Genomic DNA, 50,107 nt, shown 5'->3' with positions numbered 1-50,107 from the left:
GGCGCGAGGAACGCGGATCGCGGCGCCACGGCATTACCCCGTCTGCCGCGGCGGGCGTGGCCCGGGCCGGGTGCGGGAGGCGTTCCGGCCGGGCATGTCCTGGTCCAACACCGCCCCGGGTGTGGGCGCTGGTGGCGGGTGCGGGCACGAGGTTCTTCCATTGCCCGCGCAAGTGCCTGCCGTCGCTGCGTACGGGCTGGTTGCCGCCCGGAACGGCTTCCGGCGGCGCCCGCCGCACCCGATAATCCGTCGCCCGACACGGGTCGGAAGTCCGCGCCATCCCCGCGGATGGCGCTTCTCGCATGCGTCTTGAGCAAGGAACGTTTGTGGCGAAAGTCAGGGGGAATCCGCTAGTCAACTGCCCGCATTGCCAGCAGGCCATCGGCGATGAGCACCATCGCATCTGGTGCACCGCCTGCGGCAACAACCTGCCGCGCGAGGTCCTGGAACAGATCCCGGGCCTGCGCGCCGAACTGCAGCGGCTGGACCAGGAGGCGGCGGCGCGCGCGGCCGCGGCCGCCAGCGAGGTGCCGGACAGCGAGGGCCGGAACGCCAAGTTCCTGGGCCGGGCGCTGGGCTGGGTCACCGTGGTCGGCGCGGTGGTGTGCGTGGTCGGGTCCGGCTTCGATCCGTTCTGGATGCTGCTGGCCCTTGGCGGCACCCTCAACGGCCTGTTCTTCGGCTACCTGCTGTCCAAGGTCGGCAGCATCCTGCTGCACCTGGAGCGGCAGCAGGCGGCCGCCGCACCGGCCGCGCCGGCCGGCGAGGGCTGAGCCGCCGGCCGCGGCGCCGCGTTGCACGGGCGGCCACGCCGGGTGGCCGCCCGCTGCCTCAGCGGCCGAACAGGTGCTTGCGCTCTTCCTCGGTCAGCGGCTTGCCGGCGTTCGGGTTGACCTGCCGGGTCAGGGCGTAGGCGCGCTGGGTGGCCGGGCGTCCGGCGATGCTGGCGTGCCAGCGGCGCAGTTCCGGATACGGCTCCAGGTCCAGCGGGGCCCTGGTGTACGGATTGATCCAGGGATAGGCGGCCATGTCGGCGATGGTGTACTGGTCGCCGGCGATGAAGGCGCGGCCCTGCAGCCGCCTGTCGAGCACGCCCAGCAGGCGCTGCACCTCGCGGGTGTAGCGGTCGATGGCGTACTCGATCCTCTCCGGGGCGTAGACGGTGAAGTGGCCGTACTGGCCGGTCATCGGGCCCTGGCCGGCGATCTGCCAGGCCAGCCACTGGTCCACCTCGACGCGTCCACGCAGGCCTTCGCCGCCGAAGCGCCCGGTCTTGTCGGCCAGGTAGCGCAGGATCGCGCCGGACTCGAACACCGTGATCGGCTCGCCCAGGTCGTTGGGCTCGCGGTCGATGATCGCCGGCATCTTGTTGTTCGGCGAGAACGCCAGGAACTCCGGCCTGAACTGGTCGCCCTTGCCGATGTCCACCGGCTTGATGGTGTAGGGCAGGCCGGCTTCCTCCAGGAACAGGGTGATCTTGTGGCCGTTGGGGGTGGGCCAGTAATACAGCTCGATCATGCGCTTGCCTCCGCTTCGGAACGGCGAGTGTAGGGCCGCGGAGGGCATGGCCCCGTGGGCGCCGGTGGTCCGCTGCGTTGCAGCCGGGGCCCGCCGCCGGGACCGCCCCGGCGCCCGCCGGTCCGCCGGCCGCTTGGCAGCCGGGCCGGCGCGCCGCTAACCTGCGCCGTCTCTTCCGCAGTGCAGCACCCACCCATGTCGCAGCCCACGCCCCGCCGCCCGCTCAGTCCGCTGTCCTCGCTGATCTTCGCCTCGCGCTGGCTGCAGCTGCCGCTATACCTGGGCCTGATCCTGGCGCAGTGCGTCTACGTGTTCCTGTTCGCCAAGGAACTTTGGCACCTGGTCCACGACGCGCCGAGCATGGGCGAGCAGCAGATCATGCTGATCGTGCTGGGCCTGATCGACGTGGTGATGATCTCCAACCTGCTGGTGATGGTGATCGTCGGCGGCTACGAGACCTTCGTCTCGCGCCTGGGCCTGGAAGGCCACCCGGACCAGCCGGAGTGGCTGAGCCACGTCAACGCCTCGGTGCTGAAGGTGAAGCTGGCGATGGCGATCATCGGCATCTCCTCGATCCACCTGCTGAAGACCTTCATCGCCGCCGGCACCCTCAACGGCCTGCCGTTCTGCCCGCCGGAGCTGGTCGCCACCGCCGCCTCCAATGTCGGCGCCGCCCGCTGCAACGCGCTGACCACCGATGGCGTGCTGTGGCAGACCATCATCCATATCGTGTTCATCCTGTCGGCCATCGGCATCGCCTGGACCGACAAGCTGATGACCCACAACAGCCACAAGCGCGAGCACGGCAGCCACTGAGCCGTCGCGCCGCCCGCCGCGACCGCGCGGGACAGGAATGCCGGAGGGCCGCCGCAGGGCGGCCCTTCGTCGTTCATGTATCCGCGGAATCCGGCGCGGACGCACGCCGGGGCTGCCTCCGCTTCCCCTGCGGCAGGGCCCGGCGCATGAATCGCAGGCACGCGTCTCACGGCCTGCGCCCCCCGAACCCGTAAAATGCGCCCATGGATGTCTCCCACCTTCTCGACGGCCTCAACAGCGCCCAGCGCGAGGCCGTCTCGGCCCCGCCCGGCCATTACCTCGTGCTGGCCGGCGCCGGCTCCGGCAAGACCCGCGTCCTCACCCACCGCATCGCCTGGCTCAACGAGGTCCACGGCGTGCCGGCGCACGGGATCCTCGCGGTCACCTTCACCAACAAGGCCGCCGGCGAGATGCGTTCCCGCGCCGACATGCAGCTGCGCAACGGCAGCCGCGGCATGTGGATCGGTACCTTCCACGGCATCGCCCACCGCCTGCTGCGCCTGCACTGGAACGAGGCCAGGCTGCCGGAGTCGTTCCAGGTGCTGGACAGCGACGACCAGCAGCGCCTGGTCAAGCGCGTGGTGCAGCAGCTGGAGCTGGACGAGGGCCGCTTCCCGCCGCGCCAGATCGCCTGGTGGATCAACGCGCAGAAGGACGAGGGCCGCCGCCCGCAGCACATCCAGGCGGTCAACGACCCGTGGACCGAGTCCATGCGCCGCGCCTACGAGCTGTACCAGGAGCGCTGCGACCGCGCCGGCCTGGTCGACTTCGCCGAGCTGCTGCTGCGCGCGCACGAGCTGCTGCGCGACAACCCGGCCCTGCTGGGCCACTACCGCGCCCGCTTCCGCGAGCTGCTGATCGACGAGTTCCAGGACACCAACGCCATCCAGTACGCCTTCGTGCGCGTGCTGGCCGGCGACAGCGGCCGCGTGTTCGTGGTCGGCGACGACGACCAGGCCATCTACGGCTGGCGCGGCGCCAGGGTGGAGAACGTGCAGCAGTTCCTGCGCGATTTCCCCGGCGCGCAGACCATCCGCCTGGAGCAGAACTACCGCTCCACCGCCAACATCCTCAACGCTGCCAACGCGGTGATCGCGCACAACCCCGACCGCATCGGCAAGCAGCTGTGGACCGACAGCGGCGAGGGCGAGCCGGTGGACGTATACGCGGCCTACAACGAGATGGACGAGGCCCGCTTCGTGGTCGAGCGCATCCGCCAGTGGGTGCGCGACGGTGGCAGCTGGCGCGAGGCGGCGGTGCTGTACCGCTCCAACGCGCAGTCGCGCGCGCTGGAAGAGGTGCTGCTGTCCGAACAGGTGCCGTACCGCGTCTATGGCGGCATGCGCTTCTTCGAGCGCGCCGAGATCAAGGACACGTTGGCCTACCTGCGCCTGGTCGCCAGCCGCGCCGACGACGCCGCGTTCGAGCGCACGGTCAACACCCCGGCGCGCGGCATCGGCGACCGCACCCTGGACGAGATCCGGCGCCGCGCCCGCGAGCGCTCGCAGTCGCTGTGGGATGCGGCCACCGCGCTGGTGGCCGAGAACGCCCTGGCCGCGCGCGCGCGGAATGCCGTCGCCGGCTTCCTTGCCCTGATCGAGGCACTGGACGCGGAAACCGCCGACCTGGCGCTGAAGGACCGCGTGGACCACGTGCTGGCCCGCTCCGGCCTGCGCCAGCACTGGGCCAGCGAGGCCCGCGGCCAGCTCGACGCCGAGTCGCGCCTGGAGAACCTGGACGAGCTGGTGTCGGTGGCCTCGCGCTTCTCCCGCGCCGAGCTGGACGACGACCAGGAAAGCATGAGCGAGCTGGTCGCCTTCCTGTCCTATGCGGCGCTGGAGGCCGGCGAAGGCCAGGCCCAGGCCGACGAGGACGGGGTGCAGCTGATGACCCTGCATTCGGCCAAGGGCCTGGAATTCCCGCTGGTGTTCCTGGTCGGCGTGGAAGAGGGCGTGTTCCCCAGCAGCAAGTCGCTGGAGGAGCAGGGGCGGCTGGAGGAGGAGCGGCGCCTGGCGTACGTGGGCATCACCCGCGCGCGGCAGAAGCTGGTGCTGACCTATGCCGAGAGCCGCCGTATCCACGGCATGGACATGTACGGCCTGCCCTCGCGCTTCCTGCGCGAGATCCCCGGGCACCTGCTCAACGAGGTGCGCCCGCGGGTGCAGGTGGCGCGGCCGATGGCGGCGCCACCGCGCACCCAGGTGCACCCGGCGATCGAGGCCCCGGCCATCGCCCTGGGCCAGGCGGTGGTGCATCCCAGCTTCGGCCGCGGCGTGGTCACCGATTACGAGGGCAGCGGCGCCCACGCCCGGGTGCAGGTGAACTTCGACGACGCCGGCAGCAAGTGGCTGGTGCTGGCCTTCGCCAAGCTGCAGCCGGTCTGAGCCGGCGGCCCGGGCGGGGCGGCGGCGTATCTGCCGCCATCACGCCCGCGGGGGTGCAATATGCGCAGTCCCGCGCCTGGAGGCCGCCATGTACCGACGCATCCTGATCGCCACCGACGGTTCCGAGCTGGCCGGCAAGGGCCTGGACCACGGCCTGGACCTGGCCCGCGCGGTGGGCGCGCACGTGGTCGTGGTCACCGTGACCGAGCCGTGGATGCCGGCCTTCGACGACGCTCTTGCGCTGTCGGCCGATCCGGACATGCAGCGCGAATACCGTGAAGGCTGCGAGCGCTCGGCCCAGCGCATCCTCGCCGATGCCGCCGCCCAGGCAGCCGCCGCCGGCGTCGCCTGCACCACGGTGCACGTGCCCGACGGGCATCCTTCCGACGCCATCGTGCACGCCGCGGCCGAGCACGGCGCCGACCTGGTGGTGATGGCCTCGCACGGCCGGCGCGGCCTGGGCAAGGTGCTGCTGGGCAGCCAGACCGAGGCGGTGCTGGCGCGCTCGAAGGTGCCGGTACTGGTGGTGCGCTGAGCGCGTGGCTTCAGGCCGCGCCGCCAAGGTGCCCGTGCAGGATCGCCACGCCGATGGCGATCATCACGATGCCGCCGGCCAGCTCCGCGCGCTGCCCGACCAGCGCGCCGAACATGCGCCCGAGCAGGACGCCCAGGGTGACCATCACCATGGTGCACAGGCCGATGACCAGGGCGACCACGGCGATCGGCACGTCGAGGAAGGCCAGGCTCACGCCCACCGCCATGGCGTCGATGCTGGTGCCCAGCGCCAGCCCCAGCATGCTCCAGAAGCCGTGTCGGCGCGGCGCGCTCTCCGCCGAATCGGGACGGATGCCGTGCCAGATCATGTGCAGGCCCAGCAGCAACAGCAGGCCGAACGCGATCCAGTGGTCCCAGGCGGTGACGTAGCGCGCCGCAGCGGTGCCCAGCAGCCAGCCCAGGACCGGCGTGCTGCCCTCGACCAGGCCGAACAGCGCGCCGGTGCGCAGCGCCAGGCCGAAGCCGGGACGCTGCATCGCCGCGCCCTTGCCGACCGCCGCGGCGAACGCGTCGGTGGACATGGCCAGGCCGATCAGGAGGATGGAAAGCGGACGCATCGGGAGTACCGGGCTGGGCGACGGACACGGCCGGCTGGCGCCCAGCCGCGGACGCGTCAGCCAACCGTTGGTCTCGCCAGTCCTTGCGGTGTCCGCGCCACGGCCATGGGCCGAGTGTGTTGACGCGGACGCCCTGCCATTGCGGCGGGGCAGGCTACTCCCCAAACGAGGACGGACAGGATACCACGCAGGCCGTCATCGCCGCCGCGGCGGCACCGAGACGTGCAGGTGCCCGGGCACGTGCCAGCGCCAGGGGAACTCCACCGCGCGGCTGATGCCGATGCGCGGGCCGACCACGGGCGCATCCGGCGGCGGGGTGCCGTCGCAGGCGATCCACAGGCCACGGTCGCCGCCGACCAGGTCGGCGCCGTCGAACACGCCGGTGATGCCGAAGGCCTGCGACAGCTTGCCCGGGCCGCTGGCCAGGTCACGCTCGCGCCGCGCGCGTGGCCGCGCCTGGCGCATCAGCTCCACGCCTAGCAGTGGTTCGGCCGCGCGCAGCAGCACGCCGTAGCCCTGGCCGACCTCGCCGCACACCGCGTTGCTGCCCCAGTGCATGCCGTAGGTGAAGTACACGTACAGGTGCCCGGCCTCGCCGAACATGGTCGCCGTGCGCGTGGTGGGGCCGCGGAACGAGTGCGCCGCCGGGTCCTCGCTGCCGGCATAGGCCTCGACCTCGACGATGCGCGCGGCGCGGCCGTCGCTGCGCACCAGGATCTTGTTCAGCAGTTCGGGCGCCACCTCGGCCGGATGGCGGCGGTAGAACTCGCGCGGCAGCACCTGCCAGCCGGGGTCGGGGAGTTCGCTCACGGGCTCGGATGGGATCCGGGAAAACGGGCTGCAGCCTAGCGTGCCGGCGCGCGCCGGTGCGTCATTGCCGCCAGGGCATGGCCGCCGGCCCCCTGCCAAGCTGCACATGCGAAGGCGGAAAACGGGGTTAGCATCGGCGGACCGCGAGCCGCCAACGGAGTCCGTTCCATGAACACCTCTTCGCGTCGCCGCTTCCTCGCCCAGTCGTTGCTGGCCACCTCCGCCGTCGCCAGCGCCACCCTGCTGGGAACCCCGGGCCGGCTGTGGGCTGCCGGGCAATCCGGTGCTTCCCCGCTGCTGACCCGCCCGGTCCCGTCCACCGGCCAGCAGCTGCCGGTGATTGGCGCCGGCACCTCCGGCAGCTACGACGTGGACTTCGGTACGCCCGAATACCAGGCCCTGGAGGAGGTCGCGCGGATCTTCTTCGAGGGCGGCGGCGCGGTGATCGACACCTCGCCCAACTACGGCCGCTCCGATGCGGTGGTGGGCCGCCTGCTGGCCGACGGCGGCCGGCGCGATCGCTGTTTCCTGGCCACCAAGATCGCCGCCGACAGCCGCGAGGCGGCGCAGGCGCAGTGGGCCGAGTCGCTGCGCCGGCTGCGCACCGACCGCGTGGAACTGTTGCAGGTGCACAACATGCGCGACTGGCGCCGGCAGCTGCCCTACGCGCGCGAGCTCAAGGCCCAGGGCAAGGCGAAGTACGTGGGCATCACCCACTACACCGACGCCGGCCTGGCGGAAATGGAGCAGATCCTGCGCACGGAGGCGCTGGACTTCATCCAGATCCACTACTCGGTCAACTCCACCAACGCGGCGAAGACTGTGCTGCCGTTGGCGCGGGACCGCGGCGTGGCGGTCCTCATCAACCGCGCCTTCGACGACGGCCGCCTGTTCGCCCAGGTGCGCGGCAAACCGCTGCCCGGCTGGGCCGCCGAGGTCGGCGTGGGATCCTGGGCGCAGATGTTCCTGAAGTTCGCCATCAGCCATCCGGCGGTGACGGTGGTGATCCCGGCCACCGGCAAGCCGGAGCGCCAGCGCGACCAGCTCGCGGCCGGCACCGGCCCGCTGCTGGACCAGGCGCAGCAACGCGAGCTGGTGCGGATGTTCTCCGCCTGAGCCGGCGCCGATGACGTCCTCGCCGGATTCCGCCCGCCGCCAGCCCCTGCTGTCGCGCCTGTTCGGCGTGCAGCCGCACGAAGCGCCTGCGGTCGGCGCCGGCCTGGCGATGTTCTTCCTGCTGTTCACCGGCTACTTCATGCTGCGGCCGGTGCGCGAGACCTTCGGCGTGGCCGGGGGCGTGGACAACCTGCAATGGCTGTTCACCGGCACCTTCCTGGCCACGGTCGCGGTGCTGCCGGTATTCGGCTGGATCGCCTCGAAGGTGCCGCGGCGGCGGATCGTGCCCTGGGTGTTCGGCGCGGTGGTGGCGACCCTGCTGGGTTTCGGTGCCAGCCTGCTGCTGCAGCCGGAGAACGTCTGGGTCGGGCGCGCGTTCTACATCTGGGTCTCGGTGGTCAACCTGCTGCTGATCTCGCTGGCCTGGAGCGTGCTGGCCGACGTGTTCGCGCCTTCGGAAGCCAGGCGCCTGTTCGCCCTGGTCGCCTCCGGCGCCAGCGCCGGAGGCCTGCTGGGGCCGGTGCTGACCACCCTGCTGGTGGGGACGCTGGGCCACGGTGGCCTGCTGCTGCTGTCCTCGCTGCTGATCGGCGCCAGCGCCGCCACCGCGCTGTGGCTGCACCGCTGGCGCGACCGCCACCCGCTGCCGGCGCACGAGCGCGCGGCGGCACCGCCGCCGAAGCGGCTGGGCGGCAACCCGTTCGAGGGTGCCACCGACGTGTTCCGCTCGCCCTTCCTGCTGGGCATCTGCCTGTTCGTGGTGCTGCTGACCACGGTCACCACCTTCCTGTACTTCGAGCAGGCGCGGCTGGTGGCCGAGCTGTTCCCGCACCGCGAGCAGCAGACCCGGGTGTTCGGCCTGATCGATACCGTGGTCCAGGTGCTGGCCATCCTCACCCAGCTGTTCGTCACCGGCCACGTGGCCAGGAAGCTGGGCGTGGGCGTGCTGCTGGTGGCGGTGCCGCTGGTGATGGCCGCCGGCTTCCTGTGGCTGGCGCTGGCGCCGGTGTTCGCGGTGTTCGTGGTGGTGATGGTCGCCCGCCGCGCCGGCGAGTACGCGCTGGTGCGCCCGGGCCGGGAAATGCTCTACACGGTCGTGCCGGCGGCGCAGAAGTACAAGGCCAAGAACTTCATCGACACCGCGGTCTACCGCGGCGGCGACGCGCTCTCGGCCTGGGTCAAGCGCATGCTCGACCTGCTGGGCGAGCACCCGTCGCTGGCGTTGTTCATCGGCGCCGGCGTGGCCCTGGTCTGGGCCGGCACCGGCGTGGCCCTGGGCCGCGCCCAGCGCCGGCGCGAGGCGGCGGCGCAGTAGCGGGGCACGGCGCCGGTTCAGGGCGCCGCGGCCTCCGCCTCCAGCTCGAGGAACCCGCCGGACTGGCGCTGCCACAGCTGCGCGTACAGCCCGCCGGCGGCCAGTAGCTGCTCGTGCGTGCCCTGCTCGACGATCCGGCCCTGGTCCATCACCACCAGCCGGTCCATCGCCGCGATGGTCGACAGGCGGTGGGCGATGGCGATCACCGTCTTGCCCTGCATCAGCCGGTACAGGTTCTCCTGGATCACCGCCTCGACCTCCGAGTCCAGCGCCGAGGTGGCCTCGTCCAGCACCAGGATCGGCGCGTTCTTCAGCAGCACGCGGGCGATGGCGATGCGCTGGCGCTGGCCGCCGGACAGCTTGACGCCGCGCTCGCCGACCTGGGCGTCGTAGCCGCGGCGGCCCTTGGCGTCGACCAGTTCCATGATGAAGTCGTGGGCATTGGCCTGGCGCGCGGCCTCGACCATCTCCTCCTCGGTGGCGTCGGGGCGGCCGTACATGATGTTCTCGCGCACCGAGCGGTGCAGCAGCGAGGTGTCCTGGGTGACCACGCCGATCGCCGCGCGCAGCGAATCCTGGGTGACCGTGGCGATGTCGGTGCCGTCGACCAGGATGCGCCCGCCCTCGCGGTCGTAGAAGCGCAGCAGCAGGTTCACCAGGGTGGACTTGCCGGCGCCGGAGCGGCCGACCAGGCCGACCTTCTCGCCCGGCCGCACGTGCAGGTCCAGGCCCTCGATCACGCCGCCCTTCTTGCCGTAGTGGAAGGTCACGTGGTCGAAGCGGATGTCGCCGCGCACCGGGCCGATCGCCTTCGCCTCGGGCCTGTCGTCCACCGCGGCCGGCAGGGCGATGGAGTTGATGCCGTCCTGCACCGTGCCGATGTTCTCGAACAGCGCCGACATCTCCCACATGATCCACTGCGACATGCCCATCAGGCGCAGCACGAAGGCGATGGCCACGGCGATCGCGCCCACGCTCACCGCGTCCTGCATCCACAGGCCGATGCCGCTGGCGGCCACCGCGAACAGCAGCAGCATGTTGAGGGTGTCGTTGCTGACGTTGACGAAGGTCGCCAGCCGCATCTGCCGGTGCACGGTGCCGAGGAACTGGTCCATCGAGCCGCGCGCGTACTCCTCCTCGCGGCGCGAGTGCGAGAACAGCTTGACCGTGGCGATGTTGGTGTAGCTGTCCACGATCCGGCCGGTCATGGTCGAGCGCGCGTCGGCCTGCTCCTGGGCGACCTTGTTCAGGCGCGGGATCGCGTAGCGCAGCAGCGCCGCGTAGGCGACCAGCCAGCCGGCGAACGGCAGCATCAGCCGCCAGTCGGCCGAGGCCGCCACCAGCAGCGCGCCGCCGAAGTACACGACCACGTAGTTGCCCACGTCCAGCAGCTTGATCACCGTCTCGCGCACCGCCAGCGAGGTCTGCATCAGCTTGGTGGCGATGCGCCCGGCGAACTCGTCCTGGAAGTAGCCCATGGACTGGCGCAGCAGGTAGCGGTGCACCCGCCAGCGGATGCGCATGGGGAAGTTGCCCAGCAGGGTCTGGTGGATCACCAGCGAGCTGAGCAGGTTCAGCGCCGGCATCACCACCAGCACCACCGCGGCCATGGCGGCGAACTTCCAGCCTTCCTCGGCCAGGAAGGTGGCCGGCGTGTGGCTGGACAGGCGGTCCACGATCGAGCCGGTGAACGCGTACAGCGACACCTCGGTCACCGCGATCGCGGTGGTCAGCACCGCCATCAGCGCCAGCCACGGCTCGGTGCCGCGGGTGTAGTGCCGGCAGAACGCGTACAGCGAGCGTGGCGGCTGCACCACCGGCGCCGGCGGGTACGGGTCGATGCGGCGTTCGAACCAGCGGAACAGCCAGCTGCGGCGGGACGGGGTCGGTTGGGCGGGTGCGTCCATCGGGGATCTGCGGGGGCCGTTCAGGCGGCGGCGTCGTAGGGAATCAGGAGGCGGGCCTGGCGCAGCGCGCCGGCCCACCAGCGCAGGCGCCACAGGGCCAGGCGCATCGCCTTGTGCGCGGGGTGCCCGCCCGGCAGCGTGCCGTCGGCGGCGAACTGGTCGCGCGCGTGGGCGAAGCTGACGCCGTCGCGCAGCGGCACCGCGTGCAGGCTGGCGAACACCTGCCGCAGCTGCTCCACCGCGCACAGCCCGCGGGAAAGGCCGCCGTAGGAGATGAAGGCCACCGGCTTGGCCTGCCAGGGGATGTAGACCGCGTCGATCATTGCCTTGAGCGCGGCCGGGTAGCCGTGATTGTACTCCGGGGTCACCACCAGGAATGCGTCCGCCTCGCGGACCTTGCGTTCCAGCGCCGCGCCGTCGCGGCCCTCCGGGGTGGCCGGGTCGAGGCGGTCGATGCTCCAGCCGCCCATCGCCTCGGCGTGGGCGACGGCCCAGGCGGCGATGGTGTCGCAGAAGCGCTGGCGGCGGTCGCTGCCGTACAGCAGGGCAAGGCGCAGGGTGGGGTCGGGCATGCGCGGACGCTCCTCGTCTTGGGGGTGTGGCAGGCTAGGACCTCAAGCAAACTTGAGGTCAAGCGATGGCGGCATCCCGCGGTCCGGCGCATCCGCGCGGCGGCGACTGGCTGAGCGTGGGCGAGGTGGCCAGGCGCAGCGGCCTGGCGGTTTCCGCGCTGCATTTCTACGAGGCCCGCGGCCTGATCCGCAGCGAGCGCAGCGCCGGCAACCAGCGCCGCTACCCGCGCGCGGTGCTGCGCCGGGTGGCGCTTATCAAGGTGGCGCAGCGCGCCGGCATCCCCCTGGCGGAGATCGCGCAGGCGCTGGCGACCCTGCCGCAGGACAAGGTGCCGACCCGCGCCGACTGGCGGCGGCTGTCGCACAAGTGGCGCGCCGAACTGGACGCGCGGATCGAGCGCCTGGTGCGCCTGCGCGACCAGCTGGACAGCTGCATCGGCTGCGGCTGCCTGTCGCTGCGCGAGTGCCCGCTGCGCAACCCGGGCGACGTGCTGGGCCGGCAGGGTCCGGGCGCGCGCCGGCTGGAGCCGGGCTGAGCCCGGCGCGGCTCACCAGGAGAACAGCTTCCAGTAGACCTGCGGCAGGTCCTCGGCGTCGTCGCGGTCCAGGGTGCCGTCGCCGTCGCGGTCGTACAGGTAGTACGCCGGGCCGCGCACCGGGGTGATGCGGACCATGCGCAGCTGGCCGGCCACGCGGTACTCGTCCACCCGGTCGCCATTCTCCAGCACCCGGCTGGCGACCTCCGCCCCGCTGACGTCCACCGGTGCGTCGGCGGTGGCGGTGGTGGCGCAGCCAGCGAGCAGGAGGCTGGCCAGCGTGGCGGCGGTCAGGATCGGCGTGCGCATCGCGGGTTCTCCGTGTGGACGCGGTCATTATGCGCCAGCCGGGCGCGCGCGCCGCGCCGTTCCCGGCCGGTACCGGCACGGGCCGCTAGAATGCCCCGATGAAACGGCTCATCCTGATCGACGGCTCCAGCTACCTCTACCGCGCCTTCCACGCGCTGCCGCCGCTGACCAACGCCGCCGGCGAGCCCACCGGCGCGCTGTTCGGCGTGGTCAACATGCTGCGGGCCACGCTCAAGGAGAAGCCCGACTACGTCGCCTTCGTGGTCGACGCCCCGGGCAAGACCTTCCGCGACGAGCTGTACCCGCAGTACAAGGCCAACCGCCCGCCGATGCCCGAGGAACTGCGCGCCCAGGTGCAGCCGATGTGCGACATCGTCCAGGCGCTGGGCATCGACATCCTGCGGGTGGAAGGGGTGGAGGCCGACGACGTGATCGGCACCCTGGCCACCCGCGGTGCCGACGCCGGCATGGAGGTGACCATCTCCACCGGCGACAAGGACTTCGCCCAGCTGGTGCGCGAGCCCGGCAGGGGCGCCGGTTCGATCGCCCTGGTCAACACCATGACCGGAAGCCGCATGGATTCGGACGCGGCGGTGATGGAGAAGTTCGGGGTGCCGGCCGGGCGCATCGTCGACCTGCTGGCGCTGATGGGCGACACCATCGACAACGTCCCCGGGGTGGAGAAGTGCGGCCCCAAGACCGCGGCCAAGTGGCTGGCCGAGTACGGCTCGCTGGACGGGGTGATCGCCGCCGCGCCCTCGATCAAGGGCAAGATCGGCGACAACCTGCGCGCGGCCCTGGACCGCCTGCCGCTCAACCGCGAGCTGGTGACCATCCGCACCGACGTGGCCCTGGCCCAGGGTCCGGAGGCGCTGGTGCTGCGCCAGCCGGACGTGGACACCCTGCGCGCGCTGTACGCCCGCTACGGCTTCAACCAGGCCCTGCGCGAGCTGGAAGGCGGCGCGGCCACCGGCAACGTGGCCGAGAAGGAGCCCGGCCGCGCCCGCGGCACCGGTTTCGCCACCGCCGCGGCCGCCGCCCCGGAGGGCCTGGACCCGGCCCTGGCCGCGCCCGGCCAGTACGAGACCATCACCACGGTCGAGCAGCTGCAGGCCTGGATCGCGGCCCTGCGCGCCGCCGGCAGCTTCGCCCTGGACACGGAGACCGACAGCCTCGACCCGATGCGCGCGCGCCTGGTCGGCCTGAGCTTCGCCGCCGAACCCGGCCGCGCCGCGTACCTGCCGCTGGGCCACGACTATCCCGGCGCGCCGGCGCAGCTGGAGCGTGGCCAGGCCCTGGACCTGCTGCGCCCGCTGCTGGCCGACCCGGCGGTGCGCAAGCTGGGCCAGCACGGCAAGTACGACCTGCACGTGCTGCGCCGGCACGGCGTGCCGGTGGCCGGCTACGCCGACGACACCCTGCTGGAGAGCTTCGTGCTCGATTCCGGCAACGCCCGCCATGACATGGACAGCCTGGCCCTGCGCCACCTCGGCTACACCACGGTCAAGTACGAGGACATCTGCGGCAAGGGCGCCAAGCAGATCCCGTTCTCGCAGTGCGCGCTGGAGGACGCCACCCGCTACGCCGCCGAGGACGCCGACATCACCCTGCGCCTGCACCGGGTGCTGTCGGCGCGCCTGCAGGGCGAGCCGCAGCTGCAGGCCGTGTACCGCGACATCGAGATGCCGCTGGTGCAGGTGCTGGAGCGGATCGAGGCCAACGGCGTGCTGGTGGACATGGAGGAGCTGCGCCGGCAGAGCGCGGACCTGTCGCGGCGGATGCTGGAGGCGCAGGAGCGCGCCACCGCACTGGCCGGGCGCAGCTTCAACCTGGACTCGCCCAAGCAGCTGTGCGCGCTGCTGTTCGACGAGCTGAAGCTGCCGGCGCTGGTGAAGACGCCCAAGGGCCAGCCCTCGACCAACGAAGAGGCGCTGGAGGCGATCGCCGACCTGCACGAGCTGCCGCGGATCATCCTCGAGTACCGCGGCCTGGCCAAGCTGCGCAGCACCTACACCGACAAGCTGCCGGAGATGGTCAACCCGGAGACCGGCCGGGTGCACACCAGCTACCACCAGGCCGGCGCGGCCACCGGCCGGCTGTCCTCGTCCGATCCGAACCTGCAGAACATCCCGATCCGCACCGACGACGGCCGCCGCATCCGCCGTGCCTTCGTCGCCCCGCCCGGGCGCAAGCTGGTGGCCTGCGACTACTCGCAGATCGAGCTGCGGATCATGGCCCATCTGTCGCAGGACGCGGGCCTGCTGCGCGCCTTCGCCTCCGGCGCCGACATCCACCGCGCCACCGCGGCGGAGGTGTTCGGGCGGCCGCTGGAGGAGGTGACGGTCAACGAGCGCCGAGCCGCCAAGGCGATCAACTTCGGCCTGATGTACGGCATGGGTGCGTTCGGCCTGGCGCGCCAGCTGGGCATCGACCGCGGCCAGGCGCAGGACTACATTGCCCTGTACTTCAGCCGCTACCCGGGCGTGCGCGACTACATGGAGCGCACCCGCGAGCAGGCGCGCGAGCGCGGCTTCGTCGAGACCGTGTTCGGCCGCCGCCTGCACCTGGAGTACATCAACGCGCGCAACGCGGCCCAGCGCGCCGGCGCCGAGCGCGCGGCGATCAACGCGCCGATGCAGGGCACGGCGGCGGACATCATCAAGCGCGCGATGATCGCGGTGGACGCGTGGCTGGCGCCGCACGCCGACCGCGCGCGCATGCTGCTGCAGGTCCACGACGAACTGGTGTTCGAGGCCGACGAGTCGTTCGTGCCGGAGCTGGTGGAACGGGTGCGGGAACGGATGTCGGCGGCGGCGCAACTGAGCGTGCCGCTGGTGGTGGACGTGGGCGTGGGCGACAACTGGGACGAGGCGCACTGAACGCCCGGTTTCACGAGGGTTTCACCCGAATCTGTATGCTTCAGTCAGAAACCGCTTCGCGCTACTGAATCCGGCCTAAACGGGACCGGTTTTCCAGAATTTTCTTCACGAAACATCAATGTCCCCCGTGCTTTCATAACCCTCGACAGGTGCAACGCCTGTCGCGGATCTCTCCCTTCCCCTGGAGTAGATCTACTGGAACGGGGGCTCCTCCCCAAGCCGTCGTTCCTCGGCCCCGCCAACCTCCCCCTGGTTGGCGGGGCTTCTTGTTTCCGGCGTCCGCTCGTGCGCGCCCCTGCCGGGACGTCGCCGCGCCTGGCGCGGCGGGCATCCCCCATGCCCCTGTCCCCGGTAACGCCGGAAGCTCCCAGGCGGCCGCAGCCGCTATCCCCTGGTGTGTCAGGTCTCCTGCGCCAGCCAGTCGCGCGGTACCAGGTACTCGCGCAGGCGGGCTTCCGCGCTGCCTTCCTCGGGCTGGTAGCCGTATTCCCAGCGCACGCGCGGGGGCAGGCTCATCAGGATCGATTCGGTGCGGCCGCCGCTCTGCAGGCCGAACAGGGTGCCGCGGTCGTAGACCAGGTTGAACTCCACGTAGCGGCCGCGGCGGTACAGCTGGAACTCGCGCTCGCGCTCGCCGTACGGGGTGTCCTTGCGGCGCTCGACGATCGGCAGGTAGGCGTCGAGGAAGCCGTCGCCGACCGCGCGCAGGTAGGCGAAGTCGCGCTCGAAGTCCTCGTGCAGGTCGTCGAAGAACAGGCCGCCCACGCCGCGGGTCTCGTTGCGGTGGCGCAGGAAGAAGTAGTCGTCGCACCAGCGCTTGTGCCGCTCGTAGCGGTCGGCGCCGAACGGCGCGCACAGCTCGAAGGCGGTGCGGTGCCAGTGCTGGATGTCCTCGTCGAACGGGTAGAACGGGGTCAGGTCGAAGCCGCCGCCGAACCACCAGGCCACCGTCTCGCCGTCGCGCTGGGCCTGGAAGTGGCGCACATTGGCATGGGTGGTGGGCAGGTACGGGTTGCGCGGATGGAACACGAGCGACACGCCGGTGGCGCGCCAGGAGGCGCCGGCCAGTTCCGGCCGGGCAGCGCTGGCCGAGGGCGGCAGGCGGCTGCCGGAGACGTCGGAGAAGCCGATGCCGGCCTGCTCGAACACCGCGCCCTCGCGCAGCACGCGGGTGCGGCCGCCGCCGGCATGGGTGCTGGCGCCGGGCTCGCCGGGGCGGGTCCAGGCGTCCTCGACGAAGCGGGCCTTGCCGTCGGCTGCCTCGATGGCCGCGCAGATGCGGTCCTGCAGTCCGGTCAGGTAGTCCCTGACGAGCTCGAAGTTCGGATCCATGGGTGCATTCTAGCGGGCGACCCGGGCCTGCCCTTGATCGGGATCAAGGGCTTGCCGGGTCGCGGTGGAATTCGGCCCGCACCTGCGGGGTGCAAAGCTTCCAGGCCAGCCAGCCATGCAGGCCGGCGAAGGCCAGCGCGGTGGCCGTCGCGGTGACCAGCGAGACGATCCGGTTGGCCTGCATCTGGGCCATGAATTCGCGGCCCTCGCGGCTGTCCAGGAACTCCTGCGGGAACATCCCGACCATGCCGTCGAAGAACTGGCCGACCAGCGCCAGCGAGGCGAAGTTGAGCAGGGCGGTGGCCAGCAGGAAGGCGATGAAGGTCCAGCGTGCCCAGTCCCGGCGCCGCAGCAGGCCCCAGGACGAGACCAGGAACAGGCCCGACAGCAGCAGCCCCAGCAGCGACAGCAGGCGCCGCTGCTCCAGCATCCAGGCCACCGCCGGGGGCACGGCGGCGTGGCTGGCGATCCGGGCCACGGTGGCGTCGCCCACCGCCAGGGCCAGCGCCGCCTGTGCCAGCGAGCCGAGCACCGCCAGCGCCGCCAGCAGCATCGAGATGCGGGCCAGCACGCTGACGAAGCCGTTGCGCGGCAAGGGCGGCGGTGCGTTCATGGATCCGTTCCCCGGGTCGACCGCTGCATTGTGCCGAAAGCCGTCCGGCGCCGGGGCTCAGCCCAGCGCGCCGGATGCCAGCGCCCGGTCCAGGGCGGGGAGCACGTGGCCGGCGCTGAGCGGGGCCACCTTCACCGGGAACGGCAGGCGCGGGTCCACCCAGGCCAGTTCCGCGATCTCGGCGCGCACCTGCGGCTGGCCCTCGACCTGGACCACGTAGGCCTCGGTGCGGACCCGGCGCCCCGGCTCGTTGACCGCGTCGGCCTCGAACTCGCCCAGGCGGACGGCGCCATCGGCGCGCATGGCCACGCCCAGTTCCTCGTCCAGCTCGCGGGCCAGGGTCTGCAGGGTGTCCTCGCCCGGCTCGCGCTTGCCGCCGGGCTGGATGAAGGTATCCGAGCCATGCTTGCGCACCAGCAGCACGCGCCCGGCCGGGTCGCGGATCACCGCGGCCACGGTGCGGATCGGTTCGACGGGGATGTTCATCGGGCGGGCTCCTTGAGGGTGCGTTCGAACAGCTTGTGGATGCGGCGGTACTGGTCGAACCACGAGTCCGGGCGCACGAAGCCGTGCCGCTCCAGCGGGTAGGAGGCCAGCTCCCAGTTGTCCTTGCGCAGCTCGATCAGCTTCTGCGCCAGCACCACCGAGTCGCGGTAGAACACGTTGTCGTCGATCATGCCGTGGGCGATCAGCAAGTGGTCCTGCAGGCCTTGGGCGTATTCGATCGGCGAGGAGGTGCGGTACGCCTCCGGGTCCAGCTCCGGGGTGTTGAGGATGTTGGACGTGTACTCGTGGTTGTACTGGGTCCAGTCCACCACCGGGCGCAGCGCGGCGCCGGCCTTGAACGTGCCGGGGCTGCGGAACAGGGCCATGAAGGTCATGAAGCCGCCGTAGCTGCCGCCGTAGATGCCGGCGTGGTCGCGGTCGCCCTGGCGGTTGGCCACCACCCAGTCCAGGCCGTCCAGGTAGTCCTCCAGCTCCGGATGGCCCATCTGCCGGTAGATCGCGGTGCGCCAGTCGCGGCCGTAGCCTTCGCTGCCGCGGTAGTCCAGGTCCAGCACCACGTAGCCCTGCTCGACCAGCAGGTGGTGGAACATCTGCTCGCGGAAGTAGTTGGGCCAGCGCGCGTGCACGTTCTGCAGGTAGCCGGCGCCGTGCACGAACATCACCACCGGATACTTGCGGCCCGGTTCGTAGTCCTTCGGTCCGTAGAACTTGCCCCACACCGTGCCGGCGCCATGCCGGGAAGGCACCTGCACGATCTCCGGGCCGGTCCAGGCGCGGGCCTTGAACGCGGCGCTGCGGGTATCGGTCAGCACCCGCGCCTGGCCGCCGTCGAGCGGGGCCACCGCCAGCTGCGGCGGCAGCCAGCTGCCGGAGTAGCGGACCAGCAGGTGGCGGCCGTCGGGCGAGGGCACGAAGTCCTCCACGCCGTCCAGCGCGGTGACCTCGCGCACCTCGTTGCTGGCCAGGTCCAGGGCACAGACCTCGTAGTCGCCCGGCCAGGCGCGGTTGCACAGGAACAGCAGGCCGCGGCCGTCGGCGGTGGGCACCGGCGAGGAGGCCTCCCAGCGGCCGGAGGTGCGCTGGCGCGGCTTGCCGCTGCCGGACTGGGTGTAGAGGTGGGCGTGGCCGCTTTCCTCGGACACGAACCACAGGGTCTGGTTGTCCGGCAGCCAGCCGAACTCGTTGAAGTTCCAGTTGATCCAGGCCGGGTCGGTGAGGCGGTGGCGCGGCTGCAGGCGCGCGGCGGCCAGGTCCACGCTGGCGATCCAGCGGTCCTTGTTGTCGACCGCGCGCAGCATCACCGCCACGTTGCGGCCGTCATCGCTCCAGCGGATCGCCGCACCCCCGGCGCCGACCTGCAGCGGGCGGTTGCCCTTCAGCGGTTCCTTGCCGGCGGTCTTGCGCAGCGCCGCCAGCGGGTCGTCCTTGATCCCGGGCAGGACGTCGAACGCCAGCTCGCGCACCTGGCCGGTGGCGGCGTCGACCAGCCACAGCGCATGCGGGACCGGGTCGTTGCGGCCGACGCGGGTGCGCACGTCCTCGAACTCCTCGTAGCCGGACTCGGTGACGTAGGTCGGCATCCTGCCTTCGCGACCGGCATCGGCGCCCTTCTTCTTCACCACCACCAGCAGGTGGCGGGCGTCGGGCGACAGGCTGCTGTCGACGATCTCCACGTCGTCGCCCAGGTAGACCGGGGCGGCGGCGCGGGTCGGGTCGGCCTTGCGCCAGGCTTCCTCCTGCGCGCGCTGCGCCTCGCGCCGCTCGCGGTCGCGGCGCAGGGTTTCCAGGGTGCGCAGCTGCTGTTCGCGCAGGGCGTCCGGCGCGGGCGCGGCGGCCGGGTCGCGCGCGGCCTTGAGCGTGGTGACCTGGGCGACCACCCCGTCCGCGCGCCAGTGGAACCAGTCGTCGCCGGCGCGCCACAGCACGCCGCCGTCGGAGGCGAAGCGCGGCTGCGCCTCGGCCTGGGCGGTGCGGGTCAGCTGCTGAAGGTTGCCGCTGGCCAGGTCGCGCACGAACACGTCGCCGTTGCGCACGAAGGCCATGCGCCGGCGCTGCGGGTCGTACACCGGGTCGGGGGCGTCGAGCGCGGCGCGCTCGGCGTCGGAGACCTTCTGCAGGGCACCGCCGGCCACCGGCACGCGCCAGGCGTCGCGCACCGTGCTGCCCTCGCGCTTGAGCAGCAGCTGCGCCTCGCGTCCGTCCCAGCTCCACCAGGCCTTCTCCACCGGCGGGCCGATCCAGTCCGGGTCGGCCATCGCCTGTTCCAGGGTGAAGGCGGCGGACGGGGACTGCGCGGACGCGGCCAGGGGCAGGGCGGCCAGCAGCAGCGGCAGCAGGCGCCGCGCGGCCCGCGGAAAGGGCTGGGTCATGGACGAAACCGGGTGGTGGACTGGCGCCGCAGGGTACCAGCCCGGTCCGCCGCGGCCACGGCAGAAGGTCATGCCCGCCCGCAGCCGTGCTTGCCCACGCCGGGGCCGGCCGCCATCCTGTACCGTCTTGTGCGGCAGCGGGGACTGTCGCAGGAACCTCCCAGCCCGATGTCAGCCGTCATCCAGCCAGCCCTTCCCGCCGTCGAAGACCTGCCCCTGGCGGCGGGCGACCCGGCGCGCGTCCTCGTGTTCGACGCCCGCGGCGGGGTGACCCTGGGCCAGTTCCTCGCCCAGGCCCGCGACCTGGCCGGGCGCCTGCCGGAGGCGCGCCATGTCGCCCACCTGGCCGAGGACCGCTACCGCTTCCTGCTCGGCTTCTGCGCCGCGGCCCTGCGCGGCCAGGTGGCGCTGCTGCCGCCGTCCGGGGCGCCGCGCATCTTGTCCGAGGTGCTCCGGGCCCATGCCGAGGGCGGCGCCTACCGGCTGGGCGGCGAGGACGGCATCCCCGTGCCGGGGCTGGAGGCCGCGCGCGGCGCGCCGGTGGCGGCCGCGGCCACGCCGCGGGTACGCAGCGGCGACCTGGCCGCGATCGGCTACACCTCCGGCAGCACCGGCCGCCCGCAGGCGCATGCCAAGACCTGGGCCGGCTTCGCCACCGGCACCGCGCAGAACCTGGCGGCACTGGCCGACCTGTGGGGCGGGCGCCAGCCGCAGGTGGTGGCCACGGTGCCGCCGCAACACATGTACGGCATGGAGATGAGCGTGCTGCTGCCGCTGCTGGGCGGCGCGGCGGTGCATGCCGGCCGCCCGCTGCTGCCGGCGGACGTGGCCGAGGCGCTGGAACAGGCCTGCGGCCCGCGCATCCTGGTGACCACCCCGGTACACCTGCGCGCGCTGCTGCGCTCGGGCGTGGCGTTGCCGGCGCTGGCCGGGATCGTCTCGGCGACCGCGCCGCTGCCGCAGGAACTGGCGGCCGAGGCCGAGGACCGCTACGGCGCCGAGGTGCGCGAGGTGTTCGGCTCCACCGAGACCTGTGTGTTCGCGCGCCGCCGCACCGCGCGCGACCCGCTGTGGACGCCGCTGCCGGGCGTGCGCCTGGCGCCGCAGCCGGACGGCACCCTGGTGCACGCACCGCACCTGCCGGCGCCGGTGGTGCTGGCCGACATCTTCGAGGTCATGCCCGATGGCCGCTTCCGCCTGTGCGGGCGCCAGGCCGACCTGCTGGAAATCGCCGGCAAGCGCGCCTCGCTGGGCGATCTCACCCGCCGCCTGCTGGCCGTGCCGGGCGTGGAGGACGGCGTGGTGGTGCAGCTGGAGCCGGAGCGCGAGGGCGGGGTGGGGCGGATCGCCGCGCTGGCGGTGGCCCCCGGCCTGGCGCCGGCGGACATCGTCGCCGCGCTGCGCGCCACGGTCGACCCGGTGTTCCTGCCGCGCAAGGTGCGCCTGCTGCCGGCGCTGCCGCGCAACGCCACCGGCAAGCTGTGCCGCGAGTCGGTGCTGGAGGCGCTGGCCGGCCCGGGTGCCCGGGTCGTCGGGTCCGGCTCAGGCAACGCGGCCTAGAATCGCCCCGCAATCCCGTCCGCTCCCGTAGTCCCGCCGTGAACCAGCCTGCTTCCCGTCGTTCCCGCCCGCGCCGCTGGCGCCTGCTGCTGCCGCTGCTGGCCGGCGTGCTGCTGGCGGCCTGCGGTGGCGACAACACCCGCCCGACCCCGCCGCAGCCGGTGGCGCCGGTCGTGCCCGACCCGGTGCTGCCGCCGCCGAAGATCGGCCTGGCCCTGGGCGGTGGCGCGGCCAAGGGCTTCGCCCACATCGGCGTGATCAAGATGCTGGAGGCCAACGGCCTGGCCCCGGACGTGGTCGCGGGCACCAGCGCCGGCAGCGTGGTCGGCGCGCTCTACGCCGGCGGCATGGACCCGTTCCAGCTGCAGGAGAAGGCGGTGGCGCTGGACGAGGCCAAGATCCGCGACGTGCGCCTGTTCTCCGGCGGCCTGATCCAGGGCGTGGCCCTGCAGGACTACGTCAACGCGCAGGTAGGCAAGCGCCCGATCGAGCGCCTGCGCAAGCCGTTCGCCGCGGTCGCCACCCGCCTGGAGACCGGCGAGCGCACCGTGTTCGTGCGTGGCAACACCGGCCAGGCGGTGCGCGCCTCCAGCAGCGTCCCCGGCGTGTTCGAGCCGGTGACCATCGGCCAGTACCAGTACGTGGACGGCGGCGTGGTCAGCCCGGTGCCGGTGGACGCGGCGCGCCAGCTGGGCGCCGACTTCGTCATCGCCGTGGACATTTCCAGCAAGGCCACCGGCAAGCGCCCGGACGGCATGCTGGGCATCGTCAACCAGTCGATCTCGATCATGGGCCAGCGCCTGGGCGAGCAGGAGCTGGCGCGCGCCGACGTGGTGATCCGCCCGAACGTGCTCGACTACGGCTCGGCCGACTTCACCCGCCGCAACCAGGCCATCCTCGAGGGCGAGAAGGCCGCGCTGGCGGCGTTGCCGCAGATCCGCGCGGCGCTGGACAAGTTCAAGGCGCAGCGCCTGCAGGCCGCGCGCGCCGAGGCGGCGAAGCGGGCCGCCGCGCAGGCGCCGCAGCTGCCGCCGTGCAAGCCGCGTCCGCGCTTCGGCCTGGGCCGCGACCAGGGTGACTGCATCCCGGCGGCCAACTGAGCGCGCCGGCGCGCGCGGCTACGGCCGCGGCGCGGCGGCGGAGGAATCGTCGGCGTAGACCGCGTCGCGGAAGGCCTTGTGCAGCGGCACCTTGCCGAACGGCAGCCACTGCGCGAACAGCACCGCCGCCAGCTGGTTGGCCGGGTCCACCCAGAACAGGGTATTGGCCACCCCGTCCCAGAAGAACTCACCGACCTCGCCGGAAGCTTCCTCCGCATCGGCCGGCGGTGCCACGCGCACGGCGAAGTCGATGCCGAAGCCGACCTGGCCCTTGCTCGGCAGCCACGAGCGCTCGCCCGGGCCGACCGCGGCCGGCAGCGCGTCGGTCGCCATCAGCCGCACCGTGGCCGGCTGCAGCACCCGCACCCCGTCCAGCTCGCCGCCGCCCAGCAGCATGCGCGCGAAGCGCATGTAGTCGTCGAGGCTGGAGACCAGGCCCCAGCTGCCCGGGGTGAGCCTGCGCTGGCGGCCGTTGAGGGCATAGGCCTGTTCGTCCGGGATGCGGGTCAGCACGCCGTCGTCGCTGCGCCGGTACAGCGCGGCCATGCGCGGCCGGTCCTGCGGACGCAGGGTGTAGCGGGTGTCCTTCATCTTCAGCGGGCCGAACACGTGGCGCTGCAGGTACTGCCCGAACGGCATGCCCGACAGCACCTCGACCAGGCGCGCCTGCACGTCCACCGCCGGCGAGTACAGCCACTGCTCGCCCGGCTGGTACAGCAGCGGCACCCCGGCCATGCGCCGCACGGCTTCCTCCAGGGTGTTGTCGAGGTTGTCCGGATCGGCGGCGCGGTAGTAGCCGCCCACCGGTTCGGGCGCGTCGCCGCCGGCCATGCCCGCGGTGTGGCGCAGCAGGTCGCGGATCGTGATCGGCCGCCGCGGCTCCAGCAGCAGCGGTTGGCCCTGGGCATCGGTGCCGCCGTAGACCCGGGTCGCGGCGAACTCGGGCAGGTAGCGCGCGACCGGGTCGTCCAGGCCGAAGCGGCCCTGCTCGTACAGCTGCATCAGGGCCACGCCGGTGACCGGCTTGGTCATCGAGAAGATCTGTACCAGGGTGTCGCGCGCCATCGGTCGCGCGGCCTCGCGGTCGGCCAGGCCGAAGGCGCCGAAGTAGGCCTCGCGCCCGTCCTGCCAGACCAGGGCGGAGACGCCCACGATCTGGCCGGAGTCGACCAGCCCGGAAAGTGCCGCGTCGATGCGCGCCTGGTCGACGCGGGCGACCCCGGCGCGGCCGTCGAAGCCGGGCGGGGTGGCGCCGGCGGCGAAGGCGCAGGCAAGGAGCAGGGCGGACAGGCAGGCGCGCAGGCGCGGCATGGCGATCTCCCGGTGGCGGACGATGCCCGCCATCAGGCCACGCGCACCACCGGGCTGCAACGCCCCGGGGTCGGGTTCAGACCAGCGGCACGCCGTGGGCGCCGTCGATCTCCACCAGCAGTTCGCGGCGGCAGACCTGGGCGTGCAGCAGCAGGCGCGGCACCTGCCGCCCCAGGTGCTGGTCCAGGCGCGCGGCCACCGCCGCGGCGTCCCCGGGGTGGCGCACGTAGGCCTTCAGCGGGGTGGCCGCGTCCGGCGCGGGCGGCAGCGAGGGCCGGATCCGGCGTGCCGAGGCGATCAGCACGCCGATGTTGGCCAGGGTCTCGTCCACCTGGGCTTCGACCGAGCCGGCGTGCTGCGAGGCATGGCCGACGATGGCGGCGGTGCCGGACAGCAGCAGCGGCATGTCGCTGCCGGTGGGCGGCAGCATGGCGCGGGCGAAGCTCGGCGGCTGCGGCCCGTACTGGCGCGGGTAGCGGTAGGCGCTGACCTGGCGCGGATTCTCCAGCGGGGTGCCGGGACCGGCGGCGGCCAGCCAGTACACCTGCAGCACGCGGCGGCCGTCGCAGCGGCCGATCGCGGTGGCGGCCGGCAGGCGGGTGGCGTCGAGCTGGCCGAGGCCGGCGACGCGGCCGACGCAGAAGCGGCGGTAGCGCTCCTCGTCGCCCTCGCCCAGAGTGATGGCGTCCATGTAGTTCCACACCCGCAGCAGGTGGCCGGCGGGGGCGGCGGCGAGGAACGCGCCCATGCACAGGTAGGCCTGGCGCGCGGCGGCCTCGATGTCGCCGCCGTCCGGCTCGGCCACTTCCACGGCGCCGAACAGCAGGCGGCCGTCGCTGGCCCAGGCCACTTCGCCCTGGCGGCCGTGGCTGACCGGGCCGGCGGCGCGCCACACCTCGATCACCGCCTCGTCCTGCAGCGGCTGCAGGGGCACGCGCAGGTAGCGCGGGTCGGCATGCGCCGCCGCGCCGGCGCCGAAGCCGAACACGGCCAGGGTCCGCGGGTCGTCCAGCTGCGCCTGCAGGGTGTGGGCCGGGGCGTAGCCGACCCGCAGGCAGGCGTCGGAACCGGGCAGCGGCAGCGGGCGGCTCACGGCCGGCCTCCCGGCGCGACCACGCCTGCCTCCTCCGCGGGCGCCGTCGGCGCGGTCGGAGGGGCCGTCGGGTCGTTCTCGGTCATGCGCTGGAAACCGGGCATTGCTGGAAGGGCGCACATGATAGCGCGAGGCCCGTCAGGCCCGCGCTTGGGCCTTCGCGGGCTTGCGCGGGAACGGCCAATGCCGGATCGTTGCCGGCCCTGCATGACCGTGGACAAAGCAATGCCGCAGACCGAAGCCGAGCGCGAACTGGCCGAACTCCTGGTGGAGTGCCTCAACCTGGAGGGCGTCGATCCGCACGGGATCGACCCGGAAGCGCCGCTGTTCAACGACGGCCTGGGGCTGGACTCGATCGACGCGCTGGAGTTGTCGCTGGCGGTGGCCAAGCGTTACGGCGTGCAGCTGCGCTCGGACGGCGAGGACAACCACCGCATCTTCGCCTCGCTGCGCGCGCTGGCGGCACATGTGCAGTCCCAGCGCGCCGGCTGAGACCCCGCGCGGCGCCGCGCCGGCCCTGCTGCTGCCGCTGCAGCTGCTGTTGTGCGTGGCCTATCCGTTCCTGGCCCATGCCGCCACCACCCGCGGTGGGCCCTGGGCCAGCTTCGCCTTGGCCGACCTGGTCCTGCTGCTGCTGGCCGCGCCGCTGCTGAGGCGGCGGCTTTGGGCCCTGGCCCTGCTGGGGCTGCTGCTGGCCGGCCTGGCCTGGCTCGACGGCGGCCCCTGGCCGCAGCTGCTGCTGCTTGCACCGCCGGTGCTGTTCACCGGCTGGCTGGCGTGGTGGTTCGCGCGCAGCCTGTGGGGCGGGCGGGTGCCGCTGATCGCGCGCATCGTGCGCGCGCTGCACGAGCGCGCCGGGCAGCCGATGACCGCCGAACTGGAAACCTACGCGCGCCGGCTCACCGCCGGCTGGGCCGGGGTGCTGGCCCTGCTGACCGTGGCCAATGCGCTGCTGGCGCTGTGGGCGGAGCCGGGCGGGGTGCTGCATGCCCTGGGGCGCACGCCGCCGCTGGCGGTTTCGCCGCAGGCCTGGTCCTGGTTCGCCAACCTGCTCAACTACGGCGTGGTCGGCGGCTTCATGCTCGGCGAATTCGCCTGGCGCAAGCGCCGCTTCCCGTGCCAGCCCTACCGCAACGGCCTGGACTTCCTGCGCCAGATGGCGGCCCTGGGGCCGAAGTTCTGGCGCGACCTGCTGGGCTGAGCCGCGGCCGCGGCGGGCTATCCTTTGCCGATGCGTTTCACCATTCCCGCCGATGATCCGTGCCTGGACGGGCATTTCCCCGGGCGCCCGCTGGTGCCCGGCGTGGTCCTGCTCGAGCGCGTGCTGGAGGCGGTGGAAGCCGCCCATGGCACGCAGGGGCCGCTGCAATTGCCGCAGGTGAAGTTCCTGCATCCGCTGCTGCCCGGCGAGGAGGCCGAGGTGGTGCTGGACGGCGCACCGCCGGCCTGGCGCTTCCAGGTGCGCCGCGGCGACACCGTGCTGGCCAGCGGCCAGTTGCGCGCGGAGGCCGGCGATGGCCGCTGAGCCGGGCAAGCCCACGGCGGCGTGGAAGCAGCGCCCGGAGGGCGGCAACCGGGCCATGATCCGGCTGATCCTCGGGATCGCCCGCGGCGGCGGCCGCGGCCTGGCGCGGCTGTGCCTGTACCCGATCGTGGCCTACTTCCTGTGCATGCGTGGCGCCGAGCGCCGCGCCTCGCGCTCCTGGCTGTCGCGGGTGCGCGGCCGCCGCGCCTCGCTGTGGCAGGTGGCGCGGCACATCCACACCTTCTCGGCCACGATCCTGGACCGGGTGTTCCTGCTGGGCGGGCGCATGGAGGTGTTCGACATCGACGTGCATGGCCTGGAGCACCTGGAGGCGTTGCTGGACCAGGGCCGCGGCGCGCTGCTGTTCGGCTCGCACCTGGGCAGCTTCGACGCGCTGCGGGTGCTGTCGCGGCGGCGCCCCGGGCTGCAGGTGCGGATCGTGCTGGACCGCGGCCAGAACCCGGTGCTGACCGAAGTGTTCGATTCGCTGGACCCGGCGCTGGCCGCCGGGGTGATCGACGGCGCCCTGCCCGGACCGGCGATCGCGCTGGAGATCCAGCACGCGCTGCAGCAGGGCGCCCTGGTCGCGCTGCTGGTCGACCGCGTCCATGGCCACGAGGAAACCGTGGCCGTGCCCTTCCTCGGCCACCCGGCGCGGCTGCCGCTGACGCCGTGGCGGCTGGCGCTGGCGCTGCACGCACCGGTGCTGCTGTGCTTCGGCCTGTACCGCGGCGGCAACCGCTACGAACTGTGCTTCGAGCCTTTCCTCGATCCGGTGGCCACGCCGCCGCCGGGGCGCGAAGGGCGCGCGGAGTGGTTGCGGCAACAGGTGGCGGCCTATGCCGCGCGCCTGGAGCACTACGCCCGCGGTGCCGAGTACAACTGGTTCAACTTCTTCGACTTCTGGAACGACGATGACGCATCCCTCCCGACCGGCGCCGCGGCGCCTGCTGCCGGCCCTGCTGCTGGCATGCGCGACCGCGCTGCCGGCAGCCGCTGAGACCGCGCCGGCCCCGGCGGCGATCCTGCGCGCGGTGGCGCAGCCGGCGCCCAGCCACACCGGGTTCGTGGAGGTGCGGCAGTCGGCGATGCTGCGCAAGCCGCTACGCATCGAGGGCCAGTACCGGCGCGAGGCCGACGGCCGCCTGGTGCGCGAGGTGCGGGTGCCGTACGCGGAAACCACCACGCTGGCCGCCGGCGAGGCGGTGATCGAGCGTGCCGGGCGCGCGCCGCGGCGGGTGTCGCTGCAGCAGGTGCCGGAGCTGGAGGCGATCCAGGACGGCTTCGGCGCGCTGCTGGCGGGCGACCTGGAGCGCCTGCAGCGCACCTACCAGGTGCAGTCCGCCGGCACCCTGCAGGCCTGGACCCTGCGCTTGCAGCCGCGCGACCCGAAGCTGGCGCGTTCGCTGGCCCGGATCGAGGTGCATGGCCGAAACGCCGAACTGCTGTGCGTGGAAAGCCATCCGGTGCGCGGCGAGCCGCAGCGCACGCTGATGGCCGGCGCCGCCGCGGCCGCGGCCGGGGTCGAGGACGCGCAGGCCCTGGCCGCGCTCTGCCACGGCGCCACGGAGTAAGCGCGCATGGGTTTCCGCGAACCGCGCGGCCGCGCGCGCCTGGCCCTGCTGCTGGGCTGGGTGGCGCTGCTGGCGCTGGGCGGCTGGCTGCTGTCGCGTGGACTGCGGATGGAGGAGGACCTGCGCCGCTTCCTGCCCAGCCCGCGCACGCCGGCGCAGGTGCTGCTGGTGGACGAGCTGGGCGAGGGCCCGGGCTCGCGCCTGCTGCTGCTGGCCCTGTCCGGCGCCGACGACGGGACTTTGGCCGCGCATTCGCGCGCGCTGGTGGTGGAGCTGGCCGCGCGGCCCGGGATCGCGCTGGTCGCCAACGGCGAGGACGCCGGCCTGGAGGCAGTGCCCGAAGGCCTGCGCCCGTACCGCTACCTGCTCTCGCCCGCGCCGCAGGCGCAGTCGCTGGATGCGGGGACGCTGCGCGAGGAACTGGAGCAGCGGCTGCAGGACCTTGGTTCGCCGGCGGCCGACCTGGTCGAGCCGCTGCTGCCCTCCGACCCCACCCTGGAAATCCTGCGCCTGGCCGAGGCCTGGCAGCCGGCGCAGGCGCCCCGGCGCCGCCACGGCGTGTGGTTCGACCAGGCCGGGGAACGGGCCCTGCTGCTGGTGCAGACCACCGCCGCCGGCTTCGACAGCGCCGCCCAGCAGGCGGCGGTGGCGGCAATCCAGGCCGCGTTCGAAGCCAGCCGCCCCGAAGGCGCGGCGACCCGGCTGGAGATGAGCGGCCCCGGCGCTTTCGCCGTGGCCATCCGCGAGCGCACCGAGCGCGAGGTCTCGTGGATCGGCACGGTCGACACCGTCGGCCTGCTGCTGTTGCTGGGCCTGGCCTACCGGCGCTGGAGCATCCCGCTGCTGGGCGCGCTGCCGCTGGCCAGTGGCGGCCTGGCTGGCCTGGGGGCGGTGGCACTGCTGTTCGACGGCGTGCACGGCATCACCGTGGCCTTCGGCTTCACCCTCATCGGCGTGGCCCAGGACTATCCGATCCACTTCTTCAGCCACCTGCGTCCCGGACAATCGCCGGTGGCCAGCGTGCGCGCGCTGTGGCCGACCCTGGTCACCGGCGTGCTGGCCACCTGCATCGCCTACGCGACCTTCCTGTTCTCCGGCGTGCAGGGCCTGCAGCAGCTGGCGGTGTTCACCATCGCCGGCCTGGGCGTGGCCGCCGCCTCGACCCGCTGGCTGCTGCCGCGGCTGGTGACGCCGGCGCGCCGCGACCCGGCCGATTCGGCACGCCTGGCACGCCTCTGGCGCGGCCTCGCCAACCTGCCGCGTCCGCGCCGCAGCCTGGCCGCGCTGGCGGTCGCCGCCGCGGCGGTGGCGCTGTTCGCGCCTGGTCCGTTCTGGGAGAACGACCTGTCGCGCCTGACCCCGGTGCCGCCGGCCGACCTGCAGCGCGACGCGCAGTTGCGCGCCGAGCTGGGGGCGCCGGACGTGCGCTACATGCTGGCGATCCAGGACGTGGACGTGGAAAGCGCGCTGCAGCGCTCCGAGCAGTTGCTGCCCGCGCTGCGGGAACTGCAGGCACGCGGCGTGCTGGCCGGCTACGACCTGGCAGCGCGCTACCTGCCCAGCGCCGCCCTGCAACGTGCGCGCCAGGCGCGACTGCCCGACGCGGACACGCTGCGCGCCTCGTTGGAAGAGGCACTGGACGGTTCGCCGTTCCTGCCCGATGCCTTCGAGCCCTTCCTCGGGGACGTGGCCGCCGCCCGCGCTGCGCCGCCGCTGGGCGTGGACGACCTGGCCGGCACGCCGCTGGAACTGGCGGTCGGCGGCCTGCTGGTGCGTGGCGAGGACCACGCCACCGCGCTGGTGTCGCTGTCGGGCCTTGCCGATCCGCAGGCCGTGGCCGATGCAGTGGCCGGCACGGGCGCGCAGCTGCTGGACCTCAAGCAGGCCTCCGAATCGCTGGTGGCGCAGTGGCGGTTGCGCCTGCTGGGCGCGCTGGCGGTGGCGGCGCTGCTGCTGGCCGGCGTGGTCGTGGCCGCGCTGCGCGACCGCCGCCGCGTGCTGCGGGTGCTGGCGCCGATGGCCCTGACCACCCTGCTGATCCTGGCCGTGCTGCGCGGCTGCGGCGTCGAGCTGAACCTGTTCCACCTGGTCTCGCTGATCCTCGCCGCCGGCCTGGGCCTGGACTACGCCCTGTTCTTCGACCATGCCGGCGACGACCGCGCCGACCAGCTGCGCACCCTGCACGCGGTGATCGTGTGCAGCCTGACCACCGCCCTGGTGTTTGGCCTGCTGGCGCTGTCCTCGATCCCGGTGCTGCGCGCGATCGGCAGTACCGTGGCCCTGGGCGTGGTCGGCAACTTCGTGCTGGCGGTGCTGGTGGCGCGCAGCCCCGCGGAGGAAACCCGATGAACCGACCGTTGCCCGGCCGCGCGGGCATCCTCGCCCTGGTGCCCCACCAGGGTGCGATGTGCCTGTGGGACGAAGTGCTGGCCTGGGACGCGCGCAGCATCCGCGTGCGCGCCTGGAACCACCGCGATCCGGCGCATCCGCTGCGCGCGCGTGGACGCCTGCCGGCGCTGGCGCTGTGCGAGTACGGCGCCCAGGCCATGGCCGTGCATGGCGGACTGCTGGCCGGCACGGAAGGGGGGCGCGCCGCGCCGGGCGTGCTGGTGGCGTTGCACGGGATCGAACTGGCGGTTGCCCGCATCGATGACCTGCCCGGGGCGCTGGAATGCGAGGCGGAACTGCTGGCCGCCAGCGAGGCCAGCCAGCAGTATGCGTTCCGCATCCTGCATGGCGGCCAGGTCATCGCCAGCGGTCGCGCCGCGGCCATGCTCGGCAGCGCGCTGGCCGGTGGCTGACGCCAGCGCCGCGCGCGCTGGCAAAATGCCGCGATGGACCTGACGACTCCCAAGCGCCGCGCCCTGGTCACCGGCGGCAGCGGCGACATCGGTGGCGCGATCTGCCATGCCCTGGCCGATGCCGGCATGGCGGTGATCGTCCACGCCAATACCAACCTGGCCCGCGCCGAGGCGGTGGCCGCGGCGATCCGCGAACGCGGCGGCAGCGCCCGGGCGGTGGCCTTCGACGTGGCCGACGGCGCCGCCACCGGCGCGGCGATCGAGGCCCTGCTGGCCGAGGGCCGGATCGACGTGCTGGTCAACAACGCCGGCATCCACGACGACGCGCCCATGGCCGGGATGAGCGCTGCGCAGTGGCAGCGGGTGATCGACGTCTCCCTGCACGGCTTCTTCCACGTCACCCGGCCGCTGCTGCTGCCGATGGCGCGCGGGCGCTGGGGCCGGATCGTCAGCGTGTCCTCGGTGGCGGCGGTGCTGGGCAACCGCGGCCAGACCAACTACGCCGCGGCCAAGGCCGCGCTGCACGGCGCCAGCAAGTCGCTGGCGCGGGAGATGGGCAGCCGCGGGATCACGGTGAACGTCGTGGCGCCGGGCGTGATCGAAGGCTCGATGACCGCCGGCACGTTCAGCCCCGAGGCGATCCGGCAGATGGTGCCGGCCGCGCGCGCCGGGCGCCCGGAGGAAGTGGCGGCGCTGGTCGCCTTCCTGTGCTCGGAGGCGGCCGGCTACGTCAACGGCCAGGTGATCGGGGTCAACGGCGGCATGGGCTGAAGGCCTGCCCTCAGGTGCCGCCCCCGTCCTGCGGCGTGGCCGCCGCGGCCTCCACCCCGGCGCGCGCATCGCGCCGCGCCAGCAGGGCCAGCAGCGGCCCGGTCATCAGCGTGGTGCACAGCGCCACCAGCAACAGCAGGGTGAACAGCTCCGGGCCGATCAGGCCGGCATCCAGGCCGACCTTCATCACGATCAGCTCGATCATGCCGCGCGCGTTCATCAGCGAACCCACCGCCAGGCTGTCGCGCAGCGGATAGCCGGACAGGCGCGCGCCCAGGCCGCCGCCGGCGAGCTTGCCCAGCACCGCCACGCCGAGGATCAGCAGCAGCGCCCCGGCGCCGGTGGCGGTGAACGCGTCGGCGGTGGTGCCCATGCCGGCCACGGCGAAGAACAGCGGCATCAGCAGGACCAGGGCCAGGTGCTCGATGCGCTCGACCAGGGCGTGCATCAGGCGGTCGTCGCGCGGCAGGCAGGCGCCGAACAGGAACGCGCCGAATACCGCGTGCAGCTGCAGCCACTCGGTGGCCGCGGCGCAGGCGAACAGGCCCACCAGCAGCGCCGCCAGCACCGTGCCGGATGGGCGGCCATCGCTGGCATGCCGGCGCAGCATCGCCGCGAACAGCGGCTTGAGCAGGCCGAACACCAGCACCAGCAGCAGGGCCAGGCCGGCCAGGGTGCGGGCCAGGCCGGCATAGCCGTCGCCGCCGGTCAGCGCCACCAGCAGCGCCAGCGCGATCCATGCGCCCACGTCCAGCAGCGCCGCCGCCGACAGCGCCAGCCGCCCGACCGCGGTGTGCTGCATGCGCCGGTCCTTGAGGATCCGCGCCAGCACCGGGAACGCGGTCACCGACAGGGCCACGCCCAGGTACAGCGCGAACGGCCAGAAGGCCACGCCTTCCGGCGCCAGCATCCCGTGCAGCAGCGGCGCCGCCGCCAGCGCCAGCAGGAACGGCAGCAGCGCCGACAGCCCGGCCACCCGCGCCGCGGCCAGCACCTGCGCACGCGCGCCTTCCGGCGCGCGCATCTCCACGCCGATGACGAACATGAAGAGCACCAGGCCCAGGGTTGCCAGCGCCGACAGCCCGGGCAGCGAGGCGGCCGGGAACAGCGCGGCGTGCAGTTCGGGCATGGCCGCGCCGAACACCACCGGGCCCAGCAGGATGCCGGCGGCCATCTCGCCGATCACCGGCGGCTGGCCCAGGCGCGCGAGCAGCACGCCGCAGGCCCGTGCGGCCACCAGGACGATGGCGATCTGGAACAGCAGCAACCCCGTCATCGCTACTCCCCGTGCGCGGACAGGCCCTTATAGCCCGCACGCGGCCGCGGGCCAAACACGGTTGGCCGTGAAACGGTCCGCTTCAGGGAGTGGTGTCGATCTGCGGCACCTGGGCGCGCACCCGCGCATACTCGCGCCACACGTCGCCATGGGCCAGCACCTGGCGCGCCACGTGCGAGGTGATCCGGTACAGGTCGCGCAGCGGGCGGAAATGGCTGCGCCGCAGCGGGCCGCCGTCCTGGCCGCGGTAGCGGGTCTCCACCGGCACCGCCACGCTGCGGATGCCCAGCTGGCGCGAGGCGGAGATCAGCAGCTGCGCCTCGAACACGAAGTCCTCGCCGGGCACGTCCTGCAGCGCGACCACCGCCGCCGGGTAGTAGCGCTGGCCGCTCTGGCTGTCGGCGATGCGGTAGCCGGCGCCCCAGCTCACGCCCCAGTCGCCGAAGGCATTGGCCATGCGCCGCAGGCGTGGGGCCGCGGCGCGGTGGCGCAGGCGCGCGCCGATGATGATGTGGTTGGGGTGGCGCGCCGCCGCGGCCAGCAGGCGCGGCAGGTCGGAGGGGTCGTGCTGGCCGTCGCCGTCGATGGTCAGCACCCCGGTGGCGCCACGCGCCAGCGCCTCGGCGAAACCGGTGCGCAGGGCCGCGCCCTTGCCGCGGCGCAGGCCGTGGCGCAGCACGGTCACCGGCAGGTCGCGCAGGCGCTCGGCGGTGCCGTCGGTGGAGCCGTCGTCGACCACGATCACCCATGGGCAGTGCGCCAGGGTCTGGGTGACGACGTCGCGGATGCGCAGCGCTTCGTTGAGCGCCGGGATCACGACCGGAGTGGTACGCGGGTCAGCCATGGGCCAGTCCGATCCGCAGTCCGCGGCCCTCGCCCAGCGGCAGGGCGGTGGTGCCATGCGTGCCGGCAAGCGCCTCGGCCAGCGCCAGCGCCGCCGGGGCCATCGCATTGCGCGCGGCGATGCCGCACCGTGGCGCTACCGGCGCCGCCCCGGCGTCCGGGTCCAGTCGCAGCTGCAGGCGGTCGTTGCCGCCGGGACGGGCCAGGACCAGGGCCATGCCGAGCAGGCCCTCGCTGCCGAGCACGTCGTGCAGCGGACCGACCGCCGTGCCGTCGTAGGCGACCAGCAGCACCGCCGGCGCGCCGGCTTCCAGCTGGGCCAGGGCCTCCACCAGGCCCATGGCGAAGCTGGCTTGGCCGGCGCTGATCGCGGTGGCCGGCTCCATCGCCCCGGTGCCGATGGTCCAGTAGCCGGCGGCGGCGTTGTGCACGGAATTGTGGAAGCGGGTCGGCGAGACCTCGGTGGGGGCGCGCGCCAGGGTGGCGCACATGTTGTCGGTGATCGCCAGCTCGCCGTAGGTGGAGGTGAACACCGAGGGCAGGCTGGCCGGGTCGCGGCCGGCGGCCTCGCACGCGGCCTGGGCCGCCTGCAGCGCGACCAGCACCGTGTCCGGCGCGCGCCGGCGCTCGTTGGGCGGCAGCAGCGTGGGTGCCGGCCGCGCGGGCGCCGCTTCCGGCGCCCCGGCGCCGCGGTGCAGGCCGACGAAGGCCTCCCAGGACGGGACGCCCGGGGCCCACAGGCCGATGCCTTCGATCGCGGCGGTGAGGGGCGTGGTCATGGGCGCGAGAACACCAGCGAACAGTTGTTGCCGCCGAAGCCGAAGGCGTTGTTCATCGCATGGGCGATGTCGGCGCGGGCATTGTCGAAACGGATCTGCGGGCCGCACACCGGGTCGGGCACGGCGCTGTTGAGGGTGCCCGGCAACAGCCCGTGCTCCAGCGCCAGCAGCGCGAACGCGGACTCGACGATGCCGGCCGCGCCGAGGGTATGGCCGGTCCAGCCCTTGGTCGAGCTGGCATGCAGGGTTGGCGGGAACAGCGCCGCCACCGCCGCCGCCTCGACGCTGTCGTTGGCCGGGGTGGCGGTGCCGTGCAGGCTCAGGTAGCCGATGTCGTCCGGCGCCAGGCCGGCACGCGCCAGCGCGTCCTGCATCGCCCGCCGCGCGCCCAGGCCTTCCGGGTGCGGCGAGGACATGTGGTAGGCGTCGGAGGATTCGCCGTAGCCGGACAGCCAGGCGCGCACGCGGGCGGGTTCGGCCTGGCGTTCGAGCAGGGCGAAGCCGGCGGCCTCGCCCAGCGACAAACCGTCGCGCGCGGCGTTGAACGGCCGGCAGGGCTGCGCCGAGACCAGCTGCAGCGCGTTGAAGCCGTACAGCACGCTGCCGCACAGGGTGTCCACGCCGCCGACGATGGCTGCATCGGCGAGGCCGGCCTGCATCAGGCGCGCGGCATGGGCGAACACCTTGGCGCTGGAGGAGCAGGCGGTGGCCACGGTGAGGGTCGGGCCGGCGGCGCCGGTGGCCGCGCCCACGAAACCGGAGGCGGCGTCCGGGCAGTGCACCTTCAGCCGCGCCAGGTCGGCCGGGAAGCGGCCGTCCTCCAGCCGGGTATAGGCCTCCTCGGTTTCGCCGATGCTGGAGGTGGAAGTGCCGATCACCACCGCCACCCGCGCCGCACCATGGCGCGCCACGGCCTCGCGCGCGGCCTCGAGGAAGCCGTCCTGCTGCAGGCCCAGCCAGGCCAGGCGGTGGTTGCGCGACTGCCAGCCTTCCAGCGCCGCCGGCAGTTCCACCGTTTCCACGCCCTCGACCCGGCCGATCCAGCACTCCAGCGGCCGCCCCGGCAGGTCGTTGCGGCGCAGTCCGCCACGGCGCTGCACGAGCGCCTCGTGCTGCGCCTGCAGCCCGGCGCCAAGCGCGGTGGTGGTGGTGAAGGCGGTGATGGCCACGGGCGCGACGGGCGCCGGACGGGAGTGCGTGAGCAAGGGCAGCGACTGGCGGGCAGGAGGCGCGGGAGTATAGCCACTGCGCCTGTTGCCGCCGCGTGCCGGCCGGCTTCACCAGGATGAACGACGCCCCAGGCATTGCCGCGCTTCCGCACCTGCGACATTTCCTCCACAATCCCGAGGTTCTTACGTTTCCCCCGGGGCCGGGCGCGACCGCGCGCATGCAAGCCTACGTCTACAAGAGCCGCCGCCGAGCAGACACCTACGTATTCCTGGCCGAACGCGACGGGTTCTCGCGCCTGCCCGCGGCGGTGGCGCAGGGCCTTGGCCAGCTGGAATTCGTCCTCGAGGTCGCGTTGACCCCGGAGCGCCGCCTGGCGCGGGCCGACGCCGCGGTCGTGCGCGCCAACCTGGCCGCGCAGGGCTTCCACATCCAGTTCCCGCCGGTCCCCGGTACCCCGGACGCGGCCCATGGCTGAGCCCGTTTCCCGTCCCGCCCGCCCGCTGCTGGCCGCGTTCCTGCTCGCGGCCGGCGTGCTGCTGGCAGCGCTGGCCGGTTTCGGCGGCGCGGTCGCGGTGGTCGCCGGCCTGCTGGCGCAGGCGCTGCTGGCCGCGGGCCTGTCGTGGTGGCGCGGTACCCGCGCGCTGCCGGCCAGTCCGCGCGCACTGCCGGCCGCGCTGCCGGGGCCGTTGCTGGCCTGGGGCGCCGGGCTGGCCCTGGCGGCGCTGCTGCTGGCCTGGCCGCTGCAGGCGCTGCGTGCCCACGCCAGCCTCGGCGCCGCGCTGGGCACCAGCCTGATGGCGGCCCTGCTGGTGCTCGCACTGTGGCGCACCTGGCCGGTGTGGCGCGCCGTGGAGGGCGAGGGCGCCGCGCCGGGCGCGTCCTGGCGCCGGCTGCCGCAGCAGCAGGCCGATACCTGGTCCGGGCTGGGTGCAGCGCTGGCCATCGCCCTGGTGCTGGGCGGCTGGCTGCTGCTGGCCTGGCCGCAGCTGCTGGCCCCGGCCACGCGCTGGGGCCTGGCCGCGGCCTGGGCCCTGGCCGGGATCCCGCTGCACCTGTGGCTGCAGCGCACCCCGGCCCCGGTCGAGCGCGCCGCGCCGCTGGATTTCCTCGCCGCGACCCTGCTGCAGGCCGAACCGGAGCCGCTGCCGCCGGCACCGGAAGATCCGGCCGCGCTGGCCGAGGCGCTGTACGCCGCCGCCCGCGCCGGCCGCGTCGACCAGGCCCTGCAGCTGCTGGAGGCCGGTGCCGACCCGCATGCGCCGCCGCCGGAGGATGAACGCGACCGCCGCAGCCTGGCGGTGCTGGCCGCGGTGCTGCCGGACCTGCGCCTGCTGCGCGCGCTGATTGCCCAGGGCGTCGACCTCAACCCGCCCGGCGGCACCGGCCCGCTGCTGGCCGCCACCCGCGACAGCTGGCACGGCCGCCCCGAGGCGGTGATGACCCTGCTGGCCAACGGCGCCGACCCGCGCGCCCGCGACGCCGAAGGCAATGCCCCGCTGCACCATGCCGCGCGCAGCACCGACCCCGGCGTGGCCGCGCTGCTGCGCGACGCCGGCGCCGAGCTGGAGGCGCTCAACAACGACGGCCTGTCGCCGCTGGGCGTGGCCTGCGCCGCCGGCAACTGGCGCCTGGCCAAGTTCCTGCTCGAACGCGGCGCCCGGCCCGAGCCGCCCGGTGGCCAGCCGGCGCTGCTGGCCGCGGCCGGCGGCGACGAGGACGATCCGGCCGGGGTGCAGCTGCTGCTGAAGTTCAAGGCGCGGGTGGGCGCCACCGGCCGCGGCGGGCGCACCGCCCTGCACGAGGCCGCGCTGGCCGGCCACGCCGGGATCGTGGCGGCGCTGCTGGCCGCCGGCGCCGATCCGCACCGCGCCGACGAGGCCGGGCGCACGCCCTGGCTGGAGGCCGCGCGCGGCCAGCACGCCGAGGTGCTGGAACAGCTGCTGGCGATCGGGGTCGACGTGGCCGCGGTGGACGCCTCCGGGCGCAACGCGCTGCTGCTGGCGGCCAGTGCCGAGCAGCCTTCGCTGCCGCTGGTGCGGCGCCTGCTGCAGGCCGGCGTGGATCCGGCGGTGCCCGATGCCAGCGGCCGCCGCGCGGTGGACGCCGCCGCCGAGGCCGGGCGCTGGGCGATCGTGGCCGCGCTCGACCCGGGCTACCCGCTGCCGCTGGCGGTGGCCGACAGCGTGGCCGCCGCGCCGGCCGAGGCCGATGCGCGCCCGCCGCTGGCGCTGCTGCGCGAAGGCCTGCTGGCCGGGCGCATGGACGGCCTGCCGGCGCTGGCACGGCTGTGCAGCCCGGCCGAACTGGGCGGGCTGCTGCACGAGCGCGAGCTGCAGGCCCGCCCGGAAGCGCTGGCCTGGCTGCTGGAGCAGGGCGCCGATCCGGAAATCCTGGTCGACGGCCATACCGTGCTGTCGGCCCTGCTCGGCCGCGGCGGCGAGGCCGCCGCCGCGATCCAGCTGCTGCTGCGCCACGGTGCCTCGCCGGCCGGCGCCGGCGGCCTGGCCCGCTTCCTCGCCGCCTGCGTGCAGCGCGACGAGGCCGCCCGCGGCCACGAACAGCTGGCGCTGGAACTGTTCGGCGCCGGCGCCGATCCGTTCGCGCCCTCGCCGGCGGGCGACCCGGCGCTGTCCCTGGCCGTGCGCCTGGGCTGGCTGCGCCTGCTGGACGCCCTGCTGGACGCCGGCGTGGACCGCGAGGCCCGCGACAGCCACGGCATGACCGCCCTGCACCTGGCCGCTGCGCTGGGCCGCGAATCGGCGCTGCTGCGCCTGGTCGCCCAGGGTGCCTCGCCGGAGGCGCGTGCCGCCGATGGCCAGACCCCGTTGGGCGTGGCCCTGGCCAGCGGCCGCCGCGACCTGGCCGACTGGCTGGACTGGCGCGGCTGGCAGCTGCCCGGGCGCCCGCTGCGCCCGGCCGACGTCCCGGCCGCGGCGATGGCCGGCGACGCCGACGCGGTGCGCCGCCTGCTGGACCTGGGCTTCGCGGTCGACTCCACCGACGCCCAGGGCTGCACCGGCCTGCTGCGCGCCGCCGGCGGCGGCCATGCCGCGGTGGTGGACCTGCTGCTGGCGCGCGGCGCCAATCCGCAGCACGCCGCCAACAGCGGCGCCACCCCGCTGTCGGCGGCGGTGAGCATGCGCCAGCTGGGCATCGTCTCGGCCCTGCTGGATGCCGGCGCCGACCTCGAGCACCGCCTGCCGGGCGGGGTCACCGTGCTGATGCTGGCCTCGGCCCTGGGCCTGGCCGACGTGGCCGCGCGCCTGCTCACCGCCGGCGCCGATATCTCCGCCGGCGACAGCCAGGGCCTGGCGCCGCTGCACTGCGCCGCGCTGTACGGCTTCACCGGGCGCGACCGCCCGCGCCTGCTGGCGCTGCTGGACACCCTGCTGCTGGCCGGTGCCGAGCCCGACCAGCCGGCCGCCGGCGGGGTCACCCCGCTGCTGCTGCTGCTGGGCGCGCGCGCCGAGCCCGGCAGCGCCTGCGACGAGAACGTGGTCCTGGCCGGCCTGGAGCGCCTGCTGGAGGAGGACGTGTCGCTGGACGCGCAGGACCCGCGCGGCTTCGGCCCGCTGCACCTGGCGGCGCTGCACGGCCTGCGCGCGGTGGTCCAGCGCCTGCTGCGCGCCGGCGCCGACCCGGACCTGCGCGACACCCTCAACCGCACCCCGCGCGACATCGCGGTGATGCGCGGCTTCGTCGACGTGGCCGCCGAGTTCGTGCCCGCGCACCAGGCCACCGGGGTGTCGATGGCGCGCTTCCTCAACCAGCCGCGCAACTGAGCGCGCCGGCAAGGCCGCGGCTCAGTCCCTGTCGGAGGGCGGGGCCGGCGGCGCGTCCTGCGCCGGACGGCTGACCGCCGGGTCCCCGGCATCGGCCTCGAACAGCCGCACCAGCTCGGCGCGTGCCTGCTGCGCACTGCGCTTGAGCGCGTCCTCGTCGTCGTAGACCAGGTACTGCTCCTGCAGCAGGGCCTCGTCGTGGGCGCGGAAGCGGCGCACGTGCTCGGCCGCCTGCGCTTCGGGCATGCCCAGCTCGCACAGCACCCGCCCGGCCACTTCCAGGCTGGTGCCCAGCAGTTCGCGGTAGGGCTCGGTGCCCAGGTCCATCAGCCGCCAGGCGTGCTGGCGGTCGCGCGCGCGCGCCAGCACCCGCGCCTGCGGGTACTGGCGGCGGATCAGGCGCACCGCCTGCAGCGTGGTCTCCGGCTCGTCGGCACAGATCACGAACACCTTGACGTGCTCGGCGCCGGCGGCGCGCAGCAGGTCCGAGCGGGTGGGGTCGCCGTAGAAGATGCGGCCGCCGCTGCGGCGCACGTCCTCCACCCGTTGCGGACTGCGGTCCAGGGCCACGTACGGGATCTTCTGCGCCGCCAGCACCCGCGCCACGATCTGGCCGAAGCGGCCGACCCCGGCGATCAGCACCTGCGGCTTCTCGACCCCGGGCGCGGCGCTGTCGTACTGCGGCGCCGGCGCCGGCGGCTGCTCCTCGCGCCGCCGGTGCAGGTAGCGGTCCAGCGCCATCAGCAGCAGCGGCATCAGCGCCATCGACACACCGACCACCGCCGCCAGACGGTCGTACTCGGCGGTGGTGAGCAGGCGCACGCGCAGCGCCTCGTGGAACACCACGAAAGAGAACTCGCCGCCCAGCCACAGGGTGCCGCCCAGCAGCAGGCCGTGCCCGGGCTGCAGCCGCGCCACCTTGCCGATGCCCAGCAGCACGCCGAACTTCACCACCAGCAGCAGGCCCACGCCGGCGGCGATGAGCCAGGGCTCGGCGACGATCCGGTCCAGGTCGATGCCCATGCCCACGGCGATGAAGAACAGGCCCAGCAGCAGGCCCTTGAACGGCTCGATCTGCGATTCCAGCTCGTGCCGGTACTCCGAGTCGGCCAGCAGCACGCCGGCGATGAACGCGCCCAGGCCGGGGCTCAGCCCGGCCTGCTGCATGATCCAGGCACTGCCCAGCACCGCCAGCAGGGCGGTGGCGGTGAATACTTCCGGGGTGCGGATGCTGGCCACCACCTTGAGCCCGCGCCGCATCAGCAGGCGCCCGCCGAACCACACCAGCGCCAGCGCGCCCAGCGCGTGCCCGACCATGGCCCAGGTCAGGCTCTCGTCCTTGACACCCCCCAGCAGCGGGATGACCGCCAGCAGCGGGATCGCCGCCAGGTCCTGGAACAGCAGGATCGCGAATGCCAGCTGGCCGTGGTCGCTGCCCAGCTCGCGGCGCTCGCCCAGCATCTGCAGGCCCACCGCGGTGGAGGACAGGGCCAGGCCGAGGCCGGCCACCAGCGCGCCCTTCCAGTGCACGCCGTAGAAGAACAGGGCCGCGCCCAGGAACAGCGCCGACACGAACACCTGGGCGCCCCCGGCGCCGAACACCGGCCGCCGCAGCAGGCCCAGGCGCGCGGGGGACACCTCCAGGCCGATCACGAACAGCAGCATGATCACGCCCAGCTCGGACGCGCCCAGGATCCGCTCCGGGTCGCTGACCGCGCCCACCCCGTGCGGCCCCAGCAGCACGCCGGTGGCCAGGTAGGCCAGCACCGCCACCAGGCCCAGCCGGCGGAACAGCGGCACGACCGCGATCGCAGCCGCCAGCAGCACCAGCGCCAGTTCGAAACTCAGGTTGCCGGGCAAGGTGCCGTCCATCGATTGGCCCGATTATCGCCGCGGATGGCGCCGCGTGGGCGGCCGGACGTGACTGGCCGCTGTCCGCGGTGCGCGCGGGCGGTTCGGCACGGGCCTGTGCTAGCCTCGCCGCCGGTCCAAGGGAGGGATCCACATGCGCAGTCCATGGTGGTGGGCAGTCGTGCTCTGGGTGGTTGCGGGCCTGGCGCTGGCGGCGGAGGGCGGCGGCGAGCCGCAGGTCGAAGCCGGCATGCTGGTTTCCGGCCGGATCGTCGTCGGGCCCGACGGCAAGCCCAGCGAGTACCAGCTGAAGGATCCGGACCGGCTGCCGGCCGGGGTCCGCCGGTTCTTGGACCTGCATATCCCGCGCTGGCAGTTCGAGCCGCCGATGCTGGAGGGCCGCGCGGTGGCCCTGGACAACCTCATGGACATCCACCTCAGGGCGGTGCCCGAGGGCGAGGGCATGCGCCTCGAACTGGGAAGCGTCTCGTTCCGGCCGGCGGCCCGGGACACCGAATACGAACTGCGCAGGCGCAGGCTGATCCCGCCGGAGTATCCCCGCGCGGCCCTGGCGGCCGGCGACGGGGGCGGCGCCGTGGTCTACGTCGCGCTCAGGATCGGCCCCGACGGCAAGGTGGTGGAGGCGGTGGACGAGCAGGTCAACCTGCATTTCATTCCCGACGCGGGCAGCGAAGGGAAATGGCGCGACCTGTTCGCCCGCAACGCATTGCGCGCGGCGCGCGCATGGACGTTCCAGCCGCCGACCCGCGGCGAGCTCGCCGGGCTCCCGTACTGGCGGCTGCGCGTCCCGGTGCACTACATCCCGTCCGCCCTGCCCGGCGCCGGCGACCAGTACGGCAAGTGGCAGGCCTACGTCGTCGGGCCGTGGCGCCAGGTCGACTGGTTCGGGGAAGCCGACGTCCGCCAGCCACTGGAGTCGCTGGCCGGCAACACCCTGCACGTGGCGGATGCGCCCGGCCAGCTGAAGCTGGTCGCCCAGGCCGGGGGCTGATCCGCCCCGCGGTCTGCCCTGCGGCGACGACGCCGCGACGGCGCTAGACTCCGCCGGGGCCCAAAGGGGAGGCCCAAGGGGAGGGGAGAACATGCGCAGTCCGTGGTGGTTGGTGTGTGTCCTGTGGGCGGTCAGTGCGGTGGCGCTGGGGGCGAGGAAGCCGGCGCCGGGCCAGGCCGAGGCGGAAGCCGGCATCCATGTCGCCGGCACGATCGTGGTGGGACCGGAAGGCAAGCCGCTGGAGTACGAACTCACCGGCGCCAACCGGTTGCCGGCCGAGGTGCGCCGGTTCCTGGATTTCCATATCGCGCGCTGGGAATTCGACCCACCGATGGTGGACGGCAAGCCGGTGGCGCTGCGCAACCGCATGGGCCTGTACCTGGTGGCCAGGCCCAGCGCGGACGGCGGCATGCGCATCGTCCTGCAGGCGGCCAGCTTCACCCCCGTCGAGAAGGGCGGTGGCTACGACCTGGCGGCGGCGCGGATGCCGCCGCCGCCGTACCCGGAGGCGGCCGCCGAGATCGGCGTGGAGGCCACGGTCTACCTGGTGCTCAAGGTCGGCCCCGACGGCAAGGTGCTGGACGCCGCCGACGAGCAGGTCAACCTGCACTTCCTGCCCGAGCGCGATGCCGACAAGTGGCGCGACATCTTCGCCCGCGCCGCCGTGCGCGGCGCGCGCAGCTGGAAATTCAACGTGCCGACCCAGGGGCCGGAGGCCGGGCGCGAGTACTGGCTGGTGCGAGTACCGCTGGCCTTCACCTTCGACCAGCGCAACCGCTACGGCGAATGGCAGGCCTACGTGCCCGGCCCGCGGCGCAAGGTGCCGTGGGTGCCGGAAGATGAACAGGGCGGCCCGCTGGAGGCCATGGCCGGTGGCAGCGTGAACGCGGTGGGCGCCAGGAGCGGGGTGATGCTGACCCCGGCCGGCCGCGGCCTGTAGGCCCGTCCGGCGCCACCGGACGGAAACAGGAAGCCCCGCCGGTGGCGGGGCTTCCCGTGTTGCCTGGCTGCGCCTTGCGGGCGGCCTTCAGCGCTTCATCGAGCTGAAGAACTCGTCGTTGGACTTGGTGTTCTTCATCTTGTCGAGCATGAACTCCATCGCGCCGATCTCGTCCATCGGGTGCAGGAGCTTGCGCAGGATCCAGATCTTCTGCAGCAGTTCCGGCTCGATCAGCAGGTCCTCGCGGCGGGTGCCGGAGCGGTTGATGTCGATGGCCGGGAACACGCGCTTCTCGGCGATGCGGCGGCTCAGGTGCACCTCGGAGTTGCCGGTGCCCTTGAACTCCTCGTAGATCACCTCGTCCATCTTGCTGCCGGTGTCGATCAGCGCGGTGGCGATGATGGTCAGCGAGCCGCCTTCCTCGACGTTGCGCGCGGCGCCGAAGAAGCGCTTCGGGCGGTGCAGGGCGTTGGCGTCCACGCCGCCGGTCAGGACCTTGCCCGAGGACGGCACCACGTTGTTGTAGGCGCGGGCCAGGCGGGTGATCGAGTCGAGCAGGATCACCACGTCCTTCTTGTGCTCGACCAGGCGCTTGGCGCGCTCGATCACCATCTCGGCGACCTGCACGTGGCGCGCGGCCGGCTCGTCGAAGGTCGAGGAGATGACCTCGCCGCGCACGGTGCGCTGCATCTCGGTCACTTCCTCCGGGCGCTCGTCGATCAGCAGCACGATCAGGTGCACGTCCGGGTGGTTGGTCGTGATCGCGGTGGCGATCTGCTGCATCATCATCGTCTTGCCCGCCTTCGGCTGGGAGACGATCAGCGAGCGCTGGCCCTTGCCCTGCGGGGCCATCAGGTCGAGGATGCGGCCGGTGATGTCCTCGGTCGAGCCGTCGCCGCGCTCCAGCCGGAATCGCCGGCGCGGGAACAGCGGGGTCAGGTTCTCGAACAGGGTCTTGTTCTTGCTCGCCTCCAGCGGCTCGCCGTTGATGGTGTCCACCACCGACAGGGCGAAGTAGCGCTCGCCGTCCTTGGGCCAGCGGATGCGGCCGGACAGGTGGTCGCCGGTACGCAGGTTGAAGCGGCGGATCTGGCTGGGCGAGATGTAGGTGTCGTCCGGGCCGGCCAGGTAGCTGGCCTCGGCGCTGCGCAGGAAGCCGTAGCCGTCCGGCAGGATCTCCAGCACGCCGTCGGCCTGCACGCCCTCGCCGTGGCGGGTGAGCACCTTCAGCAGGGCGAAGATCACGTCCTGCTTGCGCGCGCGGGCCACGCCCTCGTGGATGTTCAGCTGCTCGGCGATCTCCAGCAGCTTGTGCGCGGGCATGCGCTTGAGGTCGCTGAGGGTGTAGGTCGGGAAGCCCTCGGGCACGCTCGGCTGCGGCCGCTGCGGGTTCTGCTGGCCGCCGTTGCCGCCCTCGTCCTGCATGCCGCCTTCCTCGCGGAAGCGCTCGCGCTGGCGTTCGCGGCGGTTGCGGAAGCGCTCGCGGCGGTTGCGGCCGCCGCCCTCGCGCTGCTCGCGCTCGCCGCCGTCGTTGCCGCCCTGGCCGCCGTTGCCGTTCTGGCCGTTCTGGCTCTGCGGCGCGCCCTGCTGGCCGCCACCCTGCGGGGCGGACGGCTGCTGGGCCGGCGCGGACTCGGCCGCCTGCGGCGCGTTCTGGGCGCCGCCCTGGGCGGCCGGGGCCGGGGCCGGGGCGGCAGGCGCCGGAGCGGCAGCGGCCGGCGCCGAGGGCATCGGCAGCGCAGCCTGGACCGGCGGGTTGGCGGGGGTGGATTCGGCGGCGCCGGCAGCGGCGTCGGCGGGCTTGGCCACGCGCTTGCGGGCGCGCTTCTCGGCGGGTGCGTCGTCGCTCCCGGGCGCTTCAGGCTGGGTGTTCTCGGACAAGACTGGAATTCCTCGCTGGCAGATGCGAGCGCCCGGAAGCGGGCGGATGACTCATGGGTGGGGTGCGCCGGCCTGGCGCGACTTGCGGCGGCAACGTTCCGGCGGGACGGCGGCCGCGCAGCGCGACCGGACCTGCCGACACTAGCACCAGGTTCCTGGCGGCGGCAAGCGCCGCGGGAGGCGGGCGGGGCCTGCGTTCAGGCCCGTGCGGCAGGCGGCCGTGGCCGCCCGCCGCGGCGGCTTCAGGCCGCCAGGGTCTTGTCGATCATCTGGGTCAGCTGGCCCTTGCCGACCGCGCCGACCTGGGTCGCCTGGACCTGGCCGTCCTTGAACAGCAGCAGCATCGGGATCGAGCGCACGTGGTACTTGATCGCCGTGGCCCGGTTCTGGTCGATGTTGACCTTGGCCACCTTCATGCGGCCCTCGTAGGCCTCGGCGAGCTCGTCGATGATCGGCGAGATCATCTTGCACGGGCCGCACCATTCGGCCCAGAAGTCCACCAGGACCGGTTCCTGGGATTGCAGCACGGCGCTGTCGAAATCGGCATCGCCGATATGCATCACCTTGTCGTTCACTTGGGTCTCCGTGGGATTGCGGATGCCCTCCACGCAGGGCGGGGGGGCTGCTTGGGTTAAACTGGGGCGTTCCGCGGAGATGTCAAGTGGGCTACACCGTCCCACCGACGGCCGCGCGGCCCGGCGCCGGCGCAGTGTGCGGCGGCCGGGAACGTATTTGCAAGGCCGCCAAAGGCCGCCTGTCCGGCCACGCTGGGCCAGGCCACATGAAGACTGGATGATGAGCGACAAGCCGCTGACCGATGTAACGTTTTCCTCCTTCGACCTGCATCCGGAGCTGCTCGCCGGGCTCGAGTCGGCAGGCTTCACCCGCTGCACCCCGATCCAGGCGCTGACCCTGCCGGTCGCCCTGGCCGGGCGCGACGTCGCCGGCCAGGCCCAGACCGGCACCGGCAAGACCCTGGCCTTCCTGGTCGCGGTGATGAACCGCCTGCTGACCCGCCCGGCCCTGGCCGAGCGCAAGCCGGAGGATCCGCGCGCGCTGATCCTGGCCCCGACCCGCGAGCTGGCGATCCAGATCCACAAGGACGCGGTCAAGTTCGGCTCGCACCTGGGCCTGCGCTTCGCCCTGGTCTACGGCGGCGTGGACTACGACAAGCAGCGTGAGCTGCTGCAGCAGGGCGTGGACGTGATCATCGCCACCCCCGGCCGCCTGATCGACTACGTCAAGCAGCACAAGGTGGTGTCCCTGCATGCCTGCGAGGTGTGCGTGCTGGACGAGGCCGACCGCATGTTCGACCTCGGCTTCATCAAGGACATCCGCTTCCTGCTGCGGCGCATGCCGGTGCGCACCGAGCGCCAGACCCTGCTGTTCTCGGCCACCCTCAGCCACCGCGTGCTGGAGCTGGCCTACGAGCACATGAACGAGCCGGAGAAGCTGGTGGTGGAGGCCGAGACGGTCACCGCCGCGCGCGTGCGCCAGAAGCTCTACTACCCGGCCGACGAGGAGAAGCTGCCGCTGCTGCTGGGCCTGCTGTCGCGCAGCGAGGGCGCCCGCACCATGGTGTTCGTCAACACCAAGGTGTACGTCGAGCGCGTGGCCCGTGCCCTGGAGAAGGCCGGCTACCGCGTGGGCGTGCTGTCCGGCGACGTGCCGCAGAAGAAGCGCGAGACCCTGCTCAACCGCTTCCAGAAGGGCCAGCTGGAGATCCTGGTGGCCACCGACGTGGCCGCCCGCGGCCTGCACATCGACGGCATCAAGTACGTCTACAACTACGACCTGCCGTTCGACGCCGAGGACTACGTCCACCGCATCGGCCGCACCGCGCGCCTGGGCGAGGAGGGCGACGCGATTAGCTTCGCCTGCGAGCGCTACGCGATGAGCCTGCCGGACATCGAGGCCTACATCGAGCAGAAGATCCCGTCCGAGCCGGTCACCCCGGAGCTGCTGACCCCGCTGCCGCGCCCGGAGCGCGTGCGTCCGGAAGGCGAGTCCGCGGAAGAGGGCGAGGAGGAGAGCATCGGCCAGATCTTCCGCGAGGCGCGCGAGCAGCGCGCCGCCGACGAGGAGCGCCGCGGTGGCGGCCGTTCGCGCTGCGGCCGTGGCGGCGCCGGCGCTGGCCGCAGCGGTGGCGAGCGCCGCGAGGGCGGCGAGCGTCGTCCGCGCCGCAAGCCGCAGGTCGAGGCCGCTGCTCCCGCCGCCGCTGGCGAGGCCCAGGCGGCCGCGCCGGAGCGCGCGCCGCGCCAGCAGCCGCCGGTCGAGGGCAACGAGGTCCCGGCCGTGGCCGGCGAGGGCGAGCGCGCCCCGCGCAAGCGCCGTCGCCGCCGTCGCGGCAAGCCGGTCGACGGTGCGGTGCAGGCCGGCGACCAGGCCAATCCGTCCGCGGTGCCGGCGATCCGCCAGTCGGCCCCGTCGGTACGTGGTCCCGTGCCGGCCCAGGAGCCCAAGCGCGAGTCCCTGCTGGGCCGCATCGGCCGCAAGCTGCGTTCGCTGGTCGGCGGCTGATCCGTCGCCCCGCGCGGGCGGCGCTTCGCTGCATCCCGTATCCCCGGTCGTGGCCGCCACGTCCGGGGATACGTGCGTCTGGAGCCACGATTCCTGCCGGCCGTCGCCGTCGCGGTCGCTTCGCCGTGCGCGCCCCCGCATAATCGCGGCATGACCGTCCTGCGATTCGAAAACGTCAGCAAGCAGTACCCCGGGGGGCACCAGGCGCTGGTCGATGTCAGCTTCGGCGTGGACGAGGGCGAGATGCTGTTCGTCACCGGCCATTCCGGCGCCGGCAAGAGCACCCTGCTCAAGCTCATCCACCTGTCCGAACGCCCCACCCGCGGCGCGGTGCTGCTGGGCGAGCGCAACCTGCAGCGCGTGCGTGGCGGCAAGGTCGCCCTGCACCGGCGCCAGGTCGGCGTGGTCTACCAGGACCACCGCCTGCTGACCGACCGCACCGTCGGCGAGAACGTGGCCCTGCCGCTGATCCTGCGCGGCACCCGCCGCGCCGAGATCGGCAAGCGGGTGCGCTCGGTGCTCGAACGCATGGGCCTGGGCCACCGCGAGAAGGCGTTGCCGACCCAGCTGTCGGCCGGCGAGCAGCAGCGCGTGGGCATCGCCCGGGCGATCATCGCCGAGCCGCCGCTGCTGGTGGCCGACGAACCGACCGGCAACCTCGACCCGACCCTCGCCGCGGAGATCATGGCCCTGTTCGCCGGGCTGCCCGAGCGCGGCACCAGCGTGCTGGTGGTCAGCCACGACCTGGCCCTGCTCAAGCGCATGCGCAAGCGGGTGCTGGTGCTGGACCACGGTCGCCTGGTCGACGACATCTCGCCGAAGGACCTGGCCGAATGAGCACCGCGAAGAAGGCGACCGCCCCCTCCGCGCCCTCGCGCCTGCGCGTGTGGTTCGACCAGCACCTGCACAGCCTGGCCTTCAGCGCCGGCCGCGCCGCGGGCAAGCCCTGGGCGACCCTGCTGACCGTGGCGGTCATGGGCCTGGCCCTGGCGCTGCCGCTGGGCCTGTCGATCGTGATGGACAACCTGCGCCACTTCGCCGGCAGCGTGCAGCAGTCGCGCGAGATCAACGTGTTCCTGAAGCAGGACGTGGCCATGCCGGCGGCGTCCATGCTGGCCGGGCAGCTGCGCGGCCGCGCCGGGGTGGCCGCGGTCGAGTTGCGCAGCCCCGAGCAGGGCCTGGCCGAGCTGCGCGAAGCCGGCCTGGGCGAGGCGATCGACGCGCTGGGCGACAACCCGCTGCCGGCGCTGCTGGTGGTCACCCCCGCCGCGGAGGCCGACGAGGCCCGGCTGGCGGCCGAGCTGGAGGCGCTGCCGCAGGCCGACCTGGTGCAGCACGACGCGCTCTGGCGGCAGCGCCTGGATGCCTGGCTGCGCTTCGGCCAGCGCGTGGTCCAGGTGCTGTCGGTGCTGCTGGGCCTGGGCGCGCTGCTGGTGGTCGGCAACACCGTGCGCCTGGACATCCAGTCGCGGCGCGAGGAGATCGGCGTGCTGCAGCTGCTGGGCGCCAGCGACGGCTTCATCCGCCGCCCGTTCCTGTACCTGGGCGCCTGGTACGGCCTGGGCGCCGGGGTGCTCGCGCTGGGCCTGATCGCCGCCGCCGGCGCCGCCCTGGGCGGGCCGCTGGCCGCGCTCAGCCAGAGCTACGGCAGCCGTTTCGCGCTGCAGGGACTGGATGCCTTCCACTCCGCGATGGTATTGGTGGGCACCGTCCTGCTGGGGTGGCTGGGGGCCTGGGCGGTCACCGGCCATTTCCTGCGCCAGACCCGTCCCACGGAGACCTGATGGCCTCGCACGACCTGAAATACCTGATCCGCGACAACCCCAGGGTGATGGTCGCCGATGGTTCCAAGCTGGTACGCAAGCTGATCGCCGACGTGCTGGTGCGCGAACTGCCGGGCGTTGAAGTGGTGGGCTGTTCCAGCATCGAGGAGGCGCGCGAGGCGCTGGAGGCCGGCCCGGTCGACCTGGTGACCACCGCGCTGTCGCTGCCGGACGGCGACGGCATGGAGCTGGCGCGCAGCGTGCGCGCCGCGGCCCAGGCCTACGTGCCGATCATCGTCGTCTCCGGCGACGCCCAGCAGCACCTGGTCGAGCGCCGCTTCACCGAATACGTCACCGACTACTTCGACAAGTCGCTGGGCCACGAGGCCCTGGTCGAGTTCATCCGCGGCTACGTGCAGCCGCAGCCGATCGCCGGCGCGCGCGTGCTCTACATCGAGGA

The 50,107-nt window shown here is 73.4% G+C and carries 45 protein-coding genes and 1 riboswitch (1 of these 46 cut by a window edge); of the genes, 26 read left to right on the top strand and 19 right to left on the bottom strand.

Translation table 11 applies throughout. The features are described from left to right. Positions 1–326: 326 nt before the first annotated feature. Complete coding sequence (locus EIM47_RS15190; protein WP_019398325.1) at positions 327–773, top strand: zinc ribbon domain-containing protein; 447 nt, start codon at positions 327–329, stop codon at positions 771–773. A 58-nt stretch (positions 774–831) separates the two neighbouring features. Here EIM47_RS15190 and EIM47_RS15185 read toward each other — a convergent pair whose 3' ends face one another. Next, on the bottom strand, positions 832–1,518 hold the full coding sequence (locus EIM47_RS15185; protein WP_125077379.1) for a glutathione binding-like protein: 687 nt from the start codon (positions 1,516–1,518) through the stop codon (positions 832–834). A gap of 195 nt (positions 1,519–1,713) precedes the next feature. Here EIM47_RS15185 and EIM47_RS15180 point away from each other — a divergent pair, with 195 nt between their 5' ends. The 3 genes from EIM47_RS15180 to EIM47_RS15170 all read left to right on the top strand — a co-directional run bounded on the left by EIM47_RS15180 (position 1,714) and on the right by EIM47_RS15170 (position 5,253). Then, positions 1,714–2,334 (top strand): TIGR00645 family protein, encoded by a 621-nt coding sequence (locus EIM47_RS15180; RefSeq protein ID WP_019398323.1) that lies wholly within the window; start codon positions 1,714–1,716, stop codon positions 2,332–2,334. A 203-nt stretch (positions 2,335–2,537) separates the two neighbouring features. Continuing rightward, on the top strand, positions 2,538–4,718 hold the full coding sequence (gene uvrD / locus EIM47_RS15175) for a DNA helicase II (RefSeq protein WP_125077378.1): 2,181 nt from the start codon (positions 2,538–2,540) through the stop codon (positions 4,716–4,718). Between the two features lie 88 nt (positions 4,719–4,806). Beyond that, entirely contained in the window at positions 4,807–5,253 is a 447-nt protein-coding gene (locus tag EIM47_RS15170) for a universal stress protein (RefSeq protein ID WP_125077377.1), read from the top strand. A gap of 10 nt (positions 5,254–5,263) precedes the next feature. Here EIM47_RS15170 and EIM47_RS15165 read toward each other — a convergent pair whose 3' ends face one another. Next, the gene (locus EIM47_RS15165) at positions 5,264–5,830 is read right to left on the bottom strand and encodes a manganese efflux pump MntP family protein (protein WP_125077376.1); all 567 of its coding nucleotides are present in this window, start codon (positions 5,828–5,830) and stop codon (positions 5,264–5,266) included. A 44-nt stretch (positions 5,831–5,874) separates the two neighbouring features. Next, a riboswitch (yybP-ykoY riboswitch) is annotated at positions 5,875–6,001 on the bottom strand. Positions 6,002–6,025: 24 nt separating this feature from the next. Beyond that, complete coding sequence (locus tag EIM47_RS15160) at positions 6,026–6,640, bottom strand: DNA-3-methyladenine glycosylase (protein ID WP_125077375.1); 615 nt, start codon at positions 6,638–6,640, stop codon at positions 6,026–6,028. A gap of 168 nt (positions 6,641–6,808) precedes the next feature. Between EIM47_RS15160 and EIM47_RS15155 the strand changes: the two genes are divergently transcribed. Both EIM47_RS15155 and EIM47_RS15150 read left to right on the top strand, forming a co-directional pair. Further along, positions 6,809–7,756 (top strand): aldo/keto reductase, encoded by a 948-nt coding sequence (locus EIM47_RS15155; protein WP_125077374.1) that lies wholly within the window; start codon positions 6,809–6,811, stop codon positions 7,754–7,756. Positions 7,757–7,766: 10 nt separating this feature from the next. Next, on the top strand, positions 7,767–9,071 hold the full coding sequence (locus tag EIM47_RS15150; RefSeq protein ID WP_028915198.1) for an MFS transporter: 1,305 nt from the start codon (positions 7,767–7,769) through the stop codon (positions 9,069–9,071). A gap of 17 nt (positions 9,072–9,088) precedes the next feature. Here the strand turns inward: EIM47_RS15150 and EIM47_RS15145 are convergent, their stop codons facing one another. Beyond that, positions 9,089–10,936 (bottom strand): ABC transporter ATP-binding protein, encoded by a 1,848-nt coding sequence (locus tag EIM47_RS15145; protein ID WP_199728414.1) that lies wholly within the window; start codon positions 10,934–10,936, stop codon positions 9,089–9,091. A gap of 62 nt (positions 10,937–10,998) precedes the next feature. Further along, entirely contained in the window at positions 10,999–11,550 is a 552-nt protein-coding gene (locus EIM47_RS15140) for an NAD(P)H-dependent oxidoreductase (protein WP_019398315.1), read from the bottom strand. Positions 11,551–11,615: 65 nt separating this feature from the next. Here EIM47_RS15140 and soxR point away from each other — a divergent pair, with 65 nt between their 5' ends. Continuing rightward, positions 11,616–12,086 carry a redox-sensitive transcriptional activator SoxR gene (gene soxR, locus EIM47_RS15135; RefSeq protein WP_125077372.1) on the top strand — a complete coding sequence of 157 codons (471 nt, stop codon included), beginning with the start codon at positions 11,616–11,618 and terminating at the stop codon, positions 12,084–12,086. 12 nt (positions 12,087–12,098) lie between these two features. On the opposite strand, the gene EIM47_RS15130 is transcribed toward soxR, so the two are convergent. Next, positions 12,099–12,395, bottom strand: coding sequence for a DUF2782 domain-containing protein (locus EIM47_RS15130; RefSeq protein WP_028915195.1), 297 nt, complete (start codon positions 12,393–12,395; stop codon positions 12,099–12,101). Positions 12,396–12,493: 98 nt separating this feature from the next. On the opposite strand from EIM47_RS15130, the gene polA reads away from it, so the two are divergent. Further along, a complete protein-coding gene (gene polA / locus EIM47_RS15125) occupies positions 12,494–15,274 on the top strand; it encodes a DNA polymerase I (RefSeq protein WP_125077371.1) in 2,781 nt (926 codons plus the stop codon). Positions 15,275–15,673: 399 nt separating this feature from the next. On the opposite strand, the gene hemF is transcribed toward polA, so the two are convergent. The 4 genes from hemF to EIM47_RS15105 are packed head-to-tail and all read right to left on the bottom strand — an operon-like array spanning position 15,674 to position 20,095. Beyond that, complete coding sequence (gene hemF, locus EIM47_RS15120; protein ID WP_019398311.1) at positions 15,674–16,606, bottom strand: oxygen-dependent coproporphyrinogen oxidase; 933 nt, start codon at positions 16,604–16,606, stop codon at positions 15,674–15,676. A 43-nt stretch (positions 16,607–16,649) separates the two neighbouring features. Further along, positions 16,650–17,219, bottom strand: coding sequence for a hypothetical protein (locus tag EIM47_RS15115; RefSeq protein ID WP_019398310.1), 570 nt, complete (start codon positions 17,217–17,219; stop codon positions 16,650–16,652). Positions 17,220–17,276: 57 nt separating this feature from the next. Then, a complete protein-coding gene (locus EIM47_RS15110; RefSeq protein ID WP_028915193.1) occupies positions 17,277–17,705 on the bottom strand; it encodes an NUDIX domain-containing protein in 429 nt (142 codons plus the stop codon). Beyond that, on the bottom strand, positions 17,702–20,095 hold the full coding sequence (locus EIM47_RS15105; protein ID WP_125077370.1) for a S9 family peptidase: 2,394 nt from the start codon (positions 20,093–20,095) through the stop codon (positions 17,702–17,704). The genes EIM47_RS15110 and EIM47_RS15105 overlap by 4 nt, the downstream gene beginning before the upstream one ends. A 168-nt stretch (positions 20,096–20,263) precedes the next feature. Here EIM47_RS15105 and EIM47_RS15100 point away from each other — a divergent pair, with 168 nt between their 5' ends. Together EIM47_RS15100 and EIM47_RS15095 are read left to right on the top strand one after the other, a co-directional pair. Further along, positions 20,264–21,655 carry an AMP-binding protein gene (locus EIM47_RS15100; protein WP_028915191.1) on the top strand — a complete coding sequence of 464 codons (1,392 nt, stop codon included), beginning with the start codon at positions 20,264–20,266 and terminating at the stop codon, positions 21,653–21,655. 38 nt (positions 21,656–21,693) lie between these two features. Then, the gene (locus tag EIM47_RS15095; RefSeq protein ID WP_051403695.1) at positions 21,694–22,755 is read left to right on the top strand and encodes a patatin-like phospholipase family protein; all 1,062 of its coding nucleotides are present in this window, start codon (positions 21,694–21,696) and stop codon (positions 22,753–22,755) included. Positions 22,756–22,773: 18 nt separating this feature from the next. Here EIM47_RS15095 and EIM47_RS15090 read toward each other — a convergent pair whose 3' ends face one another. Together EIM47_RS15090 and EIM47_RS15085 are read right to left on the bottom strand one after the other, a co-directional pair. Next, positions 22,774–24,099, bottom strand: coding sequence for a serine hydrolase domain-containing protein (locus tag EIM47_RS15090; RefSeq protein WP_019397293.1), 1,326 nt, complete (start codon positions 24,097–24,099; stop codon positions 22,774–22,776). A 43-nt stretch (positions 24,100–24,142) separates the two neighbouring features. Then, positions 24,143–25,120, bottom strand: coding sequence for a pteridine-dependent deoxygenase (locus EIM47_RS15085; RefSeq protein ID WP_232207879.1), 978 nt, complete (start codon positions 25,118–25,120; stop codon positions 24,143–24,145). Between the two features lie 264 nt (positions 25,121–25,384). Here EIM47_RS15085 and EIM47_RS15080 point away from each other — a divergent pair, with 264 nt between their 5' ends. The 8 genes from EIM47_RS15080 to fabG are packed head-to-tail and all read left to right on the top strand — an operon-like array spanning position 25,385 to position 31,830. Beyond that, positions 25,385–25,651 (top strand): phosphopantetheine-binding protein, encoded by a 267-nt coding sequence (locus EIM47_RS15080; RefSeq protein WP_037034862.1) that lies wholly within the window; start codon positions 25,385–25,387, stop codon positions 25,649–25,651. Positions 25,652–25,679: 28 nt separating this feature from the next. Then, positions 25,680–26,360: a ketosynthase gene (locus tag EIM47_RS15075; RefSeq protein WP_205948734.1), complete on the top strand. Its 681-nt coding sequence runs from the start codon at positions 25,680–25,682 to the stop codon at positions 26,358–26,360. A gap of 30 nt (positions 26,361–26,390) precedes the next feature. Beyond that, entirely contained in the window at positions 26,391–26,684 is a 294-nt protein-coding gene (locus EIM47_RS15070; RefSeq protein WP_019397289.1) for a polyketide synthase dehydratase domain-containing protein, read from the top strand. Beyond that, on the top strand, positions 26,674–27,684 hold the full coding sequence (locus EIM47_RS15065) for an acyltransferase (RefSeq protein WP_125077368.1): 1,011 nt from the start codon (positions 26,674–26,676) through the stop codon (positions 27,682–27,684). Before EIM47_RS15070 ends, EIM47_RS15065 begins: the two co-directional genes overlap by 11 nt. Continuing rightward, the gene (locus tag EIM47_RS15060) at positions 27,599–28,258 is read left to right on the top strand and encodes a LolA-related protein (RefSeq protein WP_019397287.1); all 660 of its coding nucleotides are present in this window, start codon (positions 27,599–27,601) and stop codon (positions 28,256–28,258) included. The genes EIM47_RS15065 and EIM47_RS15060 overlap by 86 nt, the downstream gene beginning before the upstream one ends. Before the next feature lie 6 nt (positions 28,259–28,264). Next, positions 28,265–30,607 carry an MMPL family transporter gene (locus tag EIM47_RS15055; RefSeq protein ID WP_125077367.1) on the top strand — a complete coding sequence of 781 codons (2,343 nt, stop codon included), beginning with the start codon at positions 28,265–28,267 and terminating at the stop codon, positions 30,605–30,607. Next, positions 30,604–31,059: a phosphotransferase gene (locus EIM47_RS15050; protein WP_125077366.1), complete on the top strand. Its 456-nt coding sequence runs from the start codon at positions 30,604–30,606 to the stop codon at positions 31,057–31,059. The genes EIM47_RS15055 and EIM47_RS15050 overlap by 4 nt, the downstream gene beginning before the upstream one ends. Positions 31,060–31,092: 33 nt before the next feature. Continuing rightward, entirely contained in the window at positions 31,093–31,830 is a 738-nt protein-coding gene (fabG, locus tag EIM47_RS15045; RefSeq protein WP_037034820.1) for a 3-oxoacyl-ACP reductase FabG, read from the top strand. A gap of 10 nt (positions 31,831–31,840) precedes the next feature. Here the strand turns inward: fabG and EIM47_RS15040 are convergent, their stop codons facing one another. The 4 genes from EIM47_RS15040 to EIM47_RS15025 form a co-directional block, all read right to left on the bottom strand. Further along, entirely contained in the window at positions 31,841–33,106 is a 1,266-nt protein-coding gene (locus tag EIM47_RS15040; RefSeq protein WP_037034817.1) for a cation:proton antiporter, read from the bottom strand. Positions 33,107–33,188: 82 nt separating this feature from the next. Then, entirely contained in the window at positions 33,189–33,950 is a 762-nt protein-coding gene (locus EIM47_RS15035; protein ID WP_125077365.1) for a glycosyltransferase family 2 protein, read from the bottom strand. After that, positions 33,943–34,728: a beta-ketoacyl synthase chain length factor gene (locus EIM47_RS15030; protein ID WP_125077364.1), complete on the bottom strand. Its 786-nt coding sequence runs from the start codon at positions 34,726–34,728 to the stop codon at positions 33,943–33,945. The genes EIM47_RS15035 and EIM47_RS15030 overlap by 8 nt, the downstream gene beginning before the upstream one ends. Next, positions 34,725–35,939 carry a beta-ketoacyl-[acyl-carrier-protein] synthase family protein gene (locus EIM47_RS15025; RefSeq protein ID WP_164514628.1) on the bottom strand — a complete coding sequence of 405 codons (1,215 nt, stop codon included), beginning with the start codon at positions 35,937–35,939 and terminating at the stop codon, positions 34,725–34,727. The genes EIM47_RS15030 and EIM47_RS15025 overlap by 4 nt, the downstream gene beginning before the upstream one ends. Before the next feature lie 176 nt (positions 35,940–36,115). On the opposite strand from EIM47_RS15025, the gene EIM47_RS15020 reads away from it, so the two are divergent. After that, on the top strand, positions 36,116–36,373 hold the full coding sequence (locus EIM47_RS15020; protein ID WP_019397279.1) for a YcgL domain-containing protein: 258 nt from the start codon (positions 36,116–36,118) through the stop codon (positions 36,371–36,373). Further along, positions 36,366–39,680, top strand: a complete 3,315-nt coding sequence (locus EIM47_RS15015) for an ankyrin repeat domain-containing protein (protein ID WP_125077362.1) — start codon at positions 36,366–36,368, stop codon at positions 39,678–39,680. Before EIM47_RS15020 ends, EIM47_RS15015 begins: the two co-directional genes overlap by 8 nt. Before the next feature lie 21 nt (positions 39,681–39,701). Here EIM47_RS15015 and EIM47_RS15010 read toward each other — a convergent pair whose 3' ends face one another. After that, positions 39,702–41,552 (bottom strand): monovalent cation:proton antiporter-2 (CPA2) family protein, encoded by a 1,851-nt coding sequence (locus EIM47_RS15010; RefSeq protein WP_125077361.1) that lies wholly within the window; start codon positions 41,550–41,552, stop codon positions 39,702–39,704. 133 nt (positions 41,553–41,685) lie between these two features. Between EIM47_RS15010 and EIM47_RS15005 the strand changes: the two genes are divergently transcribed. Both EIM47_RS15005 and EIM47_RS15000 read left to right on the top strand, forming a co-directional pair. Beyond that, complete coding sequence (locus EIM47_RS15005) at positions 41,686–42,543, top strand: hypothetical protein (protein WP_083852370.1); 858 nt, start codon at positions 41,686–41,688, stop codon at positions 42,541–42,543. A gap of 91 nt (positions 42,544–42,634) precedes the next feature. After that, positions 42,635–43,483: an energy transducer TonB gene (locus EIM47_RS15000; protein WP_240626255.1), complete on the top strand. Its 849-nt coding sequence runs from the start codon at positions 42,635–42,637 to the stop codon at positions 43,481–43,483. 87 nt (positions 43,484–43,570) lie between these two features. Here EIM47_RS15000 and rho read toward each other — a convergent pair whose 3' ends face one another. Both rho and trxA read right to left on the bottom strand, forming a co-directional pair. Next, a complete protein-coding gene (gene rho, locus EIM47_RS14995; RefSeq protein WP_028915179.1) occupies positions 43,571–45,364 on the bottom strand; it encodes a transcription termination factor Rho in 1,794 nt (597 codons plus the stop codon). 242 nt (positions 45,365–45,606) lie between these two features. Then, positions 45,607–45,939, bottom strand: a complete 333-nt coding sequence (trxA, locus tag EIM47_RS14990; protein ID WP_019397840.1) for a thioredoxin TrxA — start codon at positions 45,937–45,939, stop codon at positions 45,607–45,609. A gap of 220 nt (positions 45,940–46,159) precedes the next feature. Between trxA and rhlB the strand changes: the two genes are divergently transcribed. From rhlB to EIM47_RS14970, 4 genes are all read left to right on the top strand, one after another. Further along, positions 46,160–47,884 carry an ATP-dependent RNA helicase RhlB gene (gene rhlB / locus EIM47_RS14985; RefSeq protein WP_125077359.1) on the top strand — a complete coding sequence of 575 codons (1,725 nt, stop codon included), beginning with the start codon at positions 46,160–46,162 and terminating at the stop codon, positions 47,882–47,884. A 150-nt stretch (positions 47,885–48,034) separates the two neighbouring features. Further along, complete coding sequence (gene ftsE, locus EIM47_RS14980; protein WP_028915177.1) at positions 48,035–48,721, top strand: cell division ATP-binding protein FtsE; 687 nt, start codon at positions 48,035–48,037, stop codon at positions 48,719–48,721. After that, positions 48,718–49,668, top strand: coding sequence for a permease-like cell division protein FtsX (gene ftsX / locus EIM47_RS14975; RefSeq protein ID WP_019397308.1), 951 nt, complete (start codon positions 48,718–48,720; stop codon positions 49,666–49,668). The genes ftsE and ftsX overlap by 4 nt, the downstream gene beginning before the upstream one ends. Next, a protein-coding gene (locus tag EIM47_RS14970; protein ID WP_019397307.1) for a response regulator crosses the window boundary here: on the top strand, positions 49,668–50,107 show its 5' portion. Its footprint extends 385 nt past the window's final position; only the first 440 of its 825 coding nucleotides appear in the window; it begins with the start codon at positions 49,668–49,670; its stop codon lies beyond the right edge, outside the window. Before ftsX ends, EIM47_RS14970 begins: the two co-directional genes overlap by 1 nt.

It is taken from the genome of Pseudoxanthomonas sp. SGT-18, from assembly GCF_003931645.1.
Lineage (GTDB): Bacteria > Pseudomonadota > Gammaproteobacteria > Xanthomonadales > Xanthomonadaceae > Pseudoxanthomonas.
Note: the sequence above shows the minus strand (reverse complement) of the source record. Positions and strands in the feature narration are given on the sequence as shown.

Bases quoted from the DNA above. Each gene is read 5' to 3' on its own strand.
- EIM47_RS15015 (WP_125077362.1), top strand. From the start codon at position 36,366: ATGGCTGAGCCCGTTTCCCGTCCCGCCCGCCCGCTGCTGGCCGCGTTC.
- EIM47_RS15150 (WP_028915198.1), top strand. From the start codon at position 7,767: ATGACGTCCTCGCCGGATTCCGCCCGCCGCCAGCCCCTGCTGTCGCGC.
- rhlB (WP_125077359.1), top strand. From the start codon at position 46,160: ATGAGCGACAAGCCGCTGACCGATGTAACGTTTTCCTCCTTCGACCTG.
- EIM47_RS15010 (WP_125077361.1), bottom strand. From the start codon at position 41,552: ATGGACGGCACCTTGCCCGGCAACCTGAGTTTCGAACTGGCGCTGGTG.
- EIM47_RS15180 (WP_019398323.1), top strand. From the start codon at position 1,714: ATGTCGCAGCCCACGCCCCGCCGCCCGCTCAGTCCGCTGTCCTCGCTG.
- EIM47_RS15065 (WP_125077368.1), top strand. From the start codon at position 26,674: ATGGCCGCTGAGCCGGGCAAGCCCACGGCGGCGTGGAAGCAGCGCCCG.
- EIM47_RS15110 (WP_028915193.1), bottom strand. From the start codon at position 17,705: ATGAACATCCCCGTCGAACCGATCCGCACCGTGGCCGCGGTGATCCGC.
- EIM47_RS15165 (WP_125077376.1), bottom strand. From the start codon at position 5,830: ATGCGTCCGCTTTCCATCCTCCTGATCGGCCTGGCCATGTCCACCGAC.
- EIM47_RS15060 (WP_019397287.1), top strand. From the start codon at position 27,599: ATGACGCATCCCTCCCGACCGGCGCCGCGGCGCCTGCTGCCGGCCCTG.
- EIM47_RS15185 (WP_125077379.1), bottom strand. From the start codon at position 1,518: ATGATCGAGCTGTATTACTGGCCCACCCCCAACGGCCACAAGATCACC.
- EIM47_RS15055 (WP_125077367.1), top strand. From the start codon at position 28,265: ATGGGTTTCCGCGAACCGCGCGGCCGCGCGCGCCTGGCCCTGCTGCTG.
- EIM47_RS15050 (WP_125077366.1), top strand. From the start codon at position 30,604: ATGAACCGACCGTTGCCCGGCCGCGCGGGCATCCTCGCCCTGGTGCCC.
- uvrD (WP_125077378.1), top strand. From the start codon at position 2,538: ATGGATGTCTCCCACCTTCTCGACGGCCTCAACAGCGCCCAGCGCGAG.
- soxR (WP_125077372.1), top strand. From the start codon at position 11,616: ATGGCGGCATCCCGCGGTCCGGCGCATCCGCGCGGCGGCGACTGGCTG.
- EIM47_RS15000 (WP_240626255.1), top strand. From the start codon at position 42,635: ATGCGCAGTCCGTGGTGGTTGGTGTGTGTCCTGTGGGCGGTCAGTGCG.
- EIM47_RS15030 (WP_125077364.1), bottom strand. From the start codon at position 34,728: ATGACCACGCCCCTCACCGCCGCGATCGAAGGCATCGGCCTGTGGGCC.
- EIM47_RS15155 (WP_125077374.1), top strand. From the start codon at position 6,809: ATGAACACCTCTTCGCGTCGCCGCTTCCTCGCCCAGTCGTTGCTGGCC.
- EIM47_RS15080 (WP_037034862.1), top strand. From the start codon at position 25,385: ATGCCGCAGACCGAAGCCGAGCGCGAACTGGCCGAACTCCTGGTGGAG.
- fabG (WP_037034820.1), top strand. From the start codon at position 31,093: ATGGACCTGACGACTCCCAAGCGCCGCGCCCTGGTCACCGGCGGCAGC.
- EIM47_RS15005 (WP_083852370.1), top strand. From the start codon at position 41,686: ATGCGCAGTCCATGGTGGTGGGCAGTCGTGCTCTGGGTGGTTGCGGGC.
- EIM47_RS15105 (WP_125077370.1), bottom strand. From the start codon at position 20,095: ATGACCCAGCCCTTTCCGCGGGCCGCGCGGCGCCTGCTGCCGCTGCTG.
- EIM47_RS15090 (WP_019397293.1), bottom strand. From the start codon at position 24,099: ATGGCGGGCATCGTCCGCCACCGGGAGATCGCCATGCCGCGCCTGCGC.
- EIM47_RS15115 (WP_019398310.1), bottom strand. From the start codon at position 17,219: ATGAACGCACCGCCGCCCTTGCCGCGCAACGGCTTCGTCAGCGTGCTG.
- EIM47_RS15020 (WP_019397279.1), top strand. From the start codon at position 36,116: ATGCAAGCCTACGTCTACAAGAGCCGCCGCCGAGCAGACACCTACGTA.
- EIM47_RS15100 (WP_028915191.1), top strand. From the start codon at position 20,264: ATGTCAGCCGTCATCCAGCCAGCCCTTCCCGCCGTCGAAGACCTGCCC.
- ftsX (WP_019397308.1), top strand. From the start codon at position 48,718: ATGAGCACCGCGAAGAAGGCGACCGCCCCCTCCGCGCCCTCGCGCCTG.
- polA (WP_125077371.1), top strand. From the start codon at position 12,494: ATGAAACGGCTCATCCTGATCGACGGCTCCAGCTACCTCTACCGCGCC.
- EIM47_RS15170 (WP_125077377.1), top strand. From the start codon at position 4,807: ATGTACCGACGCATCCTGATCGCCACCGACGGTTCCGAGCTGGCCGGC.
- EIM47_RS15130 (WP_028915195.1), bottom strand. From the start codon at position 12,395: ATGCGCACGCCGATCCTGACCGCCGCCACGCTGGCCAGCCTCCTGCTC.
- EIM47_RS15140 (WP_019398315.1), bottom strand. From the start codon at position 11,550: ATGCCCGACCCCACCCTGCGCCTTGCCCTGCTGTACGGCAGCGACCGC.
- EIM47_RS15035 (WP_125077365.1), bottom strand. From the start codon at position 33,950: ATGGCTGACCCGCGTACCACTCCGGTCGTGATCCCGGCGCTCAACGAA.
- ftsE (WP_028915177.1), top strand. From the start codon at position 48,035: ATGACCGTCCTGCGATTCGAAAACGTCAGCAAGCAGTACCCCGGGGGG.
- EIM47_RS15070 (WP_019397289.1), top strand. From the start codon at position 26,391: ATGCGTTTCACCATTCCCGCCGATGATCCGTGCCTGGACGGGCATTTC.
- hemF (WP_019398311.1), bottom strand. From the start codon at position 16,606: ATGGATCCGAACTTCGAGCTCGTCAGGGACTACCTGACCGGACTGCAG.
- EIM47_RS15040 (WP_037034817.1), bottom strand. From the start codon at position 33,106: ATGACGGGGTTGCTGCTGTTCCAGATCGCCATCGTCCTGGTGGCCGCA.